General features: G+C 69.1%; 53 protein-coding genes (2 of these 53 running past the window's edge). 19 read left to right on the forward strand and 34 right to left on the reverse strand.

Features of this window, described 5'->3' with window-relative positions:
• From B141_RS0127285 to rarD, 3 genes are all read left to right on the forward strand, one after another.
• Window positions 1-1497, forward strand: the 3' portion of a protein-coding gene (locus B141_RS0127285) for a 2-oxoacid:acceptor oxidoreductase subunit alpha (protein WP_020578367.1). 525 nt of this gene lie to the left of the window's left edge; 1497 of the gene's 2022 nt are visible here — the last part of the coding sequence; its start codon lies beyond the left edge, outside the window; its stop codon occupies window positions 1495-1497.
• The gene (locus B141_RS0127290; RefSeq protein WP_020578368.1) at window positions 1494-2564 is read left to right on the forward strand and encodes a 2-oxoacid:ferredoxin oxidoreductase subunit beta; all 1071 of its coding nucleotides are present in this window, start codon (window positions 1494-1496) and stop codon (window positions 2562-2564) included. The genes B141_RS0127285 and B141_RS0127290 overlap by 4 nt, the downstream gene beginning before the upstream one ends.
• 319 nt (window positions 2565-2883) lie before the next feature.
• The gene (rarD, locus tag B141_RS43030) at window positions 2884-3807 is read left to right on the forward strand and encodes an EamA family transporter RarD (RefSeq protein ID WP_040422433.1); all 924 of its coding nucleotides are present in this window, start codon (window positions 2884-2886) and stop codon (window positions 3805-3807) included.
• 45 nt (window positions 3808-3852) lie between these two features.
• Here the strand turns inward: rarD and B141_RS0127300 are convergent, their stop codons facing one another.
• Window positions 3853-4626, reverse strand: a complete 774-nt coding sequence (locus B141_RS0127300; protein WP_020578370.1) for a DUF4037 domain-containing protein — start codon at window positions 4624-4626, stop codon at window positions 3853-3855.
• Window positions 4627-4899: 273 nt separating this feature from the next.
• On the opposite strand from B141_RS0127300, the gene B141_RS0127305 reads away from it, so the two are divergent.
• Window positions 4900-6918 (forward strand): PhoX family protein, encoded by a 2019-nt coding sequence (locus tag B141_RS0127305; protein WP_020578371.1) that lies wholly within the window; start codon window positions 4900-4902, stop codon window positions 6916-6918.
• 39 nt (window positions 6919-6957) lie between these two features.
• Here the strand turns inward: B141_RS0127305 and B141_RS0127310 are convergent, their stop codons facing one another.
• On the reverse strand, window positions 6958-7782 hold the full coding sequence (locus tag B141_RS0127310; RefSeq protein ID WP_020578372.1) for an MOSC domain-containing protein: 825 nt from the start codon (window positions 7780-7782) through the stop codon (window positions 6958-6960).
• On the opposite strand from B141_RS0127310, the gene B141_RS43035 reads away from it, so the two are divergent.
• The 5 genes from B141_RS43035 to B141_RS0127330 all read left to right on the forward strand — a co-directional run bounded on the left by B141_RS43035 (window position 7781) and on the right by B141_RS0127330 (window position 14013).
• A complete protein-coding gene (locus B141_RS43035) occupies window positions 7781-8479 on the forward strand; it encodes a nucleotidyltransferase family protein (protein WP_157181325.1) in 699 nt (232 codons plus the stop codon). The two genes, B141_RS0127310 and B141_RS43035, sit on opposite strands and share 2 nt — an antisense overlap.
• A 64-nt stretch (window positions 8480-8543) precedes the next feature.
• Complete coding sequence (locus B141_RS49730) at window positions 8544-9089, forward strand: hypothetical protein (RefSeq protein ID WP_157181326.1); 546 nt, start codon at window positions 8544-8546, stop codon at window positions 9087-9089.
• A 1-nt stretch (window position 9090) separates the two neighbouring features.
• A complete protein-coding gene (locus B141_RS0127320; protein ID WP_020578374.1) occupies window positions 9091-11280 on the forward strand; it encodes a bifunctional polysaccharide deacetylase/glycosyltransferase family 2 protein in 2190 nt (729 codons plus the stop codon).
• Between the two features lie 24 nt (window positions 11281-11304).
• Window positions 11305-13182: a hypothetical protein gene (locus B141_RS0127325; protein ID WP_020578375.1), complete on the forward strand. Its 1878-nt coding sequence runs from the start codon at window positions 11305-11307 to the stop codon at window positions 13180-13182.
• A 108-nt stretch (window positions 13183-13290) separates the two neighbouring features.
• A complete protein-coding gene (locus tag B141_RS0127330; RefSeq protein WP_026257614.1) occupies window positions 13291-14013 on the forward strand; it encodes a TetR/AcrR family transcriptional regulator in 723 nt (240 codons plus the stop codon).
• 48 nt (window positions 14014-14061) lie between these two features.
• Here the strand turns inward: B141_RS0127330 and B141_RS0127335 are convergent, their stop codons facing one another.
• Window positions 14062-15393: an RNA-guided endonuclease InsQ/TnpB family protein gene (locus tag B141_RS0127335; protein WP_237742823.1), complete on the reverse strand. Its 1332-nt coding sequence runs from the start codon at window positions 15391-15393 to the stop codon at window positions 14062-14064.
• Here B141_RS0127335 and tnpA (B141_RS0127340) point away from each other — a divergent pair.
• Window positions 15334-15750 carry an IS200/IS605 family transposase gene (gene tnpA, locus B141_RS0127340; RefSeq protein ID WP_084678555.1) on the forward strand — a complete coding sequence of 139 codons (417 nt, stop codon included), beginning with the start codon at window positions 15334-15336 and terminating at the stop codon, window positions 15748-15750. The genes B141_RS0127335 and tnpA (B141_RS0127340) overlap by 60 nt on opposite strands.
• Window positions 15751-15837: 87 nt before the next feature.
• Window positions 15838-16719, forward strand: a complete 882-nt coding sequence (locus B141_RS0127345; protein WP_020578379.1) for a TIGR03564 family F420-dependent LLM class oxidoreductase — start codon at window positions 15838-15840, stop codon at window positions 16717-16719.
• Between the two features lie 128 nt (window positions 16720-16847).
• On the opposite strand, the gene B141_RS0127350 is transcribed toward B141_RS0127345, so the two are convergent.
• From B141_RS0127350 to B141_RS0127440, 19 genes are all read right to left on the reverse strand, one after another.
• Window positions 16848-17843, reverse strand: coding sequence for a polyprenyl synthetase family protein (locus tag B141_RS0127350; protein WP_020578380.1), 996 nt, complete (start codon window positions 17841-17843; stop codon window positions 16848-16850).
• 47 nt (window positions 17844-17890) lie between these two features.
• Entirely contained in the window at window positions 17891-19453 is a 1563-nt protein-coding gene (nuoN, locus tag B141_RS0127355) for an NADH-quinone oxidoreductase subunit NuoN (RefSeq protein ID WP_020578381.1), read from the reverse strand.
• The gene (locus tag B141_RS0127360; RefSeq protein WP_020578382.1) at window positions 19450-20991 is read right to left on the reverse strand and encodes an NADH-quinone oxidoreductase subunit M; all 1542 of its coding nucleotides are present in this window, start codon (window positions 20989-20991) and stop codon (window positions 19450-19452) included. Before B141_RS0127360 ends, nuoN begins: the two co-directional genes overlap by 4 nt.
• On the reverse strand, window positions 20988-22901 hold the full coding sequence (gene nuoL, locus B141_RS0127365; RefSeq protein WP_020578383.1) for an NADH-quinone oxidoreductase subunit L: 1914 nt from the start codon (window positions 22899-22901) through the stop codon (window positions 20988-20990). Before nuoL ends, B141_RS0127360 begins: the two co-directional genes overlap by 4 nt.
• Before the next feature lie 39 nt (window positions 22902-22940).
• Window positions 22941-23240 (reverse strand): NADH-quinone oxidoreductase subunit NuoK, encoded by a 300-nt coding sequence (gene nuoK, locus B141_RS0127370; protein ID WP_020578384.1) that lies wholly within the window; start codon window positions 23238-23240, stop codon window positions 22941-22943.
• Window positions 23237-24133 (reverse strand): NADH-quinone oxidoreductase subunit J, encoded by an 897-nt coding sequence (locus B141_RS43040; protein ID WP_020578385.1) that lies wholly within the window; start codon window positions 24131-24133, stop codon window positions 23237-23239. The genes nuoK and B141_RS43040 overlap by 4 nt, the downstream gene beginning before the upstream one ends.
• On the reverse strand, window positions 24130-24714 hold the full coding sequence (nuoI, locus tag B141_RS43045; RefSeq protein ID WP_040422469.1) for an NADH-quinone oxidoreductase subunit NuoI: 585 nt from the start codon (window positions 24712-24714) through the stop codon (window positions 24130-24132). The genes B141_RS43040 and nuoI overlap by 4 nt, the downstream gene beginning before the upstream one ends.
• Window positions 24707-26140, reverse strand: a complete 1434-nt coding sequence (gene nuoH, locus B141_RS0127385; protein ID WP_020578387.1) for an NADH-quinone oxidoreductase subunit NuoH — start codon at window positions 26138-26140, stop codon at window positions 24707-24709. The genes nuoI and nuoH overlap by 8 nt, the downstream gene beginning before the upstream one ends.
• The gene (locus B141_RS0127390; protein WP_020578388.1) at window positions 26137-28632 is read right to left on the reverse strand and encodes an NADH-quinone oxidoreductase subunit G; all 2496 of its coding nucleotides are present in this window, start codon (window positions 28630-28632) and stop codon (window positions 26137-26139) included. The genes nuoH and B141_RS0127390 overlap by 4 nt, the downstream gene beginning before the upstream one ends.
• Window positions 28629-29951 (reverse strand): NADH-quinone oxidoreductase subunit NuoF, encoded by a 1323-nt coding sequence (gene nuoF, locus B141_RS0127395; RefSeq protein ID WP_020578389.1) that lies wholly within the window; start codon window positions 29949-29951, stop codon window positions 28629-28631. Before nuoF ends, B141_RS0127390 begins: the two co-directional genes overlap by 4 nt.
• The gene (nuoE, locus tag B141_RS0127400) at window positions 29951-30682 is read right to left on the reverse strand and encodes an NADH-quinone oxidoreductase subunit NuoE (protein ID WP_020578390.1); all 732 of its coding nucleotides are present in this window, start codon (window positions 30680-30682) and stop codon (window positions 29951-29953) included. The genes nuoF and nuoE overlap by 1 nt, the downstream gene beginning before the upstream one ends.
• On the reverse strand, window positions 30679-32022 hold the full coding sequence (locus B141_RS0127405) for an NADH-quinone oxidoreductase subunit D (RefSeq protein WP_020578391.1): 1344 nt from the start codon (window positions 32020-32022) through the stop codon (window positions 30679-30681). Before B141_RS0127405 ends, nuoE begins: the two co-directional genes overlap by 4 nt.
• Complete coding sequence (locus tag B141_RS0127410) at window positions 32022-32750, reverse strand: NADH-quinone oxidoreductase subunit C (protein ID WP_020578392.1); 729 nt, start codon at window positions 32748-32750, stop codon at window positions 32022-32024. Before B141_RS0127410 ends, B141_RS0127405 begins: the two co-directional genes overlap by 1 nt.
• A complete protein-coding gene (locus B141_RS0127415) occupies window positions 32747-33301 on the reverse strand; it encodes a NuoB/complex I 20 kDa subunit family protein (protein ID WP_020578393.1) in 555 nt (184 codons plus the stop codon). Before B141_RS0127415 ends, B141_RS0127410 begins: the two co-directional genes overlap by 4 nt.
• 64 nt (window positions 33302-33365) lie before the next feature.
• Window positions 33366-33725 (reverse strand): NADH-quinone oxidoreductase subunit A, encoded by a 360-nt coding sequence (locus B141_RS0127420; RefSeq protein WP_020578394.1) that lies wholly within the window; start codon window positions 33723-33725, stop codon window positions 33366-33368.
• A gap of 151 nt (window positions 33726-33876) precedes the next feature.
• Window positions 33877-35223, reverse strand: coding sequence for a geranylgeranyl reductase family protein (locus B141_RS0127425; RefSeq protein WP_020578395.1), 1347 nt, complete (start codon window positions 35221-35223; stop codon window positions 33877-33879).
• Window positions 35224-35643: 420 nt separating this feature from the next.
• Window positions 35644-35853: a DUF5615 family PIN-like protein gene (locus B141_RS52975; RefSeq protein ID WP_020578397.1), complete on the reverse strand. Its 210-nt coding sequence runs from the start codon at window positions 35851-35853 to the stop codon at window positions 35644-35646.
• 47 nt (window positions 35854-35900) lie between these two features.
• Window positions 35901-36077 carry a DUF433 domain-containing protein gene (locus B141_RS47890; protein ID WP_020578398.1) on the reverse strand — a complete coding sequence of 59 codons (177 nt, stop codon included), beginning with the start codon at window positions 36075-36077 and terminating at the stop codon, window positions 35901-35903.
• Between the two features lie 86 nt (window positions 36078-36163).
• Window positions 36164-36856: a demethylmenaquinone methyltransferase gene (locus B141_RS0127440; RefSeq protein ID WP_026257618.1), complete on the reverse strand. Its 693-nt coding sequence runs from the start codon at window positions 36854-36856 to the stop codon at window positions 36164-36166.
• Between the two features lie 73 nt (window positions 36857-36929).
• Here B141_RS0127440 and B141_RS0127445 point away from each other — a divergent pair, with 73 nt between their 5' ends.
• Window positions 36930-38213, forward strand: coding sequence for an isochorismate synthase (locus B141_RS0127445; protein ID WP_020578400.1), 1284 nt, complete (start codon window positions 36930-36932; stop codon window positions 38211-38213).
• A 103-nt stretch (window positions 38214-38316) separates the two neighbouring features.
• Here B141_RS0127445 and B141_RS0127450 read toward each other — a convergent pair whose 3' ends face one another.
• A complete protein-coding gene (locus tag B141_RS0127450; RefSeq protein ID WP_020578401.1) occupies window positions 38317-39474 on the reverse strand; it encodes an RNA-guided endonuclease InsQ/TnpB family protein in 1158 nt (385 codons plus the stop codon).
• 24 nt (window positions 39475-39498) lie between these two features.
• On the opposite strand from B141_RS0127450, the gene tnpA (B141_RS0127455) reads away from it, so the two are divergent.
• Window positions 39499-39927, forward strand: coding sequence for an IS200/IS605 family transposase (gene tnpA, locus B141_RS0127455; protein WP_084678556.1), 429 nt, complete (start codon window positions 39499-39501; stop codon window positions 39925-39927).
• A 167-nt stretch (window positions 39928-40094) separates the two neighbouring features.
• Window positions 40095-40940: a PIG-L deacetylase family protein gene (locus tag B141_RS46185; RefSeq protein ID WP_020578403.1), complete on the forward strand. Its 846-nt coding sequence runs from the start codon at window positions 40095-40097 to the stop codon at window positions 40938-40940.
• Between the two features lie 37 nt (window positions 40941-40977).
• Here the strand turns inward: B141_RS46185 and B141_RS0127465 are convergent, their stop codons facing one another.
• From B141_RS0127465 to B141_RS43065, 7 genes are all read right to left on the reverse strand, one after another.
• A complete protein-coding gene (locus B141_RS0127465; RefSeq protein WP_026257619.1) occupies window positions 40978-41823 on the reverse strand; it encodes an alpha/beta fold hydrolase in 846 nt (281 codons plus the stop codon).
• A gap of 126 nt (window positions 41824-41949) precedes the next feature.
• Window positions 41950-42255: a type II toxin-antitoxin system VapC family toxin gene (locus B141_RS43060; protein ID WP_202805939.1), complete on the reverse strand. Its 306-nt coding sequence runs from the start codon at window positions 42253-42255 to the stop codon at window positions 41950-41952.
• Window positions 42256-42694: 439 nt separating this feature from the next.
• Window positions 42695-42823, reverse strand: a complete 129-nt coding sequence (locus tag B141_RS52370) for a hypothetical protein (RefSeq protein ID WP_272944112.1) — start codon at window positions 42821-42823, stop codon at window positions 42695-42697.
• A 92-nt stretch (window positions 42824-42915) separates the two neighbouring features.
• Entirely contained in the window at window positions 42916-43590 is a 675-nt protein-coding gene (gene trhA, locus B141_RS0127485; protein ID WP_020578408.1) for a PAQR family membrane homeostasis protein TrhA, read from the reverse strand.
• 95 nt (window positions 43591-43685) lie between these two features.
• Window positions 43686-45332 carry an ABC-F family ATP-binding cassette domain-containing protein gene (locus B141_RS0127490; RefSeq protein WP_020578409.1) on the reverse strand — a complete coding sequence of 549 codons (1647 nt, stop codon included), beginning with the start codon at window positions 45330-45332 and terminating at the stop codon, window positions 43686-43688.
• A 185-nt stretch (window positions 45333-45517) separates the two neighbouring features.
• On the reverse strand, window positions 45518-46243 hold the full coding sequence (locus B141_RS0127500) for a response regulator (protein WP_020578410.1): 726 nt from the start codon (window positions 46241-46243) through the stop codon (window positions 45518-45520).
• On the reverse strand, window positions 46240-47604 hold the full coding sequence (locus B141_RS43065; RefSeq protein ID WP_063828670.1) for a sensor histidine kinase: 1365 nt from the start codon (window positions 47602-47604) through the stop codon (window positions 46240-46242). The genes B141_RS0127500 and B141_RS43065 overlap by 4 nt, the downstream gene beginning before the upstream one ends.
• A 141-nt stretch (window positions 47605-47745) precedes the next feature.
• Here B141_RS43065 and B141_RS43070 point away from each other — a divergent pair, with 141 nt between their 5' ends.
• The 4 genes from B141_RS43070 to B141_RS0127525 are packed head-to-tail and all read left to right on the forward strand — an operon-like array spanning window position 47746 to window position 51333.
• Window positions 47746-48252 (forward strand): hypothetical protein, encoded by a 507-nt coding sequence (locus tag B141_RS43070; RefSeq protein ID WP_157181329.1) that lies wholly within the window; start codon window positions 47746-47748, stop codon window positions 48250-48252.
• Window positions 48249-49406, forward strand: coding sequence for a peptidoglycan-binding protein (locus tag B141_RS43075; protein ID WP_157181330.1), 1158 nt, complete (start codon window positions 48249-48251; stop codon window positions 49404-49406). The genes B141_RS43070 and B141_RS43075 overlap by 4 nt, the downstream gene beginning before the upstream one ends.
• Entirely contained in the window at window positions 49403-50089 is a 687-nt protein-coding gene (locus B141_RS0127520; RefSeq protein WP_020578414.1) for an ABC transporter ATP-binding protein, read from the forward strand. The genes B141_RS43075 and B141_RS0127520 overlap by 4 nt, the downstream gene beginning before the upstream one ends.
• The gene (locus B141_RS0127525; RefSeq protein ID WP_020578415.1) at window positions 50086-51333 is read left to right on the forward strand and encodes an ABC transporter permease; all 1248 of its coding nucleotides are present in this window, start codon (window positions 50086-50088) and stop codon (window positions 51331-51333) included. The genes B141_RS0127520 and B141_RS0127525 overlap by 4 nt, the downstream gene beginning before the upstream one ends.
• A 9-nt stretch (window positions 51334-51342) precedes the next feature.
• On the opposite strand, the gene B141_RS0127530 is transcribed toward B141_RS0127525, so the two are convergent.
• The 4 genes from B141_RS0127530 to B141_RS0127545 form a co-directional block, all read right to left on the reverse strand.
• Window positions 51343-52380: a DUF2207 domain-containing protein gene (locus tag B141_RS0127530; protein WP_020578416.1), complete on the reverse strand. Its 1038-nt coding sequence runs from the start codon at window positions 52378-52380 to the stop codon at window positions 51343-51345.
• Window positions 52370-53266 carry a GNAT family N-acetyltransferase gene (locus B141_RS43080; protein WP_020578417.1) on the reverse strand — a complete coding sequence of 299 codons (897 nt, stop codon included), beginning with the start codon at window positions 53264-53266 and terminating at the stop codon, window positions 52370-52372. Before B141_RS43080 ends, B141_RS0127530 begins: the two co-directional genes overlap by 11 nt.
• A 75-nt stretch (window positions 53267-53341) precedes the next feature.
• A complete protein-coding gene (menD, locus tag B141_RS0127540; protein ID WP_020578418.1) occupies window positions 53342-55102 on the reverse strand; it encodes a 2-succinyl-5-enolpyruvyl-6-hydroxy-3-cyclohexene-1-carboxylic-acid synthase in 1761 nt (586 codons plus the stop codon).
• A complete protein-coding gene (locus tag B141_RS0127545; protein WP_020578419.1) occupies window positions 55099-56061 on the reverse strand; it encodes an o-succinylbenzoate synthase in 963 nt (320 codons plus the stop codon). The genes menD and B141_RS0127545 overlap by 4 nt, the downstream gene beginning before the upstream one ends.
• A gap of 87 nt (window positions 56062-56148) precedes the next feature.
• Between B141_RS0127545 and B141_RS0127550 the strand changes: the two genes are divergently transcribed.
• A protein-coding gene (locus tag B141_RS0127550; RefSeq protein ID WP_020578420.1) for an AMP-binding protein crosses the window boundary here: on the forward strand, window positions 56149-57139 show its 5' portion. The gene runs 320 nt beyond the window's last position; the window shows 991 of its 1311 coding nt (coding positions 1-991); its start codon is at window positions 56149-56151; its stop codon lies beyond the right edge, outside the window.

Below are 57139 nucleotides of genomic sequence, written 5' to 3' on the forward strand. Positions count from 1 at the left end.
CTGGTCTCCTGGCTCTACAACCGCCCGACCGACTCGACGATCTCGTTCCTGCAGGCCAAGTTCGGCCGCAAGCCCGCCATCCGCGACGCCAACATCGCGGCGTTCAAGGCCGGGTGGAACTTCGGCGAGACCGCCGAGGCGTTCGCGGTCTCCTACCAGGTGCGTCCCGCCGAGATGAAGGCCGGGCTCTACCGCAACATCTCCGGCAACCTCGCCCTCGCCTACGGCCTGATCACCGGTGCGCAGCGGGCCGGCCTCCCGATGTTCCTCGGCTCCTACCCCATCACCCCGGCAAGCGATGTCCTGCACGAGCTGAGCAAGCACAAGAAGTTCGGTGTCACGACCTTCCAGGCCGAGGACGAGATCGCCGGTGTCGGCGCGGCCCTCGGAGCGGCGTTCGGTGGAGCGCTCGGCGTGACCACCACGTCCGGGCCCGGAATGTCACTGAAGTCCGAAACCATCGGCCTCGCCGTGACCCTCGAGCTGCCGCTCGTGATCTGCGACATCCAGCGGGCCGGCCCGTCGACGGGTTTGCCGACCAAGACCGAGCAGGCCGACCTGCTGCAGGCGATGTACGGCAGGAACGGCGAGGCGCCGGTCCCGGTCATCGCCGCCCAGTCGCCCGCCGACTGCTTCGACGCCGCGATCGAGGCGGTACGGATCGCGGCCACTTACCGCACGCCGGTCATCCTGCTCTCCGACGGCTACCTCGCCAACGGTTCGGAGCCCTGGCGGATCCCGAAGGTCGCGGAGCTTCCCGAGATCAAGGTCGAGTTCGCCACCGAGCCCAACCACGAGACCGAGAACGGCGACCACGTCTTCTGGCCGTACAAACGCGACCCCGAAACCCTGGCCCGGCCCTGGGCGGTGCCCGGCACCCCCGGCCTCGAACACCGCATCGGCGGTCTGGAGAAGGCTGACGGCCACGGCAACATCTCCTACGACGCGGCCAACCACGAGTTCATGGTCCGCACCCGCCAGGCCAAGGTCGACGGGATCGCCCGGACCGTTCCGCCGCTCGAGGTCGACGACCCGACGAACGACGCCCGGGTGCTGGTGCTCGGCTGGGGCTCGACGTACGGCCCGATCGGCGCGGCCTGCCGGGCGGTCCGGGAGAACGGCGTACCGGTGGCACAGGCACACCTACGCCACCTCAACCCGCTCCCGCCCGACCTCGGCGAGGTCCTGCGGTCCTACGACCGGGTGCTGGTCCCCGAGATGAACCTCGGCCAGCTGTCCATGATCCTGCGCGCCAAATACCTCGTGGACATCGTGAGCTACAACCGCGTCCGCGGGCTGCCGTTCAGTGCGGCCGAACTCACCGGTGCGATCACCGAGCTGGTTGAGTCCCTCGACCCCGAGACCCACCCGGCGGCCGCGACCGGCCTGACCAACGGCCACGGGTTCGGGCCCGCAACCGGGAGCGGCAACGGCAACGGCAACGGCAACGGCTGCAGCAGCGAACCCGGCGCAGACGTGGAGGTTCCGACCCGATGAGCACCATCGACCTGCCAGTTCCGGGGCTCCGCGGCGTACCCACCGCTGATGCCCCTCAGAACCGCAAGGACTTCACCTCCGACCAGGAGGTGCGCTGGTGCCCGGGCTGCGGTGACTACGCGATCCTCGCCGCCGTGCAGGGGTTCCTGCCCGAGCTGGGGGTCCAGCGGGAGAACGTCGTCTTCGTGTCGGGCATCGGCTGCTCGAGCCGGTTCCCGTACTACCTCAACACCTACGGCGTTCACGGCATCCACGGTCGCGCCCCGGCGATCGCCACCGGGCTCGCGACCTCGCGGCCCGACCTGTCGGTGTGGGTCGTCACCGGTGACGGCGACGGGTTGTCGATCGGCGGTAACCACCTCATCCATGCCCTGCGGCGCAACGTCAACCTCAAGATCCTGCTCTTCAACAACCGGATCTACGGCCTGACCAAGGGGCAGTACTCCCCCACCTCCGAGCTGGGCAAGGTCACCAAGTCGACCCCGCTGGGGTCGCTGGACGCGCCGTTCAACCCCGTCTCGCTGGCGCTGGGCGCCGAGGCGACGTTCGTCGGGCGGACGCTCGACAGCGACCGGCAGCACCTGACCTCGGTGCTGCGGGCGGCGGTCGCCCACCGGGGCACCGCGCTCGTCGAGATCTACCAGAACTGCAACATCTACAACGACGGTGCGTTCGATGTCCTCAAGTCCAAGGACACCCGGGACGAGGCGCTGATCCGGCTCGAACACCGCAAGCCGATCAGGTTCGGGCGCGACGGCGAGCTCGGTGTCGTCCGCGATCCGGGCACCGGCACGCTGCGGGTGGGCCGGGTCGCCGAGGTGGGCGAGGACGCGGTACTCGTGCACGATGCGCACGCCGACGACCCGACGACGGCGTTCGGGCTGTCCCGGCTCGCCGACCAGGAGTCGCTGGTCCGTTCGCCGATGGGGATCTTCCGCCAGGTGGAGCGGCCGACGTACGACGACCAGGTCCGCGAGCAGCTGGCGGCCGCTGGTGCCGGTGGCGCCGCCGACCTCGGGGATCTGCTCCGGGGCTCCGACACCTGGACCGTCGGCGCGGACGCCTGAGCGCCGTCTCGGCCTCGTGAAGGCAGCCGGAGCCCACGACATGAGGCTGCGCCTTCACGATCATGGCCCGCGGCTCCGGCGAAGTTGATCTGCGAGTCCAAATGACCACGTATACGTGGCTACTGCATGCCTTGCATGGCGTCGACACCATGCGAGGCAGGCAATGACCACGTTTACGTGATCATTTGGCTCCCCACCCAAGGGGGACCTGGAGCTCGCATGGATCGAACCCCTCCGTGGGTCCAAGCGGGTCTCGGAGTTCGAGACCGCGCGGGCGCGGATTCGTCTGATCACTTAACGGCTGCGTAATCTGCTGACCGTGGACGAGCATCGCCGAGGGTTGATCTTTGGTGCCGCCGCCTACACCATCTGGGGCCTCTTCCCCGTCTACTGGCCACTCCTCCAACCCGCCGGTGCCGTCGAGATCCTCGCGCACCGCATGACCTGGTCGCTCGCCTTCGTCGCCGTACTCCTCTGCGTGCGGCCGCGTCGAGGATGGTGGGCCGCACTGCGCACCCGCCCGCGCAGTATCGGTCTCCTCGCGATCGCGTCCCTGATCATCGCCGGGAACTGGGGCACCTACATCTGGGCCGTCAACGCCGGCCACGTCGTGGAGACCGCGCTCGGCTACTACATCAATCCGCTCGTCACCGTGCTGGTTGGCGTCCTCGTGCTGGGCGAACGCCTGAACCGCGTGCAGTGGCTCGCGATGGGGGTCGCGACGGTCGCGGTGGTGGTGCTGACGCTGGACTATGGCCGCCCGCCGTGGGTGGCGTTCACGCTGGCGCTGACGTTCACGGCGTACGCGTTCTGCAAGAAGAAGGCGGCGGTCGGCGCCATCGAGAGCCTCGCCGTGGAGACGACGGTGGCCGCTCCCCTGGCGCTCGGCTATCTGGTCTGGCTCCAGCTGAACGGTACGGCCGCCTTCGGCCACACCGGCGGGGGCAAGGCGTTCCTCCTCGCCGGCGCGGGTGTCGTCACGGCGATCCCGCTGCTGATGTTCGCCGCCGCGGCCACCAGGGTTTCGCTCACCATGCTGGGGCTCCTGCAGTACATCGCGCCGACCCTGCAGCTCCTGCTCGGCGTTCTCGTCTTCCGCGAGCCGATGCCACCTGGACGGCTGGTCGGATTCGGCATTGTCTGGTTGGCCCTCGTCATCTTCACCTGGGACGGCATCCGCCGGCGGCGCCGGGTGTCCCTGACCGAGCCGGGCACGGTCCCGGCGTCGACGCCGGCCCGCTGAGCGGGCTGCCGCCGCCCCCACAGGGCAGCCACACAAAAGCCCAACTCAGTCCAGCGCGAGGATCCGCTCGGCCATCGCCACGAAGACCTCCCGCCGGCGCCCGAGCGTCACCGGCACCCACAACGAGCGTTCGAGCCCGGCGATCCCGGGGTCCATCCCGAACCTCGCCACCCAGTGCTGCAGCCATTTCGGATGCGGGCAGTAGCGGTGCTCCGCCGAGAACCACGCCACGAGCGCGTGGCGGAGCACCTTGCTCAGGATCTCGTGGAAGAGCAACCCGTCGCCGCGCCGCGCACATCCGGCGAGGTCGCGGTCGTACGACGGGAGTTCGGCCGCGAGGACGGCCCGGGAGCGTTCGATCAGCAGCGGAGGGAACGTCGTGAGGTCGGTCCGGGCCTCGGCAGCACGGCCGTCGTCGGTGAACACCCGGCCGTAGGCGAAGCCCGCCACGGAGTACAACGCCATCGACGGGTCGGTGTCCTCCCAACCCCATCCGGAACGGATGTCGCGGATCCAGCCGCAGAACGTGTCGTGCGTCTTGTGGGAGACCTCGATCTGCTGGCCGTTGACCCAGAACCTGTCCAGCGCGAAGCCTGGATAATCGTACTGGATCGGCTTGCCAGGCCCGTTGTGCAGGTCCTTCATCGCCGTGGAGCGGTTACGGGGTGGTGCGCTGCCATCCCAGACCATGATCAGGTCGAGGTCTGAGTCGTGGGTGAATCCCGCGACCACCGGACCCTGACCGTAGGCGAAAGCCAAGCCGGGCACCCGCCGATAGGCGGTGGTGACGCGCGTTGCGATCTCCAGAGCCGAATCCACGCCCGATATCCTCCTCACCCGAGCGCCGTCGCGCAGCCCCTGGGGGCAAACCCGTCGTGCTCGTCGCTGACCGGATCCCCGTTGATGCCTGTGAACGCAGCTCTATCCAAACAGAACGTCACCGCACCTCGTCGTTCCGTCAGCCGCGATCTTGTCGTCGTACGCTCGCTTCCTCCGTGTCACCCCGTGTTCAGATTGGCGTCGTGGCACGCTCGTCGGAACCCCTTAGGTTCGCGCCGAAGACGTCAGCCAAGCACCAGGAGTGCCCCGACGATGAAGCGTCTCCTTCCTCTGCTCACCCCACATGGCTCTCGCAGCCGGATGACGTGCACGTTCCGCTGCGGGAACGCCTGTGACCACCCGGTGCCCAACCCGACCGACAACCCGTACTTCGGTGATGTCGTCGCGGCCGCGGTCTCCCGGCGTTCACTCCTCAAGGGCAGTGCCGCCGGCGCGCTTGTGCTCAGCGCCGGGGGCGCCCTCGCCGCTGGCCCGGCGGCCGCCGCCGCACCTCCGCAGCCTGAGGGCTCCACGCGCCCGCTCGGCACCCGCGTCGACAGCCTCGACTTCGAGCCCGTCGCCCCGAACAAGCAGGACGCGCTCGTGGTGCCGCGCGGCTTCCAGCAGGCTGTGGTCGCCGCCTGGGGTGACCCGGTGGTGCCGTCGGCTCCGGCGTTCGACTTCGAGCACCAGACGCCCGCCGCGCAGGCCAAGCAGTTCGGCTACAACTGCGACTACTCGACGATCCTTCCGCTGGGCAGGAGCCGCACCGGTCAGGAGCGCGCGCTGCTCATCGTCAACCACGAGTACACCGACGAGATCCTGATGTTCCGCGGCTGGACGGACGGCAAGGCCGCCTCGCTGGAGCAGCTCCAGATCGCGATGGCCGCACACGGCGTGAGCGTCGTCGAGATCGAGCGGGTCGGCCAGACCGGACGCTGGAAGCTCGTGACCTCTGGCCGGCGTTCGTTCAACCGGCGGCTCACGGCGACCACGCCGTTCGTCGTCACCGGCCCGGCCGCGGGCCACGAGCTGCTCACCACCAAGGCCGACCCGACCGGGCGTCGGGTCCTCGGCACCCTCAACGACTGCGCGGGTGGCACGACTCCGTGGGGCACGACCCTGCACGGTGAGGAGAACTTCAACCAGTACTTCGAGGCCTCCGGAGCCATCGACCCGGCGTACGTCGACGCGTTCAAACGATACGGCCTGCCCACCGGCCCCGCGGCCGGCAAGTCCTGGGCGCGGGTCGACGAGCGCTTCGACCTGACGAAGAACCCGCACGAGGCCAACCGGTTCGGCTGGATCGTCGAGCTCGACCCCTACGACCCCGACTCCACGCCGCGCAAGCGCACGATGCTCGGCCGGTTCAAGCACGAGGGCGCCACGGTCACCCTCGCCGCCGACGGCCGGGCGGTGGCCTACCTCGGTGACGACGAGCGCTTCGACTACCTCTACAAGTTCGTGTCGCGGGACCGTTACAAGCGCGGGAGCAGCGCGACGATCCACCGGCACAACATGAGCCTGCTCGACGCCGGAACGCTCTACGTCGCGAAGTTCACCGGCGACGGCACCGCTGATGGCGAGTACGACGGCATCGGTGGGTGGATCCCGCTGACCAGCGACAAGAAGTCGTACGTCCCCGGGATGTCGGTCGCCGAGGTGCTGGTCAACACCCGGCTCGCGGCTGACAAGGTGAGCCCAACAAAGATGGACCGGCCCGAGGACGTCGAGCGCAACCCGGTCACCGGCTCGGTCTACATGGTGTGCACCAACAACTCCAGCCGCACCGCCTCCCAGGTCGACGAGGCCAACCCGCGGCCGGCGAACAAGCACGGCCACATCGTGGAGATCGACGAGTCCCGGGGCGACGCCGGTTCGCTGAGGTTCGACTGGCGGCTCTTCCTCGTGTGCGGTGACCCGAACGACCCCTCGACCTACTTCGGTGGGTACGACAAGTCGAAGGTCAGCCCGATCTCCTGCCCCGACAACGTGGCGTTCGACGCGGCGGGGAACCTCTGGATCGCCACCGACGGCAACGCGCTCGGCTCGAACGACGGCCTCTTCGCCACACCGGTGAAGGGACCCGAGCGCGGGCACGTCAAGCAGTTCCTGACAGTGCCGCTCGGTGCCGAGACCTGCGGCCCGATCGTGAGCCAGGACCAGCGGACCGTGTTCGTCGCGGTCCAGCACCCGGGCGAGATCGACGGCGCCACGCCTGAGCAGCCGGCTTCGCACTGGCCGTACGGCGACCAGCCCCGCCCGGCGGTCGCCTGCGTCTGGAAGGACTGAGTTTTTTTGAATGTGAGCCCGACGGTCTGACCCGCGTGGTCAGGCCGGCGGGCTCGCGTCCATCCGGTCGCTCGCGTCCACCGGGTCGCCGACCCGCACGATTCCAGGCGCGACCGGCGCCAGGTTCATCCCGAACACCGCGTCTTTGCCGAACCTCCGGCGCCGGGCCAGCATCGCCAGCGGTTGCTGCCCCTGTCGTTCGCCAGTGACCTGGTCGGTTGTCGTGACCACGCAGCGCCCGCAGGGCTTGGTCGTCCGCAGCGAGAGGCCGGGGAGCCGTAGGCCGGCCCAGCGGTCCTCGTCCCAGGCGGGCGCACCTGACACCACCAGGTTCGGGCGGAACCTGGCCATGGGCACCGGCTCCTCCCCCGCCTCGACCAGCCAGTCGTTCAGGGCGGCCAGCGATCCGTCCGTGGTGACCAGGAGCGGATAGCCGTCAGCGAACGCGGCCTGGGTGCCGTACGTCGCGTTCAGCGGGCGACGAGCCGGATCGTCCAGCCACACCAGGCGTACCGCCGCGCCGAGGTACGCCGAGAACCACTCATGCGCCTCGCGCCCGGCCTCCACCGCCGCGAAGCTGGCCTTCCACACCCGGACCGGCACGAGGGTCGCGGGCGTCGGGCGCGGCTCCCGCACCGCGAGCGATCCGAACCCGTCCGCGCTCACCTCCACCCCGCCAGTGATCAGACGGGGCGTCACGCGAGCCAACGCGGGATGCTCCCGCTGGCTCAGGAAGCGGCCCGTCCCGTCGACCACCATCCACCGCCGGTCGTCGGCCGGCCCCCACAGCTCCGCTCGCAGCTGCGTGACGTCGGTGCCGCGGCATCCCTTGATCGGGTAGACGTGGAGGGAGGAGACGCGCATGGCGCCCAGTTTCCTATGCCGGCACCTCGGCGCTGACCGGTGGCCGGCGCACTACGGTGAGGTGCATGCGCGACGACCAAGCCGGGTTGGCCCGGCGATGAGGGTTGGTGGGTTGCTGCTCGCCGCGGGTGCTGGACGGCGGCTTGGCCAGCCCAAGGCGCTGGTGCCTTTCGACGGCCAGCTCCTCGTCGAACGCGGCGTCGCCCTTCTCACGGGCGCGGGATGCGCGCCTGTCCACGTCGTACTCGGTGCGGCGTACGACGAGATCCTCGTCACCGCCGACCTCGCCGAGGCGACCCCGGTCCACAACCCAGCCTGGGCGAGCGGCATGGGCTCCTCCCTGCGTACCGGCCTCGCTTCCCTGTCGCCGGAGGTCGAGGCGGTGGTGGTCGCGCTGGTGGACCAGCCGTTGGTCACCGCCGCGGCGGTCCGCCGGCTGCTCACGGCGTACCAGGAGGGCGCGACGGTCGCCGTGGCGACGTACGACGGCCAACCCCGCAACCCGGTCCTGCTCGGACGCGCGGTGTGGGCGGAGGTCGCCGCGCTTGCCGAAGGGGACCTGGGCGCCCGCGCGTACCTCCGGGCCCACCCCGAACTCCTCACCCAGGTGCCCTGCGACGATGTCGGTTCCCCCGACGACGTCGACACGCCACAGGATCTCGCCACCCTGCGGGAGCGCAAGGTAGCCGGCAGTTGATATCGCGTCCGGTATTCGTTGTTCGTCAGGCGACCGCGGCGATCAACTCCTAGACTCGACCGCCGTGAGAAGGCAGTCGGCGGGAAAGCACGCGGTGTTCGTCGACGACTCCGGACGCCGGCACCGCCTGCTCCGCCGGGTGGGCGTCGCGCTCGGCGGCGTTCTCGTCGTGGCACTGACGCTGTTCTGTGTGAGCCTCTTCACCGGCTCCGGACTTACACCGACTCCGTGGAGCCTGCGCGACCCAGAGTCCAGTTCCAGTCCCCGCGCGACCCCTTCCCCCAGTGCGACCCCGAGCGGTCGGGAGCAACGCAAGGGCGACACCCACTCCGCCCCGGCCAGAGACGACGAGCCGACGACGCGGACCTCGCCCTCTCCCTCTCCCTCTCCCTCGCCCTCGCGCAGTCCAGCACCCGCGCCGAGGGGCACGCGTGAGCCCAGCAGGGCTCCGACCGCCACCCCCACGGCGAAGCCCACCCCGACACCCACCAAGACCCAGGGCCGGCGCGGGCGCGGGCAGTCCCCGAAGCCACCCAATCCACGCGGTCGCGCCAGCAACTCCCCCGCGCCGATCACCCGTTCCGCCGGCGAACTCCTCCCTCCGCGCTGAGGTGGCACGACACATCCGGCTCCGGGAGCCACGCCACCACTGGACGCTCGTCTGTCTCCTGCTCGCCGCGCTCATCGGGGTCCTGCTGATCGAGGGGTACGTGCAGCGAAGCTGGGGCGACCTTTCCGTCTCGACGCCGCGCGCCACCCAGCCGAGCGGCCCCGCTCTCGACAACGCCCGGCCGGTGGTCGACCTCAGCGGTGACCGTCCCTCCAGCGCCGGCATGCCGGACCGAACGATCGCACTCACCTTCGATGACGGGCCCGATCCCCGCTGGACGCCGGAGATCCTCGAGGTACTCCGCCGGCACCGGGCCCGGGCGACGTTCTTCGTCCTTGGTTCGAAGGTGGCCACGCACCCGGACCTGACCCGGCGGATCGTCGCCGAGGGGCACGAACTCGGATCGCACACCTATACCCACGTCGACCTCGGTGCGCTCCCGCCCTGGCAACGCCAACTCGAGCTGGCCCTTACCCAGAAGGCACTCGCGGGCGCCGTCGGCGAGCACACCCGGCTGGTCCGGCCGCCGTACTCCTCGACGCCGTCCGGCCTGTCCGGACCGGAGTACGCCGCGGCGCGGGCCGTGAGCCGCGACGGCTACCTGGTCGTATTCGCCGACCATGACACCCGTGACTGGTCTGGGCGTACGCCCGAGCAGATCGTGACCGCGGCGGAGCCATCCGACCAGCGCGGCGCGGTGGTCCTACTCCACGATTCCGGCGGCGACCGGAAGGCGACCGTGGCCGCGGTCGACCGCCTGCTGACCCGGCTCGACCACCAGGGGTACCGCTTCACCACCCTGTCTGACGGGTTGAGCCTGCCCGACACCAGCACACCCGTGAGCGTCCCGGAGCGCATGACGGGGCTGACCCTCATCGGTGCGCAGCAGATCGGTCGGGCCACCGCTGTCGGGCTCACCTTCGCGCTGGCGATCGCGGGGGTTCTCACCCTGGCCCGGGTGTTCATCCTGGCCGGGTTCGCTCGCCTGCACGTACGCAGGACCCGCGGTACGAGGGCCCGATCCGGAACCCTGCGATGGCGCTACCCCCCGCCCGTCTCGGTCGTCGTACCCGCATACAACGAGGCGGCCGGGATCGCCGCCACGGTCCGTTCACTCGTCCACACCCGCTACCCGGGCGAGGTCGAGGTGATCGTGGTCGACGACGGCTCGACCGACAACACCGCGGCGATCGCGGCCCGGCTCGGACTGCGGGGCGTCACCGTCATCCGGCAGGCCAATGCTGGCAAGCCGGCCGCACTCAACACCGGAATCGCGCATGCCAGGCACGACATCCTGATCCTGATCGACGGTGACACGGTCTTTCAGCCCGACACCATCGAACGCCTGGTCCCGCATTTCGCCGACCCCGCGGTCGGCGCGGTGAGCGGCAACACCAAGGTCGGGAACGCCGGCGGCATCCTGGGACGCTGGCAGCACATCGAGTACGTCATCGGGTTCAACCTGGACCGCCGGATGTTCGACGTCCTCGAATGCATGCCGACCGTGCCTGGCGCGATCGGCGCCTTCCGCCGGCAGGCGCTCGACAGTGCGGCGGGGATGGGCGCGCCGGCACGCAGCAGGACCGGCACTGCGGGCCCGATCAGTGCCAACACGCTCGCCGAGGACACCGACCTCACCATGGCGATCTGTCGAGCGGGTTGGCGGGTGGTCTACGAGGAAAGCGCCCAGGCATGGACCGAGGCACCGAGCTCGCTACGACAGTTGTGGCGCCAGCGCTACCGCTGGTGCTACGGAACGCTGCAGTCGATGTGGAAACACCGGCGGGCTCTGGTCGAACGCGGGCCCGCGGGGCGGTTCGGGCGTCGGGCCCTGCCCTACCTGGCGGTGTTCCAGGTGGCGCTACCGCTGCTCGCTCCTGCCGTCGACGTGTTCGCGATGTACGGCTTGCTGTTCGGTGAACCGGTGCGGGTGCTCGGCGTCTGGGCGGCGTTCCTTGTCGTGCAGCTCTTCATCGGGGCGTACGCGCTCCGGCTGGACGGCGAACGCCTCACACCGTTGTGGACCCTGCCGCTGCAGCAGTTCGTGTATCGCCAGCTGATGTATCTCGTCGTGATCCAGTCCGTCGTGACGGCGTTGGTGGGTGCACCGCTGCGCTGGCACGCGATCCGCCGCGAGGGCACCTTCGCCAAACCGGAGGATCTGTCGCCGCGGGGCGTCCCCGTGCCCTGATCGGACCCGCTAGCTTTGACCACCATGCGAGCCGAGGAGTTCCTGAACGACTTCAGCCAATGGCGCGACCGGGTTGACGGCAAGCCGACCGGCGATGTGGGCGAGGCCAGGCTCCTGCTGGAGCTCATGCGGGATTACCTGGGCATCGATGACCCGGGCGAGCTCGTGCCCGGCAACCTCGAAGAACTCCTCCTCGACCTCTATCCCCGCAAGGTGGTCACACAGAAGCAGGAGGACGTCGCCGAGACGATCCCCACCATCCGTGCACTGCTCGCCTTTCTCGCCGACACAAAACGCCTTCCGGCGAAGAAGGTCCAGCGCCTGGAGCGCGAAGTCGGGGGCATCGAGGGCCGCTTCATAGACGCGGTGATGGATCCAGCCGGCTGGGGCCCTGGACGCTCCATCGCCCAGGGGATGATCGCCGACGGTGTGGACCTCTCCGACGAGGCTGCGATCGAACGCTGGCGGCAGAACTACAACGCGGGCCAAGAACCGCGTCGGCCCGACATTCAGCTTGGCGCCCTTGATCCGAGGGAGGCACTCGGGCTTCCGGAGCGGATGCCCCCGATCCGGCTGCAGGCGGAGTCCGAGCTCGCGGCGGCAGCGCGCACCAGCCGGGCCCTTTCCCGAGTGCGGGAGCTGGTGCTCTGGATCGGCGACGGTCGCGACCTCGACCCCAGTAGTGGCGGGCTGACCGGACCTGACACGGTCACGGCCGCCGAAGCGCTCGGTATTCCGGTGCCCATGAAGCAGGCGGAGGCTCAAGCCGTCCTGCCCCTCATGCCTCCCGCCCCCGCGGTTCGGCGAATGCGCGACATCCCGGAGCTCTGCCGTCTCTGGGACATCGCCCTCACGCTCGACTTTCTCAATTCCACCGATCACCAGGTATGGGCCGCTGACCGGCTTGAGGACTGGCCCGACGGCGACGACGAGGACGTCCTGGAGATCTGGGAAACCTCCCTCGGCGAGGTCATTTCCGCAGTCGCCTCAGACGCTGACCTCCAGAGCCACAGCAGGCTTGCCCTCGACGGCGTTGGCGCACCGGTCGCGATCATGCTGTTTCTCGCGGGCGGGACAGGCCTGCCCATGGGAGAGGCGAGCGAGCGGGTCCGCGACCTGGCGACGTCACACCTCGCACCCTCCGCGGCGCGCAAGGCCTGGCAGTCCTGGCTCAAAACCCATGGCGACCCCGCGCGTACTCTGCTGGCCCGGCTCGAGGAACTCGGAGCGGTCGACTTCGACGGCGACGACGCGCGGCTCACTCCACTCGGGCTGTGGGCCGTGCGAAACCAGCTGGGCCAGTTCGGCGTGGACGTCCCCGTGTTCCCACTTGTGGAGGAGATGACCGCGGCGGACCTGGCCGCGGTAGCTGAGGTGAGCTCTCCGGAGGAACTCGCCGAGGAGATCGCGGCCTGGCTGGAACTACGCGGCCCCGAGGACGCGGTGCGCGAGTTGCTCGACGCTGCCCGGTCGGGCACTCCGGCGACCCGCGTCATTGCCACCTCGATCGCCACCGATCTCGGGGCCGTCGCCGAGCCGGACTGGCGGGAGGCCCTTACTCAGCTCGAGCTTCGGCCGTACGCCAAGATCGCACTGACCCGCCTCGGCGGCGTAGAGCCCCCACAGACACTGCCCGGTCTCGAAGTCGAGCGAGCTGATCTGGGATGGCTCGCCATCGACGTTCTCGCGGCCACCGACCCCGACAAGCCGGAGGAGATGGTCGAGCGGCTTCGACGGGCGATACCTCCGGGCCAGGAGCAGGACGTCTTCGAGGCCATGTGGCGCCTGCCGCATCCGTCCGCGTACGACGTTCTGTCGATGATCGGCGCGCACCACTCCGACAAGAAGATCGCCAAAGCCGCGCGCAGGGCGGCGTTCAAGGCCGCGTCCCGAAACTCCTAGCCGGCGGGCTCACGTAGGGGCGGACTCACGTAGGGAACTCCGTAGATGGGCCTTGTCTTGACGCTTGACCTTTGACCAGATTTCAAATCTGGTCATATGCTGGCCAGCATGTCGCCCCGCACCACCCAGACCAGCGATCCCGCCCGCCGCTCAGCACGAGCCGAACGCATCCTCGACGCCGCTGCGGATCTCCTGCAGCGGTGGGGTTATCGCCGGGTAACCGTCGACGACATCGCCGAAGAGGCCGGCATCGGCAAGGGCACCATCTACCTGCACTGGAAGACCCGCGAGGCGCTCTTTCTCGCCGTCCTGCAACGCGAGGTCATCGCCTCGATCGACCAGCTCGTCGATGCCATCCGGGAAGACCCGCAGACCGCATTGCTGCACCGGCTGACCCGCACGCAGTTCCTGGGCGTCATGAACCGCCCCTTGCTGTGCGCCCTCTACACCGGTGACCCGCAGGTCCTCGGCAAGCTCGGCAAGGCGCTCCACGACGCGCAGGACCCCCGCCATCACGCGGCGTTCGACGACTACCTACGCCTGCTCGTCGACCACGGCCTGCTGCGCTCTGACCTCAGTGTCGACGAACTCTCACACGCCTTCCACGCGGTGCTCCACGGCTTCCTGCTGACAGACGCCTTCTACGGAAACCAGAAGCGGTTCGACCTCGAACGCCGAGCGGACCTGCTGGCAACCACGGTGCGCCGAGCCTTCGAACCCGAGAAATCCCCAGCTGCCAAGGCGATCAGCGCCGTGGCTCCCCGGGCGATCGAGCTGTTCAGTGAGTCCGCTGACGCCGATCGGGCCCTGCTCCGCCGTGCTTACGAATGAAAGACAGGACCAGATGCGGATCGGAATCTTCTTGACGTCCTCCAGGCCCTAAAGGACCTGGATTCCTACTACCCGCATCTGCGGGTCTTGGTGGGTTCCTGCTTCAACGCGCTGTGCCGGGACTGGCATCCTGGTCTTACCTGCGCTCGGCGGGGCGTTTTGCGTCTCCGCCCGTCCGGCGGCGACGATCCGACGTCCTTCGAACAGGACGTTCTTTGCTGCGTTGTGGTCGCGGTCGTGCATGGTGCCGCAGTTCTCGCACGTCCACGCGCGGACGTGGAGGGGCTTGGGCCCGTCCCGGAAGCCGCAGGCAGAGCAGACTTGCGACGACGGGAAGGCCCGGTCCACCTTGGCGAAGGTCCGGCCGTGCTTGACAGCCTTGTACTCCAGCATGGCCACGAACCGCGCCCATCCGGCGTCGTGCACGGACTTGGCGAGCCGGGTACGGCCAAGGCCCCTGGCGGAAAGCGTCTCCACGAACACCGCTTGGTTGTCGCGGATGATCTGGGTGGAGAGCTTGTGCTGCCAGTCTCGGCGCCGGTCCGCCACACGGGCATGCTGGCGTGCGACCTTCTTCCGGGCCTTGTCACGGTTGTTGCTGCCCTTGGCCTTGCGACTAAGGGCCTTCTGCATGCGCTTGAGCTTCTTCTCGGCTCGGCGCAGGAACTTCGGCGAATCGACCTTGCGGCCGTCGGCGAGGACGGCGAAGTGGTTCAGGCCAAGGTCCATCCCGGTGTCCGTGTCCAGTTCGGGCAGGATGTCCGGATCGGCGTCCACGACGAACGAGCACCAGTACCGCCCGGAAGCGTCCATAGTGACCGTGACCGATGTCGGGGCCGAGGGGAGCGTACGGGACCACCTCACCCGCAGATCGCCAACCTTCGCCACGTACAGGCGACCGTTCGGCCGGAGGCTGAACCCATTCGCCGTGAGTCGGATCGACTGCTTGCGGTCCTTGCGGGACTTCAAACGGGGCAGCGCAACCTTTGGCCCCTTGCGCTTGCCGGTGAGGGAGGAGAAGAAGTTCCGGTACGCGGCGTGCAGGTCGCGGAGCGACTGGACCAACACCACCGAGGACACGTCCGCCAGCCACGCTCGCTCCGGGGTTTGCTTGGCGGCGGTGATGACCTGCTTTTGAAGGTCGGTGTCCTTGAGGTACGCCAGCCCGGCGGCGTGGGCTTCCTGACGGGCCCGAAGCCCGTCGTTGAAGACCACGCGGGCGCACCCGAACGCCTGGGCCAGCGCACGGCGCTGCGGGGCATTCGGGTAGACCCGGTAGTTGTATCGGAGCTGCACGAGCATGATCGTATCATTTGGTCTATGGCTGTAGAGACTGAGTATCGGCGTGGCAGACATGTGGTTTCGGCGATGCACGTTCATTTGGTCTTCGTGACGAAGTACCGGCGCGGCGTCCTGGACGACCAGATGCTGACGCGTTGCGAAGAGACCATGCGCAAGGTCTGCGAGGACTTCGAAGCAGAGCTGAGGGAGTTCAACGGCGAGTCCGACCACGTGCACCTGCTGGTGTGCTACCCGCCCAAGGTGGCCGTGTCGAACCTGGTGAACAGCCTCAAGGGCGTGTCCTCCCGATACCTGCGGAAGGAGTTCACCGGCCGCCTGAACCGGGCAACCATGCACGGACACTTCTGGTCGCCCTCATACTTCGCCGCATCGTGCGGCGGAGCACCCTTGGCGATCATCCGCCAGTACATCGAGCAGCAACAACGCCCCCTCTAACCCTCGGGTCAGAGCAGTCCAGAGATGCGCTAACCCCGCCCTGAAGGACCGGGCTTGCGCGCAAGATCACCGGTCAATGAACTAGACGTGTCCGTCGATGCGATCGTCGAGGCCGCCCGCGCCGCCGGCAAGGCCGGATTCGACGCGGCCTGGCTGGGCCAGCGCACCAGCTGGGACGCCCTCACGAGCCTGGCGGCCGTCGGCCGGGAGGTTCCCGACATCGAACTCGGGACCTCGGTCGTACCCACGTACCCCCGCCATCCGCTCATGCTCGCCAGCCAGGCGCTCACTGTCCAGGCAAGCTCGGGTAACCGGCTGAACCTTGGCCTGGGAGTCAGCCATCGATACATCATCGAGGATCAGTTCGGCTACTCCTTCGACCGGCCGGCTCGGCACCTGCGCGAGTACCTCTCCGCGCTGGCACCGCTGCTGCGCGGCGAGCGCGTGTCCTATCAAGGCGAGACGCTCAAGGCCGTCGGAGCGATCGACGCGCCGGGCGCCACGCCGCCGTCGCTCCTGATCGGCACGCTCGGCCCGGCCATGCTCCGGATCGCCGGTGAACTCGCTGACGGCACGATCTCGATCTGGGCGGGACCAGCTACCCTCGCCGACTACATCGTCCCCACGATCACCCGCGCCGCCGCCGAAGCCGGCCGACCGGACCCGCGGGTGGTTGCCCAGTCGTTCGTGTGCGTGACCTCCGACGAAGCGGGTCGCCGGGCTGAGGTCGGCGAGCAGTTCGGTGCGGCCGTGGACGTACCCGCGTACCGCGCCATCTTCGACCGTGAGGGCGCGGCCGGCCCGCAGGACACCGTCATCGCCGGCGACGAGACTTCCGTCGTACGCCAGATCCGGCGACTCGCCGATGCCGGCGCGACCGAACTGCTGGCGATCCCGATCGGTCCGGCCATCGAACAGGCGCGAACGACCGAACTCCTGGCCAGTCTCGCCGTCGGAAGGAGAACGTGACCCGGATCGGCATCATGATCGACGAACGATCATTGGCGATCGACCCCGGAATGATCACGTATACGTGGTCATTCCGGGGCAGAGCCGGGACCTTTGATCAACTTCGCCGAGGCACGGCCACATACCTTTCAGCCGGTACGCGAGACCACCAGGTCGCACAGGCCGGCCAGCGCATGCCGGGCAGGGATGTCCGGCAAGCCGGCCAAGGTGGCGCGCGCGTCGTCGGCCCACTGCTGGACGATCGTCCGGGCCTCGGCCATTGCCGGATGGGCTCGCAGCAGGGCCAGCGCCTCGGCGTGCCGGCCGTCCTCGCCGAGCGGCGCCGAGAGCAGCTCGCGGAGCCGCCCGTCAACCGCCTCCTGCGAGCGTTGGGCCAGCAGCACCGGCAGCGTTGGGATGCCCTCCCGCAGGTCGGTGCCCGGCGTCTTGCCTGACTGGTCGGAGTCGCTGGCGATGTCGAGGATGTCGTCGGAGAGCTGGAACGCGACGCCGACCTTCTCCCCGAACTCCGTCACCACCCGCTCGATCTCAGCCGGCGCCCCCGCGAGCTTCGCGCCGAGCCGGGCCGAGGTGGCGATCAGCGAACCCGTCTTGTCTGCCAACACCCTGAGGTAGTGCTCCAGCGGGTCCTGCCCGTCGGAGGGCCCGAGGGTCTCGCGGATCTGCCCCTCGACCAACCGCGCGAACATCTGCGCCTGGATTCGGACCGCCTCCAGGCCGAGGTCGACCATCCGGTCGGACGCCTTCGCGAAGAGGTAGTCACCGGTGAGGATGGCGACGGTGTTGTTCCACCGGACGTTCGCGCTCGGCGCGCCCCGCCGCAGCGTCGCCTCGTCCATCACGTCGTCATGGTGGAGCGTGGCGAGGTGAGTGAGCTCGAGGACCACCGCCACCGGAACGACGCCGGGCGCCATCGGGTCACCGAACTCCGCGGCCAGCGCCACGAGCAGCGGCCGGAACCTCTTACCTCCGGCATTGATCAGGTGTAGAGCGGTCTCGGTGACGAAGCCGAAGTCGCTCGCGACCACCGCCGCCAACCGCTGATCGACCTCGTCCAGGCGCGCACGTACCCGCTCGTCCAGACCATCATCGACCGACGGCAGGGCGAGACCGGCCATGCTCATCGCCACACCTCCCGTTCACGCGGGCCGACCGCGACGACGAGGTCGCGTCAGCCCACCAGTTGCGCGGCCCGCGCCGCGAGCTGCAGGAGCGGCTCCGGCATCAGGCCAAGCACAACCGTAGCCGCGACCCCAACCGCGACCGCGACCGAGGTGAACACACTGGGCACCGCCACCGTGGGTCCTTCGGCCGCCGGCTCGGAGAAGAACATCAAGACGATGACCCGGACGTAGAAGAACGCCGCCACCACCGAGGCCACGACACCGATCACGACCAGCGGCCACGCGCCACCCTGCCAGGCAGCGCTGAAGACCGCCCACTTACCCATGAACCCACTGGTCAACGGGATTCCGGCGAAGGCGAGCAGGAACAACGCCATCACCGAGGCGACGATCGGGGACCGCTTCCCGAGACCGACCCAGCGGGACAGGTGGGTCGCCTCACCGCTCGCGTCACGGACCAGCGTGACGACGGCGAACGCGCCGATCGTCGCGAAGCCGTACGCCGCGAGGTAGAAGAGGATGGCCGAGGTGTTGGCGCTGATGTGGTCACGCACACCCACGAATCCGATGAGCAGGAAGCCCGCGTGCGCGATCGAGGAGTACGCCAGCATCCGCTTGATGTCGGACTGTGTGAGCGCGAGCACCGAGCCGACGCCGAGGGTGAGGATGGCGACCACCCAGATCATCGGCTGCCAGTCCCACCGCGCCGCACCGAGCGCGACGTAGAAGAGTCGCAGGAGAGCACCGAACGCCGCGATCTTGGTGCAGGCCGCCATGAACGCCGTGATCGCCGTCGGTGCGCCCTGGTAGACGTCGGGCGTCCACATGTGGAACGGCGCGGCACCGATCTTGAAGAGCAGACCCACCGCGACCAGCGCCGTACCCGCCAGCAGCAGCCCGTCCACACCGGTCTTGGCGCCGATCGCGGCCGCGATCCCGCTGAAGCTGATCGTGCCGGCGAAGCCGTAGAGCATCGCCATGCCGTACAAAAAGAACGCCGACGCGAACGCACCGAGCAGGAAGTACTTCATGGCCGCTTCCTGCGAGAGCAGCCGGCGACGCCGGGCCAACCCACACAGCAGGTAGAGCGGCAGCGAGAGCACCTCGAGTGCCACGAACATCGTCAACAGGTCGTTGGCAGCCGGGAAGAGCAGCATGCCGCCGACCGCGAACAGGAACAGCGGGAAGACCTCCGTCTGCTCCAGGCGCCGAGCCTGGGCCTCCCGCTCCGCCTCGGTGCCGGGCAGTGCCGCCGCCTGCGCCGCGAACGCCGTCACACCGCCGTCGACCGCCCGCTCGGCGAGCAGGAGTACGGAGATGATCGACATGACGAGGATGGTGCCCCACAGGAACAACGTGAACCCGTCGATGGCGATGGCACCCTCGGCCGCCAGCAGCTTGCTGCCGGCGAGCCCGACGGTGACCACCAGAGCCGCCGCCAGCGAACCCAGCGAGAGGACCACCTGGGTTGGGTACCGGAACCTACGCGGCAGGAACGCCTCGGCGATGACGCTCACGATCGCGACGCCGAAGACGATGAGCAGCGGCGCGACCTTGGCGTACTCGATCGTCGGGCTCTTGAACTCCTGGGCAAGGAGGATCGAGGTCACTTCGCACCTTCCGAAGGAGCCGTGACGGGGACGGGGGGCTTCGGATCCGTGACACCCACCCGCGTCATGGTCGAGTCAACAGCCGGCGCGATCACGTTGATGACCGGCTTGGGGAACAACCCGAGGACGATGATCACGAGGACCAGCGGCACCACCGCGGCCAGCTCCCGCGGCCGCAGGTCGTGCATCTTCTCCACCGCCGGCGTGACCGGGCCGGTCATGGTCCGTTGGTAGACGAGCAGCATGTACAACGCGGCCAGGATGATCGCCGTGGTGGCGATGATCGCCGGGACGCGGTAGCGGGTGAACGTGCCCGACAGCGCGAGGAACTCGCTGACGAACGTCGCGAGACCCGGCAGCGCGAGCCCTGACAGGCAGGCGAAGAGGAAGGTCCCGGACAGCACCGGTGCCACCTTGTCGACCCCACCGAAGTCCGCGATCCGGGCCGACCCTCGCCGGGCGATCATGTAACCCGCGATCAGGAACAACGCGGCCGTCGACAACCCGTGGTTGAGCATGTAGAACGTCGCACCGGTCTGGCCCACGCTGGTCATCGCGAAGATCCCCAGCACGATGACGCCGAAGTGGGACACCGAACTGTAGGCGATCAGGCGCATGAGGTCCTTCTGCCCGATGGCGAGGATCGCGCCGTACAGCACGCTGATCACCGCCAGCGCGAGCACCACGGGGGTCGCCCACTTCGAGGCCTCCGGGAACAGCTGGAGGCAGAAGCGGATCATGCCGAACGTGCCGATCTTGTCGAGGATCGACACCAGCAGGACCGAGGTGCCCGGCGTCGCCTCGCGAGCCGCGTCAGGCAGCCAGGTGTGGAGCGGCCACATCGGCGCCTTGATCGCGAACGCCACGAAGAAGCCGGCGAACAGCCACTTCTGGGTGGCCGGGTCGATGCTGAGCTGGGTCAGGGCGCTGAGCAGGAACGACGGGTTGCCGTTCGTCTGCGTGACCGAGATGGCGTACAGCCCGACGATCGCAGCCAGCATGAGCAGACCGCCGACCAGGCTGTAGATCAGGAACTTCACCGCGGCGTACGAACGACGTGGACCGCCGTAGCTGCCGATCAGGAAGTAGATCGGAATGAGCGTCGCCTCGAAGAGCAGGTAGAAGAGGAAGACGTCGGTGGCAGAGAAGACGCCCAGCGCCAGCGCCTCCAGCACCAGCATCAGCGCGAAGTACGTCTTGACGCTCCGGCGGCCCCCCTCCGCATCATTCCAGGAGGCGAGGATGACGACGGGCGTGAGCAGCGCCGTCATCAGGACCAGGATGATCCCGATGCCGTCGACGCCCAGCGCGTAGTGGACACCGAACGCCGGGATCCAGTTGTGCTGCTCGACGAACTGGAAGCCTCCAGCCGGGTCGTACTGCGCGGCCATCACGAGCGCGAGCACCAGCGCCACGGCCGAGAAGCCCAGGGCGAGCTGCTTCGCGAGCAGGTCGCGCCCCTTGGGGAGCAGGGCCAGCACGACGGCCCCGAGCGCGGGCAGCGCGCCGATGACGGTCAGCCAGGGGAAGTTGTTCACGACAGCCTCACCAAGAGCATGGCCACGACGACGAGGGCGGCGCCCCCGAACATCACGAGCGCGTACGAGCGGACGAACCCGGTCTGGACCCGGCGGACCATTCCGGAGAGGCCACCGACGAAGGCGGCCAGGCCGTTGACAACACCGTCAACTCCACGGTTGTCGAAGGCGACGAGACCCCGGGTGACCTCCTGCCCGGGCCGCATGAGCACGACCTCGTTGAAGGCGTCGCCGTAGAGGTCCTTGCGGGCCGCGGTGGTGATCGGCGAGACCTTGACGGGCGCCTCGACCGGGACCTCCCGCCGGGCCACGAACCACCACGCCGCGGCGACCCCGAGCGCCACCACCGCGAGGGTGAGCGCCGTCATCGCGGCCACCGAGAGCGGCGGCTCGAGGTGCTTCTCCCCGACCACCGGCTCGAGCCAGCTGACGATGCCGCCGCCGGCGTAGGCGAGGCCGGCACCGCCGACGATGCTCAGCACGGACAGCAGGATCAGCGGCACCGTCATCACCGGTGGCGACTCGTGCGGGTGCGTGTCCTTGGCCCACCGCTTGTGGCCGAGGAAGGTCATGTACATCAGGCGGGTCATGTAGAACGCCGTGATCCCTGCGCCGATGAGGGCGCAGAGGCCGATCCAGACGTTCGAGCTGAACGCCGCCTCGATGATCTTGTCCTTGCTGAAGAAGCCGGCGAACGGCGGGATGCCGATGATCGCGAGGTACCCGACCGCGAAGGTGCCGAACGTGATCGGGAGGTACTTGCGCAGGGCGCCGTAGCGGCGCATGTTGACCTCGTCGTTCATGCCGTGCATGACCGAACCGGCACCGAGGAACATGTCGGCCTTGAAGAAGCCGTGCGTGAGCAGGTGGAAGATCGCGAACGCGTAGCCCGCCGGGCCAAGGCCCGCCGCCAGCATCATGTAGCCGATCTGGCTCATCGTCGAACCAGCGAGCGCCTTCTTGATGTCGTCCTTCGCGCACCCGATGACCGCACCCATCAGCAGGGTGATCGTGCCGACGAGCACGACCGCCGTCTGCGCCGCGGGCGCCTGGTCGTAGATCGCGTTGGAGCGGGTCACGAGGTAGACGCCGGCGGTCACCATGGTCGCGGCGTGGATGAGCGCCGACACCGGAGTCGGGCCCTCCATCGCGTCGAGCAGCCAGGACTGCAGCGGGAACTGCGCGGACTTACCGCACGCGCCCAGCAGCAGCAGGAAGCCGAGGGCGGTCGCGATGCCGGTGCCCGCCGCGCCGACGTGGCCGAAGACGCCGGCGAACGACGAGGTACCGAACGTCGCCAGCATCAGCATCACGGCGAGCGACAGGCCGACGTCACCGACGCGGTTGACGACGAACGCCTTCTTGGCCGCGGTCGCCGCGGACGGCTTGTGCTGCCAGAAGCCGATCAGGAGGTACGACGCGAGACCGACACCCTCCCAGCCGATGAAGACCACGAGGAAGTCGTTGGCCAGCACCAGGAGCAGCATCGCCGCGACGAACAGGTTGAGGTACCCGAAGAACCGCTTGCGCCGCTCGTCGTGCGCCATGTAGCCGACGGAGTAGACGTGGATGATGCTGCCCACGCCGGTGATCAGCAGGACGAAGCACACCGACAGCTGGTCGAGGAGCAACCCGGCGGTCACGTGGTAGCTGGGCAGCGGGATGAAGGTGTAGAGCTGCTGCTCGACAGCGCGCTCCTCCGGCCCGCGCCCGAGCATCGCGAAGAACATCGTCGCGCCCAGCACGAACGACGCGATCGGCGCCGCGCAACCGAGCAGGTGACCCCACGACTTACCGGCACGCCCGGAGAGCAGGATCACCGCCGCCGAGAGGGCGGGAATGGCCACGATCAGCCACATGAGCGAGAACACGCCAGATGCCTGACCAGCTTGCTCGCTGGCCAGAACCATGGCACTCACAGAGGTGGTCACGGGGTTCTCGTCCCTCCGTCAGAACTTCAGCAGACTCGCGTCGTCGACGGAGGCCGAGCGACGGGTCCGGAAGATGGTCATGATGATCGCCAGCCCGACCACAACTTCGGCCGCCGCGACCACCATCACGAAGAAGGCCACGACCTGGCCCTCGAGGTTGCCGGCCTGCCGGGCGAACGAAACGAACGCCAGGTTGGCGGCGTTCAGCATGAGCTCCACGCACATGAACACCACGATGGCGTTGCGGCGTACCAACACACCCACGGCACCGATGGTGAACAGCAGCGCCGACAGGATGACGTACGGAGTGGCGGTCACCCTTCACCTCCCTTGTCCGCGCTCTGCTCGTGACTGCCGCCCTGGTCGGAACCGTTGGCCGACTCCGGTCCGGACTCCGGCGCCGGTGACCCGGCGTCCTTGTCGCCACCGCGCTGGCCGTTGGCCTTGGCGCGGGGTGTGGGCGTGCCGGTGTAGCGCTCGAGGCCCGGGACCTGGTGGGTGTAGCGGGACGGCTCCTGGACTGTGCCCCGCGCGATGAGGACCCGCGACACCGAGGACTCCGCGGCCGTTCCGTCGGGAAGCAGCGCGGGCGTGTCGACGGCGTTGTGCCGGGCGAAGGTACCCGGCGCGGGCAGCTGACCCGGGTGCCGGCCGCCTTCGGCGTACTCCTTGAACCGCTGCTCGGCCAGGTCCTTCTGCGTCACCTTGGGACCGATCCGCTCGCGGTGGGCGAGGATCATCGCGCCCATCGCGGCGGTGATGAGCAGCGCGCTCGTCACCTCGAAGGCGAAGACGTACTTGGAGAAGAGGATCGAGGCGATCGCGGGGACGTTGCCGTCCGGCTCGGCGGCCGCGAGCCCGACCGGCTGGCCGAGCGTCACTCCACCGACCGCGGTGATGAGCAGCGCACCGAAGATGATCGCTCCGAGCACCGCCAGCCACCGTTGGCCGCGCAGCGTCTCGATCAGCGAGTCGGAGGCGTCGACACCGACGAGCATGAGGACGAACAGGAACAGCATGAGGACCGCGCCGGTGTAGACGATCACCTGGACGGCGAACAGGAACGGCGCATCCTGGCTGGCGTACATCAGCGCCAGGCACATCATCACGGTAGCCAGCAGCAAGGCGCTGTGGACCGCCTTGCGTACCAGCACCATGCCGAGGGCCGCCAGCACCGCGATCGGCGCGAGCACCCAGAACGTCGCGGTCATGAGTGAGCCGCCTCGCTCTCCACATCTTCTTTGGCCGGCACCGCGGCGCCGCTCTCGGACCAGCCCGGCAGGCCGGCACCGAGGTAGTAGTCCCGCTCGCTGTCGCCGAGGCGCATGTCGTGCGGAGGCTCCTCCATGCCCGGCAGCAGCGGTGCCAGCAGGTCCTTCTTTTCGTAGATGAGCTTCGCCCGATCGTCGTCGGCGAGTTCGTACTCGTTGGTCATCGTGAGCGCCCTGGTCGGGCAGGCCTCGATGCACAGGCCGCAGAAGATGCAGCGCAGGTAGTTGATCTGGTAGACGCGGCCGTAACGCTCGCCCGGGGAGAAGCGCTCGTCCTCGGTGTTGTCGGCACCCTCGACGTAGATCGCGTCGGCCGGGCAGGCCCATGCGCACAGCTCACACCCGATGCACTTCTCCAGGCCGTCGGGGTGGCGGTTGAGCTGGTGCCGTCCGTGGAATCGCGGAGCGGTGGGCCGCTTCTCGAAGGGGTACTGAACCGTGACGGGTTTCCTGAACATCGTCCGGAACGTCACCCCGAACCCTGCGATCGGGTCCCAGAGCTGCTGCTTGAGACTAGCCACGGCCACGCTCCTCACCTGAATCGGCCTGTTGACCCGCACCCTCAGCGCCCGCGCCACCGCTGGAGTCCGCCGAACCAGCGCCCGCCGAGGCGGCTGCCACGGCGACCGCGGCCGGCTCGAGACCCGGCACCTTCTGTCCAGGCATCGGCGGGACAGGGTAGCCGCCGGCGAAGGGGTCGAACTCCACCTGGTCGGCTTCCTCGCGCTCGACCTCTTCCGCCTTCTCGCGCCGGGCGGCCACCGCGTCGTAGACGAACGACAGCAGCAGCACCACGATCACCACGGCACCGATGCCGAAGAAGAACTGTCGCTGGTAGCCGGCGCTCAGCGTGGCGCGGGCGGTCGCGACGAAGACCGTCCAGACCAGCGCGACCGGGATGAGGATCTTCCAGCCCAGGCGCATGAACTGGTCGTAGCGCATCCGCGGCAGCGTCCCGCGCAGCCAGATGAAGACGAAGAGGAAGACCAGGACCTTGCCGAGGAACCACAGCAACGGCCACCAACCCTCGTTGGCACCCGCCCACAGGGAGATCGGCCACGGAGCCCGCCAGCCGCCGAGGAACATCGTCGTGGCCAGCGCCGAGACGGTGACCATGTTGACGTACTCCGCGAGGAAGAACAGCAGGTACTTCATGGAGGAGTACTCCGTCATGAAGCCCGCGACCAGCTCACCCTCGGCCTCCGGCAGGTCGAACGGCGCGCGGTTGGTCTCGCCGACCATCGCGATCATGTAGATGAGGAACGACGGCAGCAACACCACGCCGTACCAGCTGGGTAGCTGCAGCGTCACCCCGAAGATGTCGACCGCGCTCCCGCCGGCCTGGGCGCCGACGATCTCCGACGTGGACATCGAGCCGGAGTAGAGGAAGACGGCTACGAGGGCGAGACCCATCGCGACCTCGTAGGAGATCATCTGCGCCGAGGACCGCAGCCCGCCGAGCAGCGGGTACGTCGAGCCGGACGACCAACCGCCGAGCACGATGCCGTAGATACCGAGCGACGCGGCGGCGAGGACGAACAGCACGCCGACCGGAAGGTCGGTCAGCTGCAGCGGCGTCCGGTGGCCGAAGATGCTGACCTCCGGCCCGAGCGGGATCACCGAGAACGCCACGAAGGCCATCGCCGCCGAGATGATCGGCGCCAACACGTAGAGGATCGTGTCGACGCCCTTGGGCTTGATGGTTTCCTTCAGCGACAGCTTGATCCCGTCGGCGAGGCTCTGCAGCAACCCGAACTTGCCGTGGACGTTCGGACCGACGCGGTGCTGCATCCGGGCGACGACCCGGCGTTCGAACCACACGTTGAAGATCGTGAACACCAGCAGGAAGACCGTGATCGCCACCGCTTTGATGAGGATGATCCACCACGGGTCCTTACCGAACGCCGCCAACTCTCCGGCAGCGAGCGGCATCACAGCGGCGGTCATGCCACACCTCCCTGACTGGTCGCGGCCACCGGCTCGGTGGTCGCGCGGGCGACCGTGACGACGGCACCGGCGTCCACGCTGAGCGTCTCGCGGACGGTGGAGCCGGTCGAGTTGGTGGGGAGCCAGACCACCCGGTCGGGCAGGTCGGCCACCTCGACGGGCAGCCGCACGCTGCCGCGGGTCGAGGACACCGTCACCTCGTCCCCGTCGGTGACGCCGAGCGTGCCGGCGGTGGTCGCCGACAGCCGGGCCCGCACCGGGCGGGCGGTGCCGGCGAGGTACGGCTCGCCGTCCTGCAGGCGGCCGAGGTCGAGCAGCTGCGGCCAGGTGGCGAGCACCGCCTCACCTTCGCGTGGCTGCGCCGGCTCGGGCGCGGGCAGGTGCGGCGGCGCGGCCCGAGAACCGTCCCAGGCGCCGAGCTCGAGGAGTTCCTGGCGGGCTCCCTCGACAGTGGAGAAGCCGAGCGGCGCGTTCAGCTCGTCGGCCAGACCGGCGAGCACCCACAGGTCGGACTGGGTGTCCGCGTCGCGCAGGGCCTGCTCGAACGGGCGGACCCGGCCCTCCCAGTCGACGAAGGTTCCGGCCTTCTCGGCGACTGCCGCGACCGGGAAGACCACGTCGGCATGCTCGGTGACCTCGCTCGGCCGGAGTTCGAGGCTGATGACGAACTCCGCCTTCTCCAGCGCCACCCGCGCGGCCGCGGGGTCAGGCAGGTCAGCGACCTCGACCCCACCGACGATCAGCGCACCCAGCTCACCGAGAGCCGCCGAGGTCAGGATCGCGGAGGTGTCGCGACCCGGCTCGATCGGCAGGTCACCGGTGCCCCAGGCGGCGCTGAGGTCGACCCGTGCGGCGGCGTCGGCGATCGGCCGTCCGCCGGGCAGCAGGTGGGGCAGGCAGCCGGCGTCCACCGCGCCGCGTTCGCCGGACCGGCGCGGCACCCAGGCGAGCCGGGCGCCGGTGGCCTCGGTCAGCCGCAGGACCGCCGAGAGTGCACCCGGGACGCTGGCCAGTCGGGCGCCGACGAGCACGACGGAGCCGCTGTCGCGGAGCGCGTCGGAGCACTGGAGCCCAGGAACGTCGAGACCGCTTTCGAGACCGCCGCGACCCAGCGCGTCGAGGAACTCCGCCTCGGTGCCGGGTGCCGCGTGCAGCACGGTGGCCTTCATCTTGTCCAGGCCACGCGTGGAGTACGGCGCGACCGACCAGATCCGGGTGCCCTTCTTCATGGCGGCCTTACGCAGCCGGAGGAAGACGATCGGCGCCTCCTCCTCTGGCTCGAGGCCGACCAGGAGGACGGACTTGGCGTTCTCCAGGTCGCGGTAGGTCACACCGAGGCCCGAGCCAGCGACCGCGGAGGCCAGGAAGTCGGCCTCCTCGTCGGAGTGCGGACGGGCCCGGAAGTCGACGTCGTTGGTGCCGAGCGCGACCCGCGCGAACTTCGCGTACGCGTAGGCATCCTCGACCGTCAGCCGGCCACCGGGGAGTACGCCGGCCCGGCCACCCGCGGCGGCCAGCCCTTCGGCGGCCACCCGGAACGCCTCCGACCACGAGGCCGGGCGCAGCTCGCCGCTCTCCTCGTCACGGACCAGGGGGTAGGCCAGGCGGTCCTTCTCCTGGGCGTACCGGAACGCGAAGCGGCCCTTGTCGCACAGCCACTCCTCGTTGACCTCCGCGTCGTCACCAGCGAGCCGGCGCATGACCTTGCCGCGCCGGTGGTCGGTGCGGGTCGCGCAGCCGTTGGCGCACCCCTCACAGACGCTGGGGCTAGACACGAGGTCGAACGGGCGGGAACGGAAGCGGTACTGGGCACTGGTCAGCGCGCCGACCGGGCAGATCTGGATCGTGTTACCGGAGAAGTAGCTGGAGAACGGCTCCTTCTCGTAGATGCCGACCTGCTGCAGAGCACCGCGCTCCAGCAGCTCGATGAACGGGTCACCGGCGACCTGCTGGGAGAACCTGGTGCAGCGCGCACACAGAACGCAGCGCTCGCGGTCGAGCAGCACCTGGCTGGAGATGTTGATCGGCTTGGGGTAAGTGCGCTTGACCTCGGTGAACCGCGACTCGGGACGGCCGTTGCTCATCGCCTGGTTCTGCAGCGGGCACTCACCGCCCTTGTCACAGACCGGGCAGTCGAGCGGGTGGTTGATCAGCAGGAACTCCATGATTCCCTGCTGGGCCTTGTCTGCCACCGGCGACGTCAACTGCGTCCTGACGACCATGCCCTGGGCGACCTCGATCGTGCAGGAGGCCTGCGGCTTGGGGAAGCCACGCCCGTTGCCGGCGTCAGGGATGTCGACCAGGCACTGCCGGCAGGCACCCACCGGATCCAGCAGCGGGTGGTCGCAGAACCTCGGGATCTGGATCCCGATCATCTCCGCCGCCCGGATGAGGAGGGTGCCCTTCGGCACACTCACCTGGACGTCGTCGATGGTGAGCGTGACGAGGTTCTCCACCTCGGTCGACGTGTGGTCAGGGGTCTGGAGAGTCATGCACCCACTCCTGCGGTCGCAGTTTCGGGCTCGAACAACGTGGCCGCGGCCGGGTCGAACGGACAGCCGCCGTGCTCGAAGTGCGCGACGTACTCGTCGCGGAAGTACTTGAGGGACGACATGATCGGCGCCACCGCACCGTCAGCCAGCGCGCAGAACGACCGGCCGGCGATGTTGTCGCACAGGTCGAGCAGCGTCTCGAGGTCGTCCTCGCTGCCCTCGCCCCGCTCCAGGCGTTCGAGGACCTGGACCAACCACCACGTGCCCTCGCGGCACGGCGTGCACTTGCCGCACGACTCGTGCTTGTAGAACTCCGTCCAGCGCAGCACCGCCCGCAGGACACACGTGGTGTCGTCGAACATCTGCAGCGCGCGGGTGCCGAGCATGGTGCCCGCGCCCGCCATGCCTTCGTAGTCGAGCGGGAGGTCGAGGTGCTCCTTGGTGAGCATCGGCGTCGACGAGCCACCCGGCGTCCAGAACTTCAGCTCGTGACCCGCGCGAATGCCGCCGGCGAGTTCGAGCAGCTCGCGCAGCGTGATGCCGAGCGGGCCTTCGTACTGACCGGGCCGGGCGACGTGACCCGACAGCGAGTAGATCACGTGGCCCTTGCTCTTCTCGGTCCCCATGGACGAGAACCATTCGGGGCCGTTGAGCACGATGCCCGGAACGCTCGCGATCGACTCGACGTTGTTGATGACAGTGGGCGAGGCGTACAGACCCTCAACGGCCGGGAACGGCGGCCGCAGGCGGGGCTGGCCGCGCCTGCCCTCGAGCGAGTCGAGAAGGGCGGTCTCCTCACCACAGATGTACGCACCCGCACCCGCGTGGACCACGACCTCGAGGTCGTAGCCGGAGCCGAGGATGTTGTGCCCGATGTAACCCGCGTCGTAGGCCTCACGGACGGCCTGCTGCAGCCGCCGGATGACGTGCAGCACCTCACCGCGTACGTAGATGAACGCCCGCCGGGCGCGGATCGCGTACGAGGAGATGATGACGCCCTCAACCAGCGTGTGCGGGCTGGCCAGCATCAGCGGGATGTCCTTGCAGGTGCCCGGCTCCGACTCGTCGGCGTTGACGACGAGGTAGCGCGGCTTCTCGCCCAGCGGCGGCAGGAAGCCCCACTTCATGCCGGTCGGGAAACCCGCGCCACCACGACCGCGCAGGCCGGAGTCCTTGACCATCTGGATGATCTCGTCCGGCTCGTGGGTGACCGCTTCGTACAACGCGCGGTAGCCGCCCTGGTCGACGTAGGCCGGCAGGGTCCACGATCCTCGCTGGCCCCAGTTGGCCGTGAGAGCAGGCGTGAGTGGATCGGTCATCACTGTCCCTTCCCGCCGCCGCCGTTGGACGTGGCGCCGTTGGACGCCGCACCGTTGGGCGCGTCCCCACGCGGCGGCGCGTCACCCGTGGGCTTGGGAGCCCCCGACGACCAGCCGCGCTCCGCGGCCAGCCGCAGGCCCGCGAGCGACGCCTCGCCGGCGGACGGGCCCTCGTCGGCGCGGCCGTCGGGGAAGCCCGCGAGCACGCGTTCGGCCTGCCGCCAGGTGCAGATGCGCGCACCTCGGTCGGCCTCGACCTCGTTGCCGGCCCGGAGATCGTCGACCAGCTTCCGCGCCCGCTCGGGCGTCATGTTGTCGAAGAACTCCCAGTTGACCATCACCACGGGGGCGTAGTCGCAGGCCGCGTTGCACTCGACGTGCTCGAGGGTGACCTTGCCGTCCTCGGTCGTCTCGTCGTTGCCGACTCCGAGGTGCTCCTTGAGGGTGCCGAAGATCGCGTCGCCGCCCATCACCGCGCAGAGCGTGTTGGTGCACACGCCGACGTGGTAGTCACCGACCGGGCGACGTTTGTACATCGTGTAGAACGTCGCCACCGCCGCGACCTCGGCCGCGGTCAGGTCGAGGAGTTCGGCGCAGACCTCGATGCCCTCGGGGCTGACGTACCCCTCCTCGCTCTGCACGAGGTGGAGCATCGGCAGCAACGCCGAGCGGGATTCGGGATAACGCGCGGTGATCTCGCGCAGCTCGCCCTTGGTCTTGTCACTGATCAACGGTCCACCCCACCCATCACGGGGTCGATGCTCGCGACCGCGACGATGACGTCGGCGACCATGCCGCCCTCGCACATCGCCGCCGCCGTCTGAAGGTTGACGAAGGACGGATCGCGGAAGTGCGCCCGGAAGGGACGCGTTCCGCCGTCGGAGACCGCGTGGCAGGCGAGCTCACCGCGCGGCGACTCGACCGCGAAGTACGCCTGGCCCGCCGGCACCCGGAAGCCCTCGGTCACCAGCTTGAAGTGGTGGATGAGCGCCTCCATGGACTCACCCATGATGTGCCGGATGTGCTCGAGGGAGTTGCCGAGGCCGTCGGGGCCGAGCGCGAGTTGGCTCGGCCAGGCGATCTTCTTGTCGGCGATCATCACCGGTCCCGGCTCCGCGAGCCGGTCGACGCACTGCTCGACGATCTTCAGGCTCTCGTCCATCTCCTCGAGCCGGATCCGGAACCGGCCGTAGGAGTCGCAGGTGTCCCAGGTCGGCACCTCGAAGTCGTACGTCTCATAACCCCAGTACGGCTGGGTCTTGCGGAGGTCCCACGGGTAGCCGGTCGCCCGCAGCACCGGGCCGCTCGCACCGAGCGCCATGCAGCCGGTGAGGTCGAGGTAGCCGATGCCACCGAGCCGCTGCTTGAAGATGGGGTTCTCGTTGCAGAGTTCGGCGTACTCCTTCAGGTGCTTCTTCATCCACGCGATGTACTCGCGGAGCTTCTCGATCGCGTTGTCGGGAAGGTCCTGGGAGATGCCGCCGACCCGGATGTACGCGTGGTTCATCCGGAGGCCGGTGATCAGCTCGAAGATGTCGAGGGTCTTTTCGCGCTCGCGGAATCCGATGGTCATCACGGTGAGCGCGCCGATCTCCATGCCGCCCGTCGCGATCGCGACCAGGTGGGAGGAGATCCGGTTGAGCTCCATCATCAGGATGCGGATGACCTTGGCGCGCTCAGGAATGTCGTCCTGGATGCCGAGCAGCTTCTCGACCGCACCGACGTACGCCGCCTCGTTGTAGAACGGCGCGAGGTAGTCCATGCGAGTGCAGAACGTGACCCCCTGGGTCCACGTGCGGTACTCCATGTTCTTCTCGATACCGGTGTGGAGGTAGCCGATCCCGGCCCGCATGTCCTTCACCGTCTCGCCCTCGAGCTCGAGGATGAGGCGAAGAACGCCGTGGGTCGAGGGATGCTGCGGGCCCATGTTGACGACGACCCGCTCGTCGCCGGCCTCGGACACACCCTGCACCACGGTGTCCCAGTCCTGGCCGGTGACCGTGAAGACCTGGCCTTCGGTGGTGTCCCGGACGCTGGCGTACGGGTCGTACTTCTCGTCTGCGGCAGTCATCAGTTGTATGCCCTCCGCTCGTCCGGAGGCGGAATGGTCGCGCCCTTGTACTCGACAGGGATGCCGCCCAGTGGGTAATCCTTGCGCTGCGGGTGGCCCGGCCAGTCATCGGGCATCTGGATCCGGGTGAGGCCCGGGTGGCCGTCGAAGACGATCCCGAAGAAGTCGTAGGCCTCCCGCTCGTGCCAGTCGGCCGTGGGATAGATCCCCACCACCGACGGGATGTGGGGCTCAGCGTCGGGGCAGGTCACCTCGAGCCGGATCCGCCGGTTGTGCGTCATCGACAGCAGGTGGTAGACGGCGTGCAGCTCGCGGTCGCGGTCTCCTGGGTAGTGGACGCCCGACACTCCGCTGCAGAACTCGTACCTCAGTGCGGGGTCGTCACGGAAGTGACGGGCCACCGCGACGAGGTGGTCACGACGGACATAGAAGGTGATCTCGCCACGGTCGACGACGACCTTCTCGATCGCCTCGTCGTACGCCGGGCCGTCGCCCTCCTCCAGCACCACGGCAAGCCGGTCGGCCACCTCGTCGAACCATCCGCCGTACGGCGGCGTGGTGCTGCCGGGCAGCGCGACGGTGCGGACGAGCCGGCCGTATCCGGACGTGTCGGAGGTGCCCCGAACGCCGAAGGCGCCGCGGCGTACGTCGATGACCTCGGGCGGTGCGGGCTCCCGCTTCTCCGGAAGCAGGTCCGGGGCCTCGTCAGGCGTCTGCTGGTCACTCACCGCAGCAACCCCTTCATCTCAGAGGTCGACGCGCTCTCGAGCGCGGTCAACTCCTGCTCCTCGAGCTCCTGCTCCTTGTGGACGCCGAGCTTGGACGTCTGGATCTTGTGGTGCAGCTTGAGGATGGCGTCGAGGAGCATCTCGGGCCGGGGCGGGCAGCCGGGCAGGTAGATGTCGACCGGCACCACGTGGTCGACGCCCTGCACGATCGCGTAGTTGTTGAACATCCCGCCGCTGGAGGCGCAGACGCCCATGGACAGCACCCACTTGGGCTCGGGCATCTGGTCATAGATCTGCCGGAGGACCGGCGCCATCTTCTGGCTCACCCGGCCGGCGACGATCATCAGGTCGGCCTGGCGCGGGGAGGCGCGGAACACCTCCATGCCGAAGCGTCCCGTGTCGTAGACCGGCCCACCGGTGGTCATCATCTCGATCGCGCAGCACGCCAGGCCGAACGTCGCCGGCCAGACCGACGCCTTGCGGAAGTAGCCAACGACGCCCTCGACCGTGGTCAGGAGGACCCCGGCGGGCAGCTTCTCTTCGATGCCCATGGTTATCAGCTGCTCTCTTCCGTACGACTGGTCGGACCGCGGCGGGTGCCGAGAGGTCGACCTCTTAGTCCCATTCGAGGCCTCCACGCCGCCAGACGTAGGCGTACGCGACGAACACGGTCACGATGAACAGCACCATCTCGACCAGGCCGAACAGCGCCATCTGGTCGAAGGCGACGGCCCACGGGAACAGGAAGATGATCTCGATGTCGAAGATGATGAAGAGCATCGCGGTGATGTAGTACTTCACCGGGAACCGTCCGCCGCCGGCCGGCTGCGGTGTGGGCTCGATCCCACACTCGTAGGAGTCGACCTTCGCCCGGTTCCAGCGCTTCGGGCCCATCAGGGATCCGGCCACGGCGGAGACGACCGCGAAGCCCCCACCGAGCAGAAGCAGTACGAGAATCGGCACGTAGAGGTTCACGCCGACCTGCTCCCCTTTCTGGCTGTAGTGGTTACGACCCCGATCGATGTGGGGGTCCAAAGCGCCGCACCGGGCACGCGACGATGCGCGCTCGTATCGGACCGGCTCGCCATCCTAGGACTCCCTCATCTCGTGCCTTCGCACGCCTTCTTCACGCCGCTGGCGTGACCTTGCACATCGCGTTGATGACGCGGTCCATCGCGTCGCCACCGCGCGGGTCGGTCAGATTGGCCAGCAGCTTGATCGTGAAGCGCATCAGCACCGGGTGCGGCAGGCCGTGCCGGGTGGCGAGCTTCATGATCTGCGGGTTGCCGATCGCCTTCACGAACAGCCGACCCAGTGTGTAGTAGCCGCCGTAGCGGTCCTTCAGCGCCCTGGGGTAGCTGGCCAGCACCCGTTCGCGGGACGACCCGGCGGGCCGCGCCAGCGCTTGGGCCACGATGTCGGCGGCGAGTTCGCCCGACTCCATCGCGTAGGCGATCCCTTCGCCATTGAAGGGGTTGACCATGCCGCCGGCGTCACCGACGAGCATCAGGCCCCGAGCGTAGTGGGGCTGGCGGTTGAAGCCCATCGGGAGTGCCGCGCCACGGACCGGACCGACCTGGTGGTCGTCGACGAAGCCCCATTCCTCCGGCATGCCCGAGAGCCAGGCCTTGAGGAGGGCGCGGTAGTCGGCGTTCTGGAAACCCGTGCTGGTGTTGAGGAGGCCGAGCCCGACGTTGCTGGTGCCGTCGCCCATGCCGAACACCCAGCCGTAGCCGGGGAGCAGGTTGCTCTGTCCGGGTTTGCCGTCCCAGAGTTCGAGCCAGGACTCGAGCCAGTCGTCGTCGTGCCGCGGGCTGGTGAAGTAGGTGCGGACCGCGACGCCCATCGGGCGGTCCTCGCGCCGGCGCAGGCCGACCGCGACCGAGAGTCGCGAGGAGTTGCCGTCGGCCGCGATGACCAGGGGCGCGCGATAGGTGATCTCGTCGGGTCGGGCCTCGGCCGCATCGTCGGGCTGGGCCTTGGCCGCCGCCTTGCCGGCCTTCGGGTCGTGGGCCTTCGCGGGCTTCACGGTGACGCCGATGATCCGGCCCGTACGCTCGTCGTGGACTGGTCCGGTAACGGCCGTCCGCTCATGGAGCCGGACGCCGGCCTTCTCGGCCTGCCGGGCCAGAACTTCGTCGAAGTCGGTGCGCTTGCGGACCAGGCCGTACGACGGAAACTCGGCCAGGTCCGGCCAGGGCAGCTCCAACCGCATGCCGCCGCCGTAGATGCGGAGGCCGTGGTTGCGCAGCCAACCCGCTTCCGTGGAGGTGTCGATGCCCATCTTGACGAGCTGCTTGACGGCCCGTGGGGTGAGCCCGTCGCCGCACACCTTCTCCCGCGGGAACGCGGTCTTTTCGAGAAGTAGGACGTCGAGTCCGGTGCGCGCGAGGTGGTAAGCGGTCGTGGCACCGGCCGGTCCTGCTCCAACGACGATGACGTCCGCGTCGTAGTCGATGCTCGTGCGGCTCATCGGTCCTCATACCTAGGTGAGATGTCCGAACCCCGTTGGATGACGCCACTTCGTGCGGAGTCGGACCCTTTTCAGGCTCTTCGTTCGCTGGGCCGACACCGCACCACAGGAATTGTGAATGTCTTCACGAATTCATGCTGAGCACAGTCTACGGGGTACCCGAGGCCTCGCACACAACCCCCCGCAGTCGTGATGACCTGCGGATTTACGCGACGTTGACGTTGCAAAAAAGACCTTGGTCGAGGCGTAGCCGATCACCTCGGCCCGATCACCGGAGCGGCAGTCTCCGGACCCGGATGCCTTTCCGCCCAAAGGCGACGATGGCGCCCGCCTCCAGCGGATCAGCCACAGCCTCGAGATTTACCAAGAGGAGCTTCGCCAGATCTGGGGCGCGCAGTGTCGAGATCTCCCGGGTCAAGATCACCGATGGGCTTGCCGCCTGCTGGCGGCGAGCAACGTGCCGAAGTCGCTATCCGCCGAGATGATGACGCGGCGCTCACTACGAGCTCGGACCATGAGCTCAAGATCCGGGGCTGAGCCCGAGGGAATCGACGTGCACGGCATCGTGTCCGTTGGACTCGAGGATGGGATCCTGCTGAACGAGATGTTCTTGTCGACGAGAAACCTCACGCCGTCTCTTTCAGCGGCAGCATCGTGACCTCAGCCGACTCCGCGGCCTAGAGAAGTGCTTGACGCAGATCCTCTGCCTCGACGAACGGAAACTCCTCCTGAATTTCCTCAAGTCCCCAGCCCGCTGCGACAAGCCGCACCAGGTGTGCGACCGTGAACCGTAGGCCACGTATGCAGGGCTGCCCAGCCACTTTGTCGGGTTCGACGGTGATCCGGTCAAACACGATCGCTCCTCTGGGCCACTTCCTGGGGTTGCCCAACCCTCCAAAGTCTAGGGCTTACTCCCCGTTCTGGAACGCACAACGGGCTGTCAGGGGCGTCGGGCGCGGTGGAGGGCGACGATCCCGCCGCTCAGGTTGCGCCACTCGACGCGGCCCCACCCGGCCGCCGCGAACAACGCGGCGAGCTCGTCCTGCGCTGGCCATGCCCGGATCGACTCGGCGAGGTAGACGTACGACTCGGGATCGGTCGTCACCCGGCGGGCGATGGCTGGCAGGGCCCGCATGAGGTACTCGAGGTAGACCGTGCGGAACGGCGTCCAGGTGGGCCGGCTGAACTCACACACCACCAACCGACCACCCGGCCGGGTGACCCGCAGGAACTCGCGGAGCCCCGCCTCGACGTCGACCAGGTTGCGCAGGCCGAAGGAGATCGTCACCGCGTCGAAGCTCCCGTCCGCGAACGGCAGTGACACCGCGTCGCCGACAACGAACGCCAGCTCCGAGCGGGCGCGCTTACCGTGCCGCACCATGCCGGCCGAGAAGTCGCACGGGACGACGAACGCACCGTCGCGCCCGAGGGGTTCGCTCGACGTGCCGGTCCCGGCCGCGACGTCGAGCACCCGCTCCCCCGGTCGGGGGTCGACGGCGCGTACGACCGCACGCCGCCACAGCCGGTCCTGGCCAAGGGACATCAGGTCGTTCGCGAGGTCGTACCGATTGGCGAGTTCGTCGAACATCGCCGCCACTTCACGCGGCTCTTTCGCAAGTGATGCACGGACCACGTGTCCAACCTCTCACGCCGGGACGGCCGACCAACGACCACCCTGGCCACCGAGGGACCTACGCTGGTGAGCCGTGACGGAACCATCAGCACTTCGCGACTTCGCGTCAGACGCCGTTCCCCGGCTGGTCGCCCGCACCACCGAGATCCACGACGAGGTAGACCTCCTGCGGATCCTGCCCCGAGCAGACGCGACCGCCTGGATGCGTCGCGGCGAAGGGTTCGTCGGCCACGGCGAGGCGGCCCGGCTGGATGCCAGCGGCCCCGACCGGTTCGCGACCGCCGTCAACTGGTGGGCCCAGGTGACGGCCACGGCCGCCGTACGCGATGAGATCGGCGAGCCGGGCACCGGGCTGGTCGCGTTCGGTTCGTTCGCCTTCGCCGACGAGCCGGGCCACTCGAGTCTGGTCGTTCCCGAGGTGATCGTCGGCCGCAGGGGCGGGCGTACCTGGCTGACCACCGTCGCTGAGGAGCCGGCATTGCCCGTCTCCCGCCCGCTGGCGTCGTTGCGGATCCCACCACCAGAGCGCCCCCAGGGGGTCGTGTTCGGGGACGGTGCGCTCACCGGCACCGAGTGGGTGGGTGCCGTCGCCGAGGCCGTACGCCGGATCGGCGCGGGCGAGCTCGACAAGGTGGTCCTCGCCCGGGACCTGATCGCGGTCGCCGAGGAACCCGTCGACTTCCGCTGGCCGCTGAGCAGGCTGGCCGAGAGGTACCCCGCCTGCTGGACGTACGCCGTCCGCGGCCTGATCGGCGCGACCCCGGAGATGCTCGTCCGGCTCGAGAACGGCCTGGTCACCTCGCGCGTCCTCGCCGGCACGATCCGGCGCAGCAACGACGACGCACACGATCTCGCACTGGCCGCCTCACTCGCCCGGTCGAGCAAGGACCTGGAGGAGCATGAGTACGCCGTACGCTCGGTGGCCGACGCGCTGGCGCCCCATTGTTCGAGCATGAACGTGCCCGAGTCGCCGTTCGTCCTGCACCTCCCGAACGTCATGCACCTCGCCACCGACCTCGCCGGCGTCCTCACCGACTCGTCGACGTCCCTGCAGCTCGCGGCGGCCCTGCACCCGTCGGCCGCCGTGTGCGGTACGCCGACACCGGTGGCGCTCGCGCTGATCTCCGAACTCGAACACATGGACCGCGGGCGGTACGCCGGCCCGGTCGGCTGGATGGACGCCGCGGGCAACGGCGAGTGGGGTATCGCCCTGCGGTGCGCCGAACTGGACGAGACGGATCCGACCCGGTTGCGGCTCTTCGCCGGCTGCGGCATCGTGGCCGACTCGGTGCCCGAGGCCGAACTCGCGGAGGCGCAGGCCAAGCTGGTGCCGGTACGCGACGCCCTCGACTCCTGACGTCAACTTGACCCGGCCGTCAACTTAACCCGGCCTTGAAGGACCGGGCTTGGAGGTAGCGCCCAACTGGCTGCTGGGTGGACTCCTCCGTCCAGGCACCCCGTTATGGGATGGAAGGGACGCGTGACTCACGCCCCGCAGCCCACGCGGTCGCGCCCCTGCGGGCGAGGACGTGGGAAGCGTTCCGGTCGGCGTGCGCAACGACGCCGCACGACCGGCATGCGAATCTGGCTTGGGAGATGCGGTTGAGCCGGTCCACGTGGCCGCATTCTGCGCACTCCTTGGAGGAGTAGGCGGGGTCCACGAACACGAGCGGGACTCCGGCTCGCCGCGCCTTGTAGACGATGAAGTCTGCGAGCTGGGCGAAGGCCCAGGAGTGGAGTGCGACCCGTTGGGGCTTGCGGAGCCGTACCCGGGTGCGGATGCCCTTCAGCTCTTCGAGCGAGAGTCCGCCTCCGGTGCGTTCAGCCTCGGTCACGATCGTCTTGGCGATGATGTGGTTGCTGTTCTTGACGTGCCGCCGTTCGCGGCGGGAACGCTCCTTCAGCCGCCGTTTGGCGGACTTGGTGCGCCTTTTCTGGAGCTTGGTCCGCAGGGCGAGTTGCCGCTTGCGGTACCGGTTGAGCCGCCGCCCGGCGGCCTGGTAGCCGGTGGACGTGGTGGCGATGTTGACGATGCCGAGATCCACGCCGATGAAGCCGCCCGGCTCGTACTGCTCGGCCTCGGGAACTTCGCAGGTGGCGATCAGGTAAAACACGCCGTTGCGTTCGATCAAATCGGACTCGCCCTTGCGGTGCAGCTGGAGCACCTTCAACGCGTCCGCCGCGCATGCGAAGGACAGGTCCTTGATCCGACCTGCGGTGGTCCAGATACTCACCGTCTGCGTGTCGTACTGCCAGCTCAAACAGCGGTCGTCGTACGGCTGCGCGGCCTCGGGCCGGAACGTGATCGGCTTGGACTCGGCCTTGACCCGGCGCTTGGAGCCCTTCCGGCCGAGGTTCCCGGCGCGCAGGTTGGCGTGCAGCGTGGTGTACGCGTCCCGAACCTTTTTGATCACGTGTTGCGCGGCCTGCGCGCCCAGGCCCTGTTCCTTGAGCTGGGCGTAGGTGTGCTTGCGCAGTTCGTACTCACGCGGCACGTCATTGACAAACGCGACCTCGGAGACCCAGTTCGCGGCGTCGTTGACCGTGCGCAGAGTCGCCGACAGCGCGGATGCCTGCGCGGCATCCGGTATCAGCTTGACCTGCGTCACGATCTTCACGAGCAATGATCATAACATTGATCTATGTCACCTCGATGGGAGCCAAACCCCGATATCCGCAGGGGCCGTAGCGTCGTCTACACCCTGCACGCACACTTGGTCTTCACACCGAAATACCGGCGCGGACCGTTCACCGGCGAGATCCTGACGCGGTGCGAGGAGGTCATGCGTGACGTCTGCACCGACTTCGGAGCGGAGCTGCGGGAGTTCAACGGCGAGACCGATCACGTCCACCTGCTCGTCCACTACCCGCCGAAGGTCGCCCTCTCCCGGCTGGTCGGCTCCCTCAAGGGTGTCTCCGCCCGGCGCCTGCGCCAAGAGTTCCCGGGACACATCCGCAAGTACCTGTGGGGCGAACACTTCTGGTCCCCCTCTTACTTCGCCGCCTCCTGCGGAGGCGCACCGCTCGCCGTGGTGAAGGAGTACATCGAGAACCAGAAACGCCCTGGTTAAGATCAACAGTGCAGACCTGTGCACCTGCGCGGGTCAGAGCAGTCTTGAGAAACGATTCCTCCCGGGCCTGAAGACCCGGGGCTCCTCGCTAGATCCAGCTGAAGAGGTGAGCGGCCGTGGCCGGTCTGGCTCCTCCCCTCAATAGGGCGTCACGAGAGTCACCGCCGATGCCGCATGGCCCGCGTACCCGGGTGTTGGGGATCTTCGCTCATCCGGACGACGAGTCGTTTTTCGCGGGCGCGACGCTCGCGGCCTACGTCGCGGCTGGCTGCGAGGTGCGGCTGATCACACTGACCGCGGGTGAGGCCGGCGTGGTGGGCGTCGCCGCCGCGGAGGCCGCCGCCCGTCAGCCGGAGGGTACGGCGATCGAGGCCGCGGCCCGGGCCGGTGCGGCGAGGTACGCCCGAGCCTGCGCGACGCTGGGGGTCAAGGATTTCGCGGTCGCCGCACTGGGCCGCTGGCGCGACCTCGGGCCGGGGCAGCTGCCAGGGTCCCTCGCGGCGGCTGAGTTGGCCGAGGTGGCTCGGTATGTCAAGGAAGCCTTGACGCAGCATGCGCCGGACGTGGTGCTCACCTCCGACGAGGACGGCGTGACCGCGAACCCCGACCACGTCATGGCGCACCGCGCCGTCGTCCAGGCCGTGCGTGATTCCCAGTCCGGCATCGCTTCCTCGCGCCACGTCAAGGCGCCCTTGACGCTCGGCGCCTGCGTACGGTCACGCGACGTCCAGGTGGCGAGCGACCTCCTCGTGCGGCTCACGCCCGTACGACCGATCGGACAAGGCGGCGTACGCGGCGTTCCCGACGGTGCGACCGGCCTGACGGAGTTCGAACTACCAGCCGCGACCGGGCAGGCGAAGCGGGCCGCCCTCGACTGCTACGGCGCGGGCCTTGGCTCGGCCCCGCTCGCGGACCTCGTCGCTGGCCTGCCGAGCGTGGGCGACGGGCTGCTGCTCCGCGCGATCGCGGACGTCGCCGGCCCTGCTCGCGAGCTGTTCCGCGTTCTGAGCTGACTGGCGTACCCGTTTTCCGCGACGGTGGACAGGGCCCTCAGTCGCCCGTGATGAGCCAGCGCAGCATCGCCGGGGTGGCAGCGAAGTGTCCGGCATGCCCGGCCTCGCCGTCCTCGATCAGGTTCGCCGTCGGTATGCGCCCGGCGAGCCAGCGGGCATGGGAGACCGGGATGACCGTGTCCTGCGCGCCGTGCCACACCCGGACCGGCGTGGAGATGCCGGCCGGATCGAACCCCCACGGTAAGCCGTACAGAGCGAGTTCGTCGTCGATCCAGCCGTCCGTGCCGGGCCGGACCGCCTCGGCGAACGCGGCGCCCAGCATCCGTTGGACCTCGGGCTGGGCGAGCACGGCCTGCTCGGCCGGAGGCAGGAGCGTGGCAAGGCTCTCGGACTCCGCGTCCTCCTCGGCGAACAGCGCCGCGAGTGCCTCGCGCCCGCGCAGGGCCGCCACTGACCCCTTGCGGTTGGCCTCCATCATCCCGGCCGTCCAGTCCAGGCCTTCGGCATCGCACGGAGCGGGGCTCGCCAGGGTCGCCACCCGGGTCACCCGCTCGGGGAACCGGGCGGCGAACGCCAGCGCGTGCGGTCCCCCACCGGACACACCGAACAGCGGGAACCGGTCGAGACCCAGTTCGTCGGCGATCGTCGCGATGTCCTCGGCGGCGTCATGGACGCACCGCCCCGAGTTGAGGGTGGATGCCCCGAAACCTGGCCGATCGTAGGTGACGAGCCGCACACCCAACTCGGTGAACAGGGTGTCATCGGGATATCGCGCCAACCGGCTCATCGGAGTGCCATGGGCGTAGAGCACCGGAATCCCGCCCGGAACTCCCCACTCCTCCACGGCGAGCACCCGATCATCAGCCGTCTTTATCTCACGCATCCCCTCAACCTAGTCATCCCACCTCAACCCCACGGACCCGTACGCTCCGGGCGTAACCACGTCGGAAGGTCCGTCCACTTGACCCTTCCGGCCTAGAGCGGTTTCGATCCTTCGGACAAGTCCGCGTCACGGGAGGAGCGTGAAGGCACTGACATGTCTCGGCCGTACGGCAGTGAAATGGCGACGATCGAGGGTCGCGACCCGAGGAATTCCGAGTCGCTCGGCAACCGCGACAACTGATGCGTCGACCGTGCCAAGAGGAAAGTCCGCGTATTGGCGTACGAGTTCTATGACACGTTCAATATCTGCACGGGTGAGGTCGATGACCTCCAGATCGCCACGTGCGATCGATTCTAGGAACGCCGCCTCAGCATCGGCACCTTGGTACTTCTCCAGGAGCCAGCACACCTCGACGGTGACGGGAGCAGGCACGAGAAGCGGTCCCACGACGGTCGTCAAAGTTCACGGCACGTGCCGTGATGTGGGTCGGACCGGTCGGCGACGGCGAAAAAGTGGCCCGGTGTCGACAATCAGTGTCACGCGGATATCTTGCCCCACTAGATGTCTGGGCTACGACACGCCGATGACGGAGAGTGTTAGGGGGCCTCGAAATCGCGGCCGATGTTCTCTCGAATGATCTCTTCGGCGCGCTCTGCGACGGCTCCGCCGGTGTCAATGACGCCAGCGAACAGAAGTTCGCGCCGCGGCGAGGCCTTCGGTTCGGCCTGTTGTCCAGTCGACACAAGGTCGCGTGCGACGAGTGCGAGGTGCCGTGCCTGCGCCGGAGTCAGCTGATCAACCAGCGAATGCAGTTCCTCAATACTCAGGTACCGCGCTCATGCCCTGAGCATACGAGATCTGCCCCAGACCGTCAGCTGACGAACGCCGCGGCCACGGCGTCCCGGCGCGCAGTCCACCAGGCGAGCCGGGCGGCGTTGGGCTGGAACAGGTGATCGCAGGAGCGGTCGCCCTCGTCGTAGTGCGCGTCGAGCAGCCACATGCCGGTCAGGGTGTCCCACCAATGCAGGTGCACCCCTGTCCAGCGCGCTCTGCCGGTCGGACCAGAACAACAGCGTCGCCGCCCGGGTCACCTCAGGAGTAGACCGTCATCGAGATGCCGACGTAGTGGGCGATGAACGCCGCGACAGTGAACGCGTGGAACACCTCATGGAACCCGAACCACCGGGGTGAGGGGTTGGGCTTCTTGGTCGCGTAGATGATCGCCCCCGCCGAATACAGCACCCCGCCCGTCACGATCATCGCGACGATCGCGGCGTTACCGCGGGCGAAGAAGTCGGGCAGCCAGAACGCCGCGGCCCACCCCAGCGCGACGTACACCGGGACGTACAACCATCGCGGCGCACCCAGCCAGAGCACCCGGAACGCGACGCCGACGAGCGCCCCGGCCCACACCAGGGTCAACAGGATCTGGGCGCTGGTGCGGTCGAGCAGCAGCAACGTGAACGGCGTGTAGGTGCCGGCGATGATCAGGAAGATGTTGGCATGGTCAAGCCGGCGCAGGATGGCGACCGCGCGCGGCGACCAATGTCCCCGGTGATAGAGCGCACTGACCCCGAAGAGCAGCGCCGCCGTGACCGCGAAGATCGCCGTCGCCACCTTGGCCTTCAGCGTCGGCGCGAGCAGGACGATCACGATGCCGGAGATCACCGCGAGCGGGAAGGTGCCGGCGTGGAGCCAGCCGCGCATCTTGGGTTTGACGGTCTGCGCGACGTCATGAACGGCGCCGCTGATGTCCGGCATGTGCATGGCGCCTCCCGCGTTCGAGATGTGTCGGGACCGAGGATACGGCGGAGCAACGAACGCCGTCTCACACACGTTCCATACTCACCGGCGCTCCGTGCTCACTGTCTATCCATGTTGACTCGACCCTGGTCGACATGGAGTACGTGGGTGGGCCGGATCGCCTCGAACAGTCTACGGTCGTGGGTGGCGAGCACCAGGGTCCCGTCGTACGCCGTCAGCGCCTGCTCGAGTTGCTCGACCGCGGGCAGGTCGAGGTGGTTGGTCGGCTCGTCGAGGACCAGCAGGTTGGCCTGCCGCGCGACGAGCAACGCCAGGTCGGCGCGGGTGCGCTCACCAGGTGAGAGGGAGCCGGTCCTACGCAGGACGTCGTCGGCTCCGAGCCCGAACTTCGCCAGCAGGGTCCGCGCCTCCGTCTCGTCCAGGCTGGTCTCCTGGCGGAAGGCGTCGAGGAGTACGACGTCGGGCGCGACGCCGCGGCGTACCTGATCGATCTCGCCGAGGACGACGCCATGGCCGAGCCACCGATCCCCCGCGGTCGGTGTGAGCTGGCCGAGCAGTACGGCGATCAGCGTCGACTTGCCCGAGCCGTTCGGGCCGACCAGCGCGAGCCGGTCGCCGTACCTGATGTCGAGGTCCACCGGTCCGAGCCGGAACGCCCCGCGCTCGACGACCACGCCCGACAGCCCGGCCACCCGGTCGCCGCTGCGGGACTTCTGGTCGAGGTGGAGGCGCAGCTCCCACGGGGTGCGCGGCTCGTCGACGGCTTCGTTGCGGTCCAGCCGCTCCACGGACCGCAGCGCGCGGGCGGCACCCGCACCGGTCGACTGGCTCTTCTGGGTGTGGAAGTGCTTCACATGCTTGTCGTTGTCGGACGGGCGCTGCGCGCGGGCCGCGCCTGACCGCGCCCATTCCCGGGCCCGCCTGGCCTGGTCGACCAGCGCGGACCGTTTCGCGGTGTAGGTGTCGTACGCCTCCTGCGCCCGACTCCTCGCCCGGGCACGTTCCTCGACGTACGCCGCGAACCCACCGCTGTAAAGGTGGCCTTGACGGCTGAACTCGTCGATTTCCAGGACGTCGGTCGCGACCTTCTCCAGGAACGCCCGGTCGTGCGACACGATGACAAGGCCACCTTGACGCCCGGCGAGGAAGTCCTCCAGCCGCCGAAGGCCGTCCAGGTCGAGGTCGTTGGTGGGTTCGTCGAGCAGGAGTACGTCGTGGCGGGCGAGCAGCACCGACGCGAGGGCCAGCCTCCCCAGCTGGCCGCCGGAGAGGGCCTGGGTCAAGCCGTCCATCCGGTCGGGGTGAAGCCCCAGGTCGGCCAGAACCGCGGCCGCCCGGGTCTCGAAGTCCGCCGCGCCGAGCGCGAGATAGCGCTCGAGAGCGAGTGCGTAGCGGTCGTCGGCGCCGGCTTCCTCCCCGGCGAGCGCGGTGGTCGCGGCGGTCAGCTCGGCGTCCGCGGCGGCGACGCCGGTACGCCGCGCGAGGTATCCCGCGATCGTCTCCCCTGGCCTGGCGTCCCGCTCCTGCGGGAGCAGCCCCACCGAGGCGGTGGCAGGGTGGCGTTCGACCGAACCCTCCTCAGGTGCCAGCTCGCCGGCCATCGCCCGCAGGAGGGTGGTCTTGCCGACCCCGTTGGGGCCAACGACGCAGAGCCGGTCGCCGGGGGCGACGGTTGCGGAGATCCCGCCAAGGACGGGTAGCGGGCCGAGATGAAGCTGAACATCGTGAGCGACGAGAGAAGACATGCTGCTCCGGGAAGCCGAACACGGCCGGCATGGTCCGGCCTGGGTGAGCGAGAGTCATGTGACAGCTCTGCTCAGATGCTCACCGGCACAGCCTTCCTGGATCAGTCAGAAACCTCGGACTGGATCGACCGTACCAGCCACCGGTGCGAGATGAGTACCGCAAATCCGAACCCGACCAGCACCACTCACCCCCTGGCCGGCGGCTGTGGGTCACGTGAGACCAGGCCGCATTCGTAGCCGAGGATCACCGCCTGCACGCGATCGCGGAGTTGGAGCTTTGCGAATATCCGCCCGATGTGGGTGCGTACCGTGCCGGCGGACAGGTACATCTCCTGTGCGATCTCAGTGTTGGACCGGCCGCGGGCGATCAGCGTCAGGACCTCCAGCTCCCGGGCGGTCAGAACGTTCAGCCGGTCGAGCTGCGGCGGTGCTGCCACCGGGGCCTGGTCGAGGAAGTGGGTGATGAGCCGGCGGGTGATGCTGGGGCTGGTCACCGCCTCACCGGAGGCGACGACGCGTACGGCGGACAGCAGGTCGTCGGTGAGCGTGTCCTTGAGCAGGAACCCACTCGCGCCGGCCCGCAACGCGTCATAGACGTACTCGTCCAGGTCGAACGTCGTGAGGATGAGCACCTTCGGCAGGCCCGGGCCGCACGGGTCAGCGGACTTCGAGCGGATGTGACGGGTGGCCTCGACCCCGTCCATACCCGGCATTCGAACGTCCATCAGCACCACGTCCGGGCGGGTCCGACGCACGACTGCCACGCCCTCCTTGCCGTCGGCGGCTTCACCGACCACCTCGATGTCGTCGGTCACCTCGAAGATCATCCGGAACGCGGTCCGCAGCAGGTCCTGATCATCCACGACCACGACGCGGATCCGCCGGCTGGTGCTGAGGGAGCCGTCGGTCACGCCGGCGCGCCCAACGAGGCGGGCGCGCTGATCGGCTCGCTTCCGCCAGCTTCTTCGCGATGCAGGGGTAGCCGTGCCCGCACGACGAAACCTCCTTGTGGGCCAGGCCCCGTGGTCAGTTCCCCGCCGAACAGCTTGACGCGTTCGGCGATGCCGCGTAGTCCGTTGCCCGCCTCGACTGGCTGGTGGACCGGCCGGCCAGCACCGTCGTCAGTCACCTCGACCTCCACGTGATCGGGCACGAATGCCAGGCGTACGCCGGCCTGCGCGTGGGCGCCGGCGTGCTTGAGGGTGTTGGTGAGCGCTTCCTGGACGATCCGGTAGGCGGAGAGGTCGAGCCCGGCGGGAAGGGCGACCGGATCACCCTCGACATCGAAACGGACCGTCATGCCGGCCCCGCGTACGCGGTCGACCAGGGCGGGCAGTTGACCGACTCCAGGTTGCGGCGAACGTACGTGGTCGTCGTCGGAGTCGGGTCGGACAGCCCCGAGCAACTGGCGCATTTCCGCGAGCGAAGTCCGACCCACCGTGATGACCTCCCGCATGGCCTGCGCACTCAGGTCGGGCCGCCGGTGCTGCGCGGCGACCGCCGCCTGCGCCTGCGCGACGATGACCGACAGGCTGTGCGCGATCACGTCGTGCATCTCCCGAGTGAGCCGCGCGCGCTCGGCGGCCGCGGCGAGCGCGGCGCGCTGGTCACGCTCCCGCTCCAGGTCCGCGGCGTGTTGGATCACGACTCGCAGGTGTTCTCGACGGCTGCGAACGCCCTCGCCCCAGGCGAAGGCGAGCACGAGGATGAGCATGATGCTGAGTCCGCTGCCGGCCGCCTCGCCGAGCAGGGTGAGAGCGGATCGTGGCGGCCCGGCGAGCTCATTGCCGGCACGTGCGGCCTCGAGCAGGTCCTCCTTGCTGACGGCCGCACCTAGGAACGAGACCTTGCCACCGAGGACCCCGGGTCGGGTGAGGTTGACGAGATTGACGACGTATGTGCTGGCCAGAACGCCGCCGAGCGCGACCCTGGGAATCCAGCGCGACTGGATGCGGCTGGCCAGCGTGTAGAGGATGATCGGCACCGCGAGGTCGAGCGGCTGCAGCGGCACGTAGGGGTCCAACGCATGTGCTGTCGCACCGATGACCGCCAGCAGGAGCGCCGGCAACGGCCAGCGATGCCGGACGAGGAGCCCGACGACCAGCATCGCCCCAAAGAGCCACCACGTCAGCGCCGCCTGGTCGGCCGCGGTCGAGCCGGGGCGTCCGGTGTGGGCGGTGGACAGGAGCGCCAGGACGAGCGCCACGACGGCGTCGACTACCAGTGCCCGCTGCGAGCGGAGAACACGGCGTACCTCACCGACGTGGGACATGGGCTCATCGTAGGAACACCGCTGGGCTTAGACATCGGACTCAGCTCGTACGCCGCATCGGAGCGCGCTCGTACACCACGCCGCGAAGACCGGACCGCACACAGACGCCACCCGCATGCGGGGCGAGGCACGGTGTTCGCCATGAGAATTCTTCTTCGGTACGGCGCCGCCGTGGTGCTGGTCGCCGCGTTGAGCGGGTGTGGCTCAGGCGGCTCGGGTGAGGCGGGGGCTGGCTCCGACCAGATGAGCGACGCGCAGGTCCTGGGGATCGGCAAGGAACTCGCGCAGTGCATTCGCCAGAACGGCATACCGGACTTCCCTGACCCGAGCGTGCGGGACGGCACGCTCGCAATGCCTGAGAACCAGCCCGAGGCAGCGCTCGACAAGGCGATGGAGGCATGCCGGACGATCGCGGCCAAGCTCCCGCAGTCCGCCGACAGCGAAGACATCTCGGCCGACGACATCGTGAAGTTGCGGAAGTGGGCTCGGTGCCTGCGGGCGAATGGTGTGCCGGAGTGGCCCGACCCCAAGGGCGACGGCAGCTTCCCGATCAAAGACACGGCCCTGGACGGCAAGTCCGAACGGCTGCTCCGCGCCCGCAAGGAATGTGACCAGTACTGGGACAAGGGTTGGTGGCGCGTCTCATGATCGATCCCGTTACCCATCCGCACTCCGGTCCCGAGCGTCCCTCGGCACGACCACGCCGGACGCGCCGCCTCGGGCGGGTCGTAGCCGGCGTCCTCGTGGTAGCCGTCCTCGGCGTTACGTTGGCGGCCGTCTGGATGGTTGCCAACGCCAAACCAAAGGCCATTCCGACGGCGAGCGAGATACCCACCGCCACCGCGCCCGTCACCCGGGGGACCGTGAGCGAACGCAGCCAGATCGGCGGCACCCTCGGCTACGACGGCCAGTACCAAGCGGTCCACCAGGCAGCGCCCGGAATCCTCACGACGGCATCCGCACCAGGCTCGATCGTCAGCCGTGGCAAGGTCCTCTACGCGGTGGGCAACCAGCCGGTACGTCTCCTTTATGGAGCCATCCCGGCGTACCGGGACTTCAGGTCTGGGATGGCGGACGGCCCGGATGTGCGGCAGCTGGAGCGCAACCTGGTCGACCTCGGCTTGGACCCCCACCGTCGGATCATCATCGACAATCACTTCAGCTCCACCACCGCGGCGGCGATCCGCCGGTGGCAGGCCAGGTGGGGACTGGCGAGCTGGCAACGCACCGGCAGGCTTTCCAAGGGCCAGGTGGCATTCCTTCCCGGCCCGTTGCGGATCAACCAGGTGCAGGCCGCGGTGGGCACCACGGTCGGCCCGAACACGCCGGTGCTCACCGCGACCTCGACCCGACGGGTGATCAATGCCCAGGTCACGGCCGACCGGCAGCGCCTGGTCAAGGTCAACGATCGGGTGGAGGTCTCGCTCACCGGTGTCGCCACACTGGAAGGCACCGTCGTGCGGGTCGGGCGGGTGGCGACCGCACAGCCGCGGGAGGCTGGAGCGGGAGAGTCTTCCGCGCCGGCCGCCGTACCCCTGACGATCAGCGTCACCCTGCCGCCCGGCAGCCCGGATCTCGACCAGGCGCCGGTACAGCTCAGCATCGTCACCGAGACGCGCGAGAACGTGCTGATGGTGCCGGTCATCGCGCTGCTTGCCCGGTCAGGCGGCGGCTACCAGGTGCGGCTGCCCTCAGGCCGGCAGGTCGAGGTGCGGCCTGGCCTGTACGACAGCAGCGCCGGGACCGTCGAAGTCACCGGGAACCTCGCCGCGGGCGACCTGGTCGAGGTGCCGGTCCAGTGACGGCTGTCGTCGAAGTACGGGACGCACGCAAGGTCCACCCCGGCAACCCACCGGTCGAATCGATCCGCGGTGTCACCTTCACCATCCGAAGCGGCGAACTGGTCGCCATCGTCGGCCCGTCCGGCTCGGGCAAGACCACCCTGCTCACCATGGCGGCCGGGCTCGACCGGCCGACGTCCGGATCGATCCGGATCACCGGCCAGCCGATCGAGGGCCTGTCCGACCGCCGGCTGTCCGGGATTCGAGCCCACCGGTTGGGTGTGGTCTTCCAGCAGTTCCACCTGCTCGAGCACCTCACCGCGGTCGACAACGTCGCGACCGGGCTGCTGTACCGCGGGCTGCCGGCACGCGGGCGCAGAGTGGCCGCGCTGGCCGCGCTGGAGCGGGTCGGCCTGTCCCACCGGGTGCACCACAAGGGCCAACAGCTCTCGGGCGGCGAGCGGCAACGGGTCGCCATCGCCCGGGCGCTGGTCGGCAGGCCGCCAGTGGTGTTCGCGGACGAGCCGACCGGCAACCTGGACTCGGCCAACGGCGCCGGCGTTCTCACCCTGCTGCGCGAACTGAACAGGGACGGCACCACGATCGTGGTCATTACGCACGACGCGGGAGTCGCGGCCGCGATGCACCGCCGCATCGAGCTGCGCGACGGACTCGTCGTACACGACTCCGGGGGTCCGACATGACCGCACCTGTTCGGACGTCCGAGGTGGACCTCCTGAGCTGTCAGGACCAGTTGACACCGCTCTCACGCCTGCGCGCCACCGACCTCCTGCCGGTTGCTACCGCCGGCCTTCGTACGCGACGAGTGCGAGCCGTACTGTCCATCCTGGGCGTGGCCATCGGCATCGCCGCGATCGTCGCGGTGCTCGGCATCACCCGCTCCAGCCAAGCCGACCTCCTCGCCCGTATCGACCGCCTCGGCACCAATCTGCTCACCGTCATCAACGGGCGCAGCGTCTCCGGTGACGAGGTGCAGCTGCCGGCAACGGCCGCGAGCGCGATCCTTCGCACTGACGGCGTTCTGGCCACCGCACCTACCGCCGAGCTCGTGGGCGTGCAGGTCTACCGCTCAGACCAGGTCCCCACCACCCTCACCGGTGGCCTCTCGGTGCGCGCCGCCGACGCTTCCCTGCTGTCGACACTTGACGGTCGGGTCGCGCACGGAAGGTTCCTCAGCGCGGCGACGAGCCGGTACCCCACGACCGTCCTGGGACACACAGCCGCGCAGACACTCGGCATCGCTGACCTGTCTGGCACCCCGCGGGTCTGGATCGGCGGCCGGTGGTACGCCGTCGTCGGCATCCTCAGCCCGCTCGAGCTGGCCGCGGAGGTGGATCGGTCAGCGCTGATCGGCTTTCCGGTGGCCGCGCGGGACTTCGGGTACGACGGGCGCCCCAGCCGCATCTACGTACGAGCCGATACCGACCGCACCACGGAGGTGGCAGACCGCCTGGCCCGCGCCACGAACCCGCGGAGTCCGAACGAGGTCGCCGTCAGCCGACCCTCGGACGCCCTGTCGGCTCGGCTGGCGGTTGCGGGCTCCTCCACCTCCCTGTTTCTCGGCCTGGGTGCGGTGGCCCTGCTGGTCGGTGGCATCGGCATCGCCAACGTCATGGTGATTTCGGTGCTCGAACGGCGTACCGAGATCGGCCTGCGCCGGGCGCTCGGTGCGGCTCGCCGGCACGTCGCGGCACAGTTCGTCGTCGAGTCGTTCCTGCTCGGCGTCACCGGCGGCGTGGTCGGTGTGCTCGTTGGCGCCGCGGTGACGTACGCCGTGGCCACGCAGCGCGGATGGCAGCCACTGGTCCCGCCGGTCGCGGTCGGCGTCGGGCTGGTCACGGCGGTGGTGGTCGGCGCGCTCGCCGGGCTGTACCCCGCACAGCGAGCGGCCCGCCTTTCCCCGACCGACGCGTTGCGCTCCGCCTGACCGGCTGGATCAGAGGGACTGGACCAGCCGGCGGTGGAGCCCGATCAGCGCGAGTCCGAACCCGACCACGGGCACCGCCCACCACATCAGGTCGTACGCCGCCAACAGATACGCCACAACCAGGCCGGTGATCGCGATCAGGGCGCCACCATCGCGGAGCCGAACCCAGTCCCGGACGCGGGCGCGGCGCAGCAGCACCACTCCCACGACTGCCAGGACGCTGAGGAGGAGTGCGACGGCGTACACCACGGCGGCCGGGAGCCCAACCCGCTCTCCGGGAAGCTCGAGGTTGCTCCGCAGCGTCGGGATCGTGCCCGGACGGCTCGCGACACCGGTTGTGGTGGCGACCCCGGGCAGCTCGGCGTAGGCGGTCACGGAGCTCTTCGCCGGCAGGTCGGACACCCCGAACCTGGCTGTCGTACCTGACGCGGACGCGTCACAGGGCGCGGCGTTGTTGCTGACCGAGCAGGACACCTTGCCGGGCGTCGCCGGCGCGGTGAGCGAGAGGCGCACCCGGTCGACGGGCTCGTTGTGGTCGAGGATCGCGTTCCACCACAGGTTCGGAACGCCGTTCCCCGCGGTGGCGAGGCCGCGCACGACGTACTTCACCTCGTACGTGTGCGTCCCGGCGGGCGTGACGCCGCCGCGACCGATCCAGGCGGAGTACCACCACGTCTGGCGGTCGGAGAACACCCTGACCGGTTCGCCGTCCATCGACACCGACAGGTCCTCGATCGACAGCAGGCGCGACTTGAGCGGGTCCTCCTGACCGTCCCCTCCGATCTGGGAGTACCTCAGCGGGATCGCCCACTGGATCGGTGACGAGCGACCGATCGCCAGCCGGTAGGTGAAGCGCTCGGTCACCGCCATCGAACCATCCGCGCGGACCGTCGCCGCGATGTCATACGACGTGATCCGGTCACCGGACTCGGCGGCGCTGGCGGCGGGCGCCGCGATCACCGCACACGCCATCCCCAGCACCGCGAGGACGAATGCGGTGACGAGGGGGCAGGTGAGTGGGTTGGTGGATTCGCGGTCAGCTGCCATCGGACTGGAAACGATAGCTGGTGACGTCACACACGGGGCGGTAGCCGACCGCGGCGTAGATCTTGTTGGACGTCGGGTTGCCCACGTCGGTGTACAGCGTGCAGGCCACCGCCCCAGCGTCAAGGGCAGCTTGACTGACAGCCGCGACGAGCGCGCTCGCATAGCCCTTCCCACGGGCAGCCGGCGGCGTGTAGACCGGACCGATCCGTACGACGCCGGCCACGCACACGCTCGTCCCCGCGTAGGACACCGGCCCGGCGGCGTCCCAGATCCAGGCGCGGTGCTCGGCCAGACGCAGGTCCACGTTGTGGCGCGCCTCCTCATTCGCCTCGGCGGCCTGGTCCGTGTCCTCCGAAGAAGGTCCCCCGCCCTCGGCTTCGACCGTGAACGCCTCGGTCCACGCCGTCAGCAGGTCGCGGTCGGCCTCCCCCGCCACCCGCATCGACCCCGCTACCTGCGCGGGCGGGTCGACGGCGTCGAGACGGTGGATACGCAGGTGCATGCCCACGTTGGTGGAGCCGCCGGATCGTCGTGTCCATGCCGAGGCGAACGCGCTGGCCTCCGCGACGGTGGCGTTCACGCCAGCGGCATCAGGGCAGAGCGGCAGCAGCGCCTCGACGGCAGCCTCGACCGCGGCCGCCGGCATGGGCGAGAGGACGACGGCATGCGGCGGGGTTCGCATCGCCGTACCGACGACGGCACCCGCGCTGTCCCTGACGATGAGGTACGTCGCCGGCTTGGGGTCCGTCACGGCGCCGGTACGTCGAGCCACCACATTCGTGATCGTCACACTGTTGCGGAACGGGTCGGAGAGCAGGAAGTCACTGGTCGCGTCCCAGAACTCGTTCGGGTCAGCAGTCGCCTCGCAACGCATGAGGTCGAGCATGGCGCGGCAAGCCTCCCCGATCAAGGGACTTTGGCGCCTCGCCAGGCTCAGCGGTCGGGTCGGCGGTCAGTCACCTCACCCCCGACCAACCGCGGCGGCGACCGCCGTACGCAGCCGGGCGTGCAGGGCCCTGATGCGCGAACGGTCGACCCGCACCTCCACGATCCGCAGCCCCCGCGACCGGGACAGCGCGGCGCGCAGGTCCCGCCGGCTGCGGGCCAGGGTGTACGGCGTGCGGGTCGCGGCGGCGAGGGCGCCGATGTCGACACCGTGCGGCGTACCGAAGACCCGGTCGAACGCCTCAGCGTAGACCGGCGCGCCCTGCTCGAGGGTCGTGAAGATGCCGCCGCCGTCGTCGTTGACCACGACCACCGTGAGGTCGGGCCGCGCTTCGTAGGAGCCGCGCACGAGCCCGTTGGAGTCGTGGAGGAAGGCGAGGTCGCCCAGCAGGGCGTACGACGGTCCGATGCGGTGGACCAGTGCGGCCCCGATCGCCGAGGACACGGTGCCGTCGATGCCGGCCAGGCCACGGTTGGCGAGGACCCGGCGGTGGTCCCGCGGATCGATCCGGCCGCCTTCGTCGACCAGCCGGTTGCTCCACGGGGCACCCGCGAGGTCAAGGTCGCGGATGGGGTTGGACGAACCGGCGAAGAGCAGCCCACCACCGGGGACGGCCGCCGCGACGTCCCGGGCGACGTGCAGGCCGGTGAGTCCGGGTTCGCGGGCGAGCACCTCCTCGATCGCGCCTCGCGCGCACTGGTCGGCGGACAGCCACGCGGACAGCCATTCGTCCGGCTCGCGGCGGTCCGCGCCGTCGACCGTCCCCTCCATGGCGACGGTGGCGGTGACGCGGTATGCCTGATGGCCGGGGTCGGGCCAGGCGGGGCGGCGGGCCACCACCACGATCTCCACGTCGTCGCGGGTGATCAGCCGGGTCACCGGGCGCGACAGTGTGGGCCAGCCGTACACGATGACCCGTTCGATCCCGCGGACCAGCTCGGTGTCGGCGTCGAGCAGCAGGCGGTAGGGACCCAGGGCGTTGGGGCCGGACCGGGCACCGCTCGTGGGCTCGGCCAGCAGGGGCCAGCCAGCCGTCTCGGCCAACCATCGCGCCTGCGCGTCGGCGCCGTCGCCCGCGACCACCATAGTGCGCGGGCCAGGCTCCAACCAGGAGATGTGGTCGGTGGCGAGGCGTTCGATCCGAGTCCAGCGCCCGCCGTTGGAGCGGCCGTCGAGGGATTCGGGCCAGTCGGTCGGCGTACCGCCGTCGTCGAGGTCTTCGGGATCGGGAACGAGCGGCTCCCGGAACGCGAGGTTCAGGTGGACGGGCCCCGGGTGCCGGTCCCGGAACCCCCGCGCGATCGCGACCGCACGACCCACCAGCTCCCGCCAGTAGGCGTTCTGGCCGGGCCGGCGTTCGGGTACGCCGACCTCGTGGAACATCCGCACCGCGTCGCCGTACAGCTTCACCTGGTCGGTCGTCTGGCTGGCGCCCACGCCGCGCAGGTCCGGTGGCCGGTCGGCGGTGAGGACGACGAGGGGTACGCCGGCGTGGTGCGCCTCCAGGACCGCGGGGTGGAGGTTGGCCGCGGCCGTGCCCGACGTACAGACGACAGGCACCGGACGCCGGCTCGCCTTGGCCAGCCCGACGGCGAGGAACCCCGCCGACCGCTCGTCGATCCGGACGTGCAGCCGGATGTGACCCCGCGCGTCGGACGCGTGGAGCGCGAAGGCCAGCGGGGCGTTGCGGGACCCGGGGGCGAGCACGGCCTCGCGGACGCCACTGCGCCACATCTCGTCGACGAACACCCGGGCGAGTGCGGTGGAGGGGTTCATGCGAGCCCTTCCACGGCGGCCAGCCGCTCGGACCAGCGGGCACGGGTGGCCTCGTCGGCGGCGACCGCGGCCAGCCTGTCGGGGTGGGGTGCCGGTCTCACCACGGGAAGCGTCCCCTCGACCGGCAGGAGCGGCTCCGCCACGACGTCGGCGGTGAGCATCTGGACGGTGGCGAGCCCACATGCGTACGGGAGCTCAGGCAGGGCGGCCGCCAGTGCGACGCCCGCGGCGATGCCGATGGAGGTCTCCAGAGCACTCGAGACGACCACCGGGAGACCGATCTGTTCGGCGATCCGCAGGGCTGCCCGGACTCCGCCCAGGGGCTGCACCTTGAGGACCGCGATGTCGGCGGCTCCCAGGCGGGCCACGCGGTAGGGGTCCGCGGCCCGCCGGATGGATTCGTCGGCGGCGATGGGTACGTCGACCTGGCGGCGTACCCGTGCGAGATCTTCCACGGTCGCACAGGGCTGTTCGGCGTACTCCAGGCCGGCGGCCTTCTTGTCGAGCAACCCGATCATCCGGACCGCTGTGTCGACGTCCCAGAAGCCGTTGGCGTCGACCCGGATGCGGCCGTCCGGCCCGAGCGCGTCGCGGACCGCCTCGACCCGGGCAAGGTCGTCGGCCTCGCTCTGGCCGGGCTCGGCGACCTTGACCTTCGCCGTCCGGCAGCCGGCGCTGCCGGCGACGATCGCCCGCGCCTGGTCGGGCCCGACCGCGGGGATCGTGCAGTTGACGGGCACTCGCTCTCTGACCGGTGTCGGCCAGACGTCGTAGGCCGCCTCCCGGGCCGCGCGGAGCCAGGGCACGCACGCGGCGGGGTCGTAGTCCCAGAACGGGCTGAACTCCGCCCAACCGGCCGGACCCTGGACGAGGACGCCCTCACGGACCAGGATTCCGCGGAACTTCGTGCGCATGGCCATCGCGAAGACGTGGGCTTCCCCACCCCCACGGATGATCATGAAACGCACCCTCCGTATCTACCTTGGCGGACTGCTGGGCGAAAACCGTGACAGATTGTCACGGGGATGGCCTCGTAGCCTAGTCCTGTGCGTACTAACGCCCGCCGCCGGCTCGTGACCTTCGAGGCTTCCTCCGACCCCCTGGCGAGCACCGATTTGATCACGAATCTGCTCCCTGCGTTGGGAGATGCGCTCGCGGGCGATGGCCCGGCGATCGCCCCAACAACACCTGGACCAGAGTACGGCCAGATCCGGACAATGCTCCGGGTCGAGGCTCCCCTGGAACGCCCGGACATCGCCGTCGTCCTTCCCACCTCCGGCTCGACCGGCGCCCCGAAGGGTGCGCTCCTTCCGGCGTCCGCGCTCCTCCATTCCGCGCGGGCGACGCTGGACCGGCTGGGCGGTCCGGGCCGGTGGGTGCTCGCTCTGCCGCCGACCCGGATCGCCGGGCTGCAGGTGCTCGTGCGTTCCCTAGTCGCGGGCACCACACCGGTGCCGATCGAAGATCCGTTCACGCCGTCGGCGTTCTGCGCCGCGACCGACCTGTTGTCCCAGCCGCCGGGCGGTGCCGCCGCGGGACGCCGGTACACCGCGCTGGTCCCCACCCAACTGGTCCGCCTGCTCGACGCCGGCCCGCTGGCGGTGGCGGCGCTCGCGTCGTACGACGCGGTGCTGGTCGGTGGCGGCGCGAGTTCGACGGCGCTGCTGGACCGGGCACGCGCGGCCGGCGTACGGGTGGTGACGACGTACGGCATGACCGAGACCTGCGGCGGCTGCGTCTACGACGGGCTTCCCCTCGAAGGCGTGACCGTGACCGTGCGACCGACTGGCGGGGCGGTGGACGGCGTTACGCCGGCGCCGGCGGTGGCTGGCTCACCGGGCGAAGGTGTCGCTGGCTCTCCGGGCGAAGGTGTCGCTGGTTCGGGGCGGGTGCTGCTTGGTGGGCCGGTGCTGTTCGCGGGCTACCGACTGCGACCCGACCTCACCTCCGCCGCGCTCGCCGACGGGTGGCACGTCACCGGTGACCTGGGGCGGCTCCACCAGGATGGCCGGCTCGACATCCTCGGCCGGGTTGACG

Source organism: Actinopolymorpha alba DSM 45243, assembly GCF_000373925.1.
GTDB lineage: Bacteria > Actinomycetota > Actinomycetes > Propionibacteriales > Actinopolymorphaceae > Actinopolymorpha > Actinopolymorpha alba.

Excerpts from the sequence above, each read along its gene's own strand:
- B141_RS0127465 (WP_026257619.1), bottom strand. The coding sequence starts at position 41,823 with ATGCGTGAGATAAAGACGGCTGATGATCGGGTGCTCGCCGTGGAGGAG.
- B141_RS0127525 (WP_020578415.1), top strand. The coding sequence starts at position 50,086 with ATGACCGCACCTGTTCGGACGTCCGAGGTGGACCTCCTGAGCTGTCAG.
- B141_RS0127305 (WP_020578371.1), top strand. The coding sequence starts at position 4,900 with ATGAAGCGTCTCCTTCCTCTGCTCACCCCACATGGCTCTCGCAGCCGG.
- nuoL (WP_020578383.1), bottom strand. The coding sequence starts at position 22,901 with ATGGTTCTGGCCAGCGAGCAAGCTGGTCAGGCATCTGGCGTGTTCTCG.
- B141_RS0127330 (WP_026257614.1), top strand. The coding sequence starts at position 13,291 with ATGTCGCCCCGCACCACCCAGACCAGCGATCCCGCCCGCCGCTCAGCA.
- B141_RS0127490 (WP_020578409.1), bottom strand. The coding sequence starts at position 45,332 with ATGTCTTCTCTCGTCGCTCACGATGTTCAGCTTCATCTCGGCCCGCTA.
- B141_RS0127335 (WP_237742823.1), bottom strand. The coding sequence starts at position 15,393 with ATGAACGTGCATCGCCGAAACCACATGTCTGCCACGCCGATACTCAGT.
- B141_RS0127350 (WP_020578380.1), bottom strand. The coding sequence starts at position 17,843 with ATGAGCATGGCCGGTCTCGCCCTGCCGTCGGTCGATGATGGTCTGGAC.
- B141_RS0127290 (WP_020578368.1), top strand. The coding sequence starts at position 1,494 with ATGAGCACCATCGACCTGCCAGTTCCGGGGCTCCGCGGCGTACCCACC.
- B141_RS0127325 (WP_020578375.1), top strand. The coding sequence starts at position 11,305 with ATGCGAGCCGAGGAGTTCCTGAACGACTTCAGCCAATGGCGCGACCGG.
- B141_RS0127415 (WP_020578393.1), bottom strand. The coding sequence starts at position 33,301 with ATGGGCATCGAAGAGAAGCTGCCCGCCGGGGTCCTCCTGACCACGGTC.
- B141_RS0127425 (WP_020578395.1), bottom strand. The coding sequence starts at position 35,223 with ATGAGCCGCACGAGCATCGACTACGACGCGGACGTCATCGTCGTTGGA.
- B141_RS0127310 (WP_020578372.1), bottom strand. The coding sequence starts at position 7,782 with ATGCGCGTCTCCTCCCTCCACGTCTACCCGATCAAGGGATGCCGCGGC.
- B141_RS0127530 (WP_020578416.1), bottom strand. The coding sequence starts at position 52,380 with ATGGCAGCTGACCGCGAATCCACCAACCCACTCACCTGCCCCCTCGTC.
- B141_RS0127545 (WP_020578419.1), bottom strand. The coding sequence starts at position 56,061 with ATGATCATCCGTGGGGGTGGGGAAGCCCACGTCTTCGCGATGGCCATG.
- trhA (WP_020578408.1), bottom strand. The coding sequence starts at position 43,590 with ATGCACATGCCGGACATCAGCGGCGCCGTTCATGACGTCGCGCAGACC.
- B141_RS43035 (WP_157181325.1), top strand. The coding sequence starts at position 7,781 with ATGGCGCCCAGTTTCCTATGCCGGCACCTCGGCGCTGACCGGTGGCCG.
- B141_RS43080 (WP_020578417.1), bottom strand. The coding sequence starts at position 53,266 with ATGCTCGACCTCATGCGTTGCGAGGCGACTGCTGACCCGAACGAGTTC.
- B141_RS43075 (WP_157181330.1), top strand. The coding sequence starts at position 48,249 with ATGATCGATCCCGTTACCCATCCGCACTCCGGTCCCGAGCGTCCCTCG.
- B141_RS43040 (WP_020578385.1), bottom strand. The coding sequence starts at position 24,133 with ATGACCGCGACGTTCTGGGTGCTCGCGCCGATCGCGGTGCTGGCGGCC.
- B141_RS52370 (WP_272944112.1), bottom strand. The coding sequence starts at position 42,823 with ATGTGGCTGCTCGACGCGCACTACGACGAGGGCGACCGCTCCTGCGAT.
- B141_RS0127390 (WP_020578388.1), bottom strand. The coding sequence starts at position 28,632 with ATGACTCTCCAGACCCCTGACCACACGTCGACCGAGGTGGAGAACCTC.
- menD (WP_020578418.1), bottom strand. The coding sequence starts at position 55,102 with ATGAACCCCTCCACCGCACTCGCCCGGGTGTTCGTCGACGAGATGTGG.
- B141_RS46185 (WP_020578403.1), top strand. The coding sequence starts at position 40,095 with ATGCCGCATGGCCCGCGTACCCGGGTGTTGGGGATCTTCGCTCATCCG.
- B141_RS43070 (WP_157181329.1), top strand. The coding sequence starts at position 47,746 with ATGAGAATTCTTCTTCGGTACGGCGCCGCCGTGGTGCTGGTCGCCGCG.
- nuoH (WP_020578387.1), bottom strand. The coding sequence starts at position 26,140 with ATGACCGCCGCTGTGATGCCGCTCGCTGCCGGAGAGTTGGCGGCGTTC.
- tnpA (WP_084678556.1), top strand. The coding sequence starts at position 39,499 with ATGTCACCTCGATGGGAGCCAAACCCCGATATCCGCAGGGGCCGTAGC.
- tnpA (WP_084678555.1), top strand. The coding sequence starts at position 15,334 with ATGGCTGTAGAGACTGAGTATCGGCGTGGCAGACATGTGGTTTCGGCG.
- B141_RS0127405 (WP_020578391.1), bottom strand. The coding sequence starts at position 32,022 with ATGACTGCCGCAGACGAGAAGTACGACCCGTACGCCAGCGTCCGGGAC.
- nuoF (WP_020578389.1), bottom strand. The coding sequence starts at position 29,951 with ATGACCGATCCACTCACGCCTGCTCTCACGGCCAACTGGGGCCAGCGA.
- B141_RS43065 (WP_063828670.1), bottom strand. The coding sequence starts at position 47,604 with ATGTCCCACGTCGGTGAGGTACGCCGTGTTCTCCGCTCGCAGCGGGCA.